The following is a 53,465-nucleotide window of genomic DNA, read 5'->3' as shown; positions in this document are numbered from 1 at the left end:
GGCGAACCCGTCCGGCACCGACGTGATGGCCTCCCTCGACGACGAGGGCCCCGAGTCCCGACTCGTCATCGCGGACATCTCCTGCGACGAGGCGTGGATGTCGGTAACAGCCGACCACGCGACCGCACTCTCGGCCTGGCGATAGGCCGACTGCGACGGCGTTCCGACTTTTCGTACTGCCGCGGCACCTAGACGGTAGGACTTTTGCTGGCGCGCCCGTTGGGTGCATCCATGAACGTTCGCGAAGTCTCCGGCGGCCGCGAGTTCGTCGCGCGACTCGACCATGGCGTCGACTGGCGCGAGGAAATCGAGTCGCTGGCGGCCGACGAGGGCATCGACGCCGCGTGGTTCGTCGGCATGGGCGCGGTCCAGGACGCCGAACTCTGGTACTATGACCAGGACGACTTCGAGTACCAAGCCGCGCGCTTCGAGGAGCCACTGGAGGTCGCGGCCTGCGTCGGGAACCTCTCCGAGCTAGACGGTGAACCGTTCGCGCATACGCACGTGACCCTCTCGCGGCGGTCCGGACAGGCGCTGGCCGGCCACCTCGACCGTGCGACTGTGTTCGCTGGTGAACTGTACGTCCGCGAGCTCGACACCGAGCTGGTCCGCGAGCACGACGACGCCACCGACCTCGACCTCTGGCTGTAATGCGGCCCGAGGACGAGGACTACTTCGCGTCCCTGGAAGCCGGCCTTGACGAGGCCTTCGACGTCGCCGAGCGCGCGAAGCGCCGCGGCGAGGACCCCAAGCCCGAGGTCGAGATTCCGGTCGCCAAGGACATGGCCGACCGCGTCGAGAACATCCTCGGCATCGACGGCGTCGCCGAACGGGTGCGCGACCTCGAAGGCGAGATGTCCCGCGAGGAGGCCGCGCTCGAACTCGTCGAGGACTTCGTCGAGGGGCGGGTCGGCGACTACGACACCAAAGCCGGCAAAGTCGAGGGCGCGGTCCGCACCGCGGTCGCGCTCCTCACGGAGGGCGTGGTCGCGGCGCCCATCGAGGGCATCGACCGCGTCGAGGTCAACGCCAACGACGACGGCACCGAGTACGTCGCCGTCTACTACGCCGGCCCCATCCGCTCCGCGGGCGGGACCGCGCAGGCGCTGTCCGTGCTGGTCGCGGACTACGCCCGCGCGCTCCTCGACATCGACCGCTTCAAGCCCCGGGACGACGAAATCGAGCGCTACGCCGAGGAGGTCGACCTCTACGATTCCGAGACCGGCCTCCAGTACTCGCCGAAGGACAAGGAGACGAAGTTCATCACCGAGCACTGCCCCGTCATGCTGGACGGGGAGGCGACCGGCGACGAGGAGGTCGACGGGTTCCGCGACCTCGAACGCATCGCGACGAACGCCGCGCGCGGCGGGATGTGCCTCGTGCTCGCGGAGGGTATCGCGCTGAAGGCGCCCAAGATTCAGCGCTACACCCGAAATCTGGACGAGGTCGAGTGGCCGTGGCTCCAGGACCTCATCGACGGTACCATCGGAGAGAGCGAGGCCGACCAGGAGGAGGCCTCGGAAGACGCGAGCGGCGAAGCCGCAAGCGAAGCGAACGAGCCCGACGCCGGCGACGCCAACGAGGAGCCCGACGGCCCGCCGCGCGTCGACTCGTCGAACAAGTTCCTCCGCGACCTCATCGCGGGCCGCCCGGTCTTCGGGCACCCCTCCAACGAGGGCGGCTTCCGCCTGCGCTACGGCCGCTCGCGCAACCACGGGTTCGCGACGGCGGGCATCCACCCCGCGACGATGCACCTCGTCGACGACTTCCTCGCGACCGGCACCCAGATCAAGACCGAGCGCCCCGGGAAGGCGGCGGGCATCGTCCCCGTCGACTCCATCGAGGGGCCCACGGTCAAACTCGCGAACGGCGACGTCCGCCGCATCGACGACCCCGAGGAAGCTCTCGAAGTGCGCAACGGCGTCGTCGAAATTCTGGACGTCGGCGAGTACCTCGTGAACTACGGCGAGTTCGTCGAGAACAACCACGACCTCGCGCCCGCCTCCTACGCCCCCGAGTGGTGGATTCAGGACTTCGAGGCCGCCGGCGCGGACGTCCAGGCGCTGAAAGACTCGCCGTACGTCGACCTCGAAGCGCCCGACGCCGACCAAGCGCTGGAGTGGGCGACCGAGTACGACGCGCCCCTGCACCCGACGTACACGCACCTCTGGCACGACGTCGAGGTCGAAGACTTCGAGGTGCTCGCCGACGCCGTCGCGGACGCTCACACGGCAGAGGGCGACCTCGTCGTGCCCAACGAGGACGCGGTCCGCGAGCCGCTGGAAGCGCTGCTCGTCGAGCACACCCAGGACGACGACGAGATTCGGATTCCGGACTGGCTACCGTTCGCGCGCTCGCTCGGAGTTACCGAAGACCTGACCCGGGAGTGGGAGAGCCTCTCCGCGGACGCCCGCGAGTGGCCGAACGCGCTCGCCGCCGTCAACGAAGTCGCCCCGTTCGAGGTCCGCGAGCGCGCGCCCACGCGCATCGGGAACCGCATGGGTCGCCCGGAGAAGTCCGAATCCCGCGACCTCTCCCCCGCGGTCCACACCCTCTTCCCCATCGGCGAAGCCGGCGGCAGCCAGCGCGACGTCAGCCAGGCCGCCCGGCATGCCCCCGACATGAGCGACACCCCCGGCGAACTCGACGTGCAACTGGGCGTCCGCGAATGCCCGTCTTGTGGGGACCACACGTTCGAGCCGCGTTGCGAGGACTGCGGCGAGTGGACTGACCCCCACTACGAGTGCCCGGACTGCAACATTAGCGCCGACCCCGACGAGTCCGGCCGCGTCGAGTGCCCGCGCTGCGAGCGCGAACTCGACAACGTCGAAGTGCAGACCGTCGACGTCGGCGCAGAGTACCGTAACGCGCTCCAAGCGGTCGGCGAGCGCGAGAACGCCTTCGACCAGCTCAAGGGCGTCCAGGGGCTGATGTCCGCGGAGAAAGTCCCCGAACCCATGGAGAAGGGCGTCCTCCGCGCGAAACACGACGTCTCCGCGTTCAAGGACGGCACCGTCCGCTACGACATGACCGACCTCCCCGTCACGTCGGTCAAACCCAGCGAACTCGACGTCACCGTCGAACACTTCCGCGAACTCGGCTACGAGGAGGACATCCACGGCGACCCCCTCGAGCACGACGACCAACTGGTCGAACTCCGCGTACAGGACGTCGTGCTCTCCGATGGGGCTGCGGAGCACATGCTCCAGACCGCGGACTTCGTCGACGACCTCCTCACCCAGTACTACGGCCTCGACGCCTTCTACGAATTGGAGGAGCGCGACGACCTCGTCGGCGAGCTCGTCTTCGGGATGGCGCCACACACCTCCGCCGCCGTCGTCGGCAGAGTTATCGGCTTTACGTCAGCTTCGGTTGGCTACGCGCATCCGTACTTTCACGCCGCAAAAAGACGCAACTGCGACGGTGACGAAGATTGCGTGATGCTCCTGATGGACGGACTTATCAACTTCTCTAAGTCGTTCCTGCCGGACCAGCGCGGCGGCCGGATGGACGCGCCGCTGGTGATGTCCTCGCGCATCGACCCGAGCGAAATCGACGACGAGGCGCACAACATGGACGTCGTCAGCCAGTACCCGCGGGAGTTCTACGAGGCGACCCGCGAGATGGCCGACCCCGGCGAGGTCGAGGACCTCGTGGAAATCGCCGAGGAGACCCTCGGCACTGACACCGAGTACGCGGGCTTCGAGCACACGCACGACACGTCGGACATCCACCTCGGGCCGAGCCTGTCGGCGTACAAGACACTCGGGTCGATGATGGACAAGATGGACGCCCAGCTCGAATTGGCGCGCAAACTCCGCGCGGTCGACGAGACGGACGTCGCCGAGCGCGTCATCGAGTACCACTTCCTCCCAGACCTCATCGGGAACCTGCGCGCGTTCAGCCGCCAGGAGACGCGGTGTCTGGACTGCGGGGAGAAGTACCGTCGGATGCCGCTGACAGGCGACTGCCGGGAGTGCGGCGGGCGCGTGAATCTGACCGTCCACGAGGGCTCCGTGAACAAGTACATGGACACCGCGATTACGGTCGCCGAGGAGTACGACTGCCGCGAGTACACGAAACAGCGCCTAGAAGTTCTGGAGGCGAGTCTCGAGTCGATTTTCGAGAACGACAAGAACAAGCAGTCAGGTATCGCGGACTTCATGTGACTCGCTGAACCGTCGGTTCGGCCACGGCGGTCTTGGTGGTTCGCTACGAAGCACCGCTGGACCATGACCGCGACCGTGTTCCTGGACGTGCCGATTGCAGGCGACGAGTACCGCCTCGACTGCGAGGAAGTACGCATCATCGGCAACGTCGCGTGGGCCGTGCGCGAGGACGAACGCGACACCGTCGTGCCGATGTCGAACGTCACGGGCGTGAAAGGCGACACCGTCGAACAGCGCGTCGAAGAAATCGACTCGCCGGGCGGCCTGTTCACGGAACTGCTCACGGAGCTGTCGTAGCGCCGCCGTGGTGCGTGACGGCGCGGCACCGCGACCCCACTACGGACACCGGCAATTGATTTTATCACGACCCGTGCTGAACGACTACGTATGAGTGAGGAAACTCCTAGTGTCGGCCTCGGGACGGCCGTCTACGACGACGACGGCGAGAAACTCGGGACGATTCGCGGCTTCGACGAGGACGGCTTCTACGTGACGACTCGCGAGGGCGTCGAAGCGCTCTCCATCGAGCACGAGCGTGCCGGCCACGAGTTCGGCGAAGCCGAGCTCATGTGGCGGTGCTCGGAGTGCGGCGAACTCGGCGACCTCCAGGAGTCGTTCCCCGAGGAGTGCCCGAACTGCGGCGTCGAGAAGGAAGCCATTTACTATTGGACTGAAGACTAACCGCTTCCTGCGGTCGGTTCACGAGAAAGCAGTCGCTCAGCGGCGCGAAAAACGTGGAGAAGTCCGGAGTTAGAACGGGGCCTGCGGGCCTTCGTCTTCCTCGACGTCCTCGCCGTCGGCGTCCTCGCCGGGGAACGACGGGCTCATGCCGCTGTCGTGACCGCCGCCCATGCCGGTGTCGGCGTTGACGGCGTCGACTTCGGGAATCTCCTTGGTCATCCGGGACTTGATGGCCTGAATCGTCATCGGGGAGATGCCACAGCCCGAACACGCGCCGCCGAGCTGGAGGTCGACAACGCCCTCCTCGCGGTCGATGTTCTGGATGGCGGCCGTGCCGCCGTGCATCTGAATCTGTGGGAAGTTCCGGCGGAGGAAGTTGTTGACGCGCTCCTCCAGGTCGTCGCCGCTCTGACTCTCGGTGCTCATAAGAACCCGTTGGTGCTGACGTGGCTTATCTCCTGTGGTGCAAGATGTTCGCTCCGGAGGTCCGCCCGCAGTTATGCCTCTACGTCGAACTGCGCGCGCAGTTCCGCCCGAAGCTCCTCGAGGTAGCGGTCGAGGACGTGCTGGGTCTTCTCGTCGGTCGCGACGACGCCGTCGAGCTTGTCGAGGGGGTCGTCGGGGAGTTCGACGGTGAACTCGCCGTCGCCCTCGTAGTGGGGCTCGCTCTCGGCGAGAATCGTCTGGTCGATGCCGTGGACGATGTCCGAGTCGAACGCTTCGTTCATCGTCTCGAAGGCGCTCTTGTACGCGGTCTGGAGCTTCGGGAAGTAGTCGACGTACTTCTGTTCCTCGAACTCCTCGGGCGTCAGGTCGCTCATTACCTGTTGTTTGCCGTGTCGGATTGAAGTGCCCGTCGGTAGCCGCGAACCGGTTGGCTGGTTCGCGTGCCACACCCAATTCTATATCGTAGAATGAGATTTATATCGGACTTGTCTCCCTCACCGGGTGCACGGAGAGCGCCGCTGGGACCTCTCGACGCGATGGAATCCCGACGCGCGTTCGCGCACGCGAGCGCGCCCTTGGGGTTCCGCGGCGAGTAAGCCGAATCCAGCCCGGCGCCACTGGGAAGTCAGTTGTCGGTGCTATCGGAGTTGTCAGATTGTCGTTCGCAGCTGGGCAGGAATTCGAGTTGGGGTCGTAGCTGACGAGCGTGCCGCAGTCGCTTCCGTCCAGTTTACGACGGCTCACAGCGACCGTTCGGTTTGCACGTGGTGTCCACATTTTCTCCCCGTTGTCGATAGCGCTCACCTGGTTCATCCGCACTCACTCGGTGACGCCGTAGTCGAACCAGCACGCTCTGGCTCGTGAGCTTCGTTTGTTCGACCCCCACCTCTCTCACGCGCTCCTCCGGGGGTTCGTCCTTGCCGTGCTTGAATCGGCCCTCTCACGGTGGTAACTGCCGCTGGACCTGTTCTATATCCCTCGCCACCCGGATATAAATACTATACCACGATACACAATCCTGGATGTTTCGCGGCTACTGGACTGACGGGGCCGGCTACCGGAGATTTATGCGTGCGTCGCGTGCCACTCCACGCATGGTCATCTACGAGGCGGACGTTCCCGGCGTCGGGAAGCGGTACGAGGTCGAAACCGGCGACGGCGAACGGGCGGTCGTCATCATCCACCACGACGGCAAGCGCGAACTGTTCCGACGCGCGGACCCGGACGCGGACGCCGAGAAGCTCTTCGACCTCACCGCCGAGCAGTCCCGCCAGCTCGCCACGTCGCTGGAGGGGACGGACTTCCAGCCGCTGGACCTGGATGACATCGACGTCCCGCTCGGTGGCGCGCTCATGGAGTGGGTCGAAATCCCCGAGAAGTCGCCGGTCGCCGGCGAGACGATGGGGAGCGTCCACCTCGGCAAGCAGACCGGCGTGACCATCGCCGCCATCCAGCGCGGCGACGAGACCATCGGGAGCCCGGGCGCCGACACCACGCTCCAGGCCGGCGACATCCTCGTCGCAATCGGGTCGCGCAGCGAACAGAACGCGCTCGAATCCCTCCTCGAAACGGGCAGCGTGGAGGATTCGGACTGACTCGATGGCAGGGTCACTCCTCCTCGAATTCGGCATCGCGCTCACCGTCATCGCCGTCTTGGGCGCCGTCGCACGGCGCTTCGGCCAGCCGGTCATCCCCGCCTATATCGCGGCCGGTATCCTCGTCGGCCCGTACGCGCCGACGAGCGTCGCGGGCATCTCCCTCCAGTTAGTCTCGGATAGCGCCGTCATCGGTACCGTCGCCGAAGTCGGCATCATCCTGCTGTTGTTCTTCCTCGGTCTGGAGTTCGACATCGGGACGCTCGTGCGGAACCGCCGGCGGCTCTCAGTGGTCGGCGGCATCGACCTCGTGGTGAACGCCGCAATCGGCGTCGGCGTCGCGCTGGCGTTCGGATTCGGGCCGGTCGGGACGCTGCTCGTGGCGGGCGTCGTCTACATCTCTTCGTCGGCTATCGTCACGAAGTCACTCACGGACGCGGGCTGGCTCGCGAACCCCGAGAGCGAGGTGATTCTCGGCACGCTCGTCGTCGAGGACCTCGTCATCGCCGTCTACCTCGCCGTCGTCGCGGCAGTCGTCGGTGGCGGCGGCGACGTCGGTGGCGCGCTCGTGACTGTCGTCCAGTCGTTCGTGTTCCTCGCCGCGCTGGCGGGGGCCGCGCACTTTGGGACACAGTACGTCGAGGTCGTGTTCGGGGCCGACACGGACGAGCTGTTCGTGTTGCGCGTGGTCGGCGTCGCCGTCCTCGTCGGCGGCGTGGCGCTCGCGGTCGGCGCGAGCGAGGCAGTCGCGGCGTTCTTCGTCGGTACCGCGTTCAGCGGCACCGACCTCGTCGGCCGTATCGAGAACCTCCTCGTACCGCACCGCGACCTCTTCGCGGCCCTGTTCTTCTTCTCGGTGGGGCTCGGGACCGACCTTCTCGTCGTCGCGGACGTGTGGCTGCTCGTGGCGGTCGCGGTTGTCGCGACGACTGCCGGAAAGCTCGCCAGCGGATACGCCAGCGGCCGCGTCTACGGCCTGAACGAGCGTCGGTCGGCTCGCGTCGGGCTCGGGCTGGTGGCGCGCGGCGAGTTCTCGCTCATCATCGCGACGCTCGCGGCGACGAGCGCGAACCCGACGATTCGCACGCTCGTCCCGGCGTTCGCGGTCGGATACGTCATCGCGATGAGCTTCGTCGGGTCGCTGGCCGTCCAGTACGGAGCGGCGCTGTCGGACGCCTTCGACGCGTGGGTCGGCGAGCGGCAGTCGCTGTAGCGCGGCGCAATCGCTTTACGCGTCGCCGTCTGTCGATGCGACCAGATGGACTCACCTGCCGTCGTCGACGGCCACAACGACGCCGCGCTCGCGGTCCGGCGTGGCGAAGCGACCGTCGACGACCTCGTGGACGGCCGCGACGCCGGCCACCTCGACCTGCCGCGGGCGCGCGACGGCGGGCTCGCTGCCGGCATCTTCGCGGTGTTCGTCCCCTCCGAAGAGCAGTTCGCGCCCGACGCGGACGGCAACCGCGTGGAGACCGACGACGGCTACCGCATTCGGTCGCCACCGCCGCTCGCGCCGTCGTTCGCCGCAAACGCGGCCGACGAGATGCTCGCCGTGCTGGACGACCTCGTCGCGAGGCCTGGCGTTCGGCGCGTCGAGACCGCCGCGGACCTGCGGGCGTGCATCGAAGGGAACGACTTTGGCGTCGTCGTCCACTTCGAGGGCGCGGAGCCGATTCACCCGGACCGTTCGAACTTCGCGGACTACTACGAGCGCGGCCTGCGGTCGCTCGGACTGGCGTGGAGTCGCCCCACCGCGTTCGCGGACGGCGTCCCCTTCCAGTTCCCGAGTTCGCCCGGCGTCGGCGGCGGCCTCACGGAGCGCGGCCGCCGGCTGGTCGAGCGCTGCAACGACGACGGCGTGCTCGTGGACTGCGCACACCTCACCGAACAGGGGTTCTGGGACGTCCACGACGCGTCCACGGCCCCGCTGGTCGTCTCTCACGCCGCCGCGAACGCGGTCTGTCCGTCCTCGCGGAACCTCACTGACGAGCAACTCGACGCCGTCGACGACACGGACGGCGTCGTCGGGTTGACGTTCGCGGCGAGCGCGCTCCGGCCGGACGGTGCCAACGATGCGGACACGAGCCTCGACGTGGTCGTCGACCACGTCGACCACCTCGTCGACCGGATGGGCGTCGAGCACGTCGCGCTCGGCTCGGACTTCGACGGCGCCACGATCCCCGACTCGATTGGCGACGCCGCCGGGACCCGCGACGTGCTCGCGGCGCTCCGCGACGCTGGCTACGAGAACTCAGCACTCCGGAAGCTCGCGCACGAGAACTGGCTGCGCGTCTGTGAGGCGACCTGGGACTAGAGTTGGTCGGCGAGCACGTCGCCGACTTCGTCGAGGAACTCCTGCTCGCGGCCGCGGGGGACAGTCGCGCCCGCGGCGACCGTGTGACCGCCGCCGTCGCCGCCGACCGCCTGTGAGGCCTCGCTCATCACTGCGGAGAGGTCGAGGCCTCGGTCGACGAGTTGCGACGTCCCCCTCGCCGAGACCTTCGTCTCCTCGTCGTTCTTGTAGCCGAACCCGATAATCGGGCGGTCGCTCTCGGTGGCGTCGCTGCCGAGCGCCATCCCCGCGACGATGCCGACGATGGTCTCCCGGATGCGGTCCTCCGCGTGGAACCACTGGAGGTCGTCCTCGATCGTGACGCCCTCGCGTTTCACCCACTGGAGGCCCTCCGAAAGGTTCCGGCGGTGCTCGCGCAGCAGCGTTCGGGCGGCCTCTAGGGGTTCGCCGCGCTCGCCGAGACAGACCGCGAGTCCGACGTCCGCGCGCTCGTAGCGCGCCGTCGCGTTCAGCAGCGTGGAGAACTCGCTGGCGTCTCGGAGTTCGGTCCCTGGCTCCTCGGCCGTGAGCGTGTACGTCTGCCCGACGAGCTTCGTCACGTCCTCGCTGGAGACGCCGTGGCGGACCGCGCGCTTGAGCAGCGCGCTCACGACCGTCTGGCGCTCGTCGTGGCTCAGGTCGGCCCACGTCCGCCAGTCGCCGCCGTCGTGCAGTTCCAAGTCGAGGCCGTCGAGGAAGCGCACCGCGCCGTTCTCGTCGTTCGTGATGCCGGGGACGTACACCTCGCTGGCGTACTCCAGCAGTTTCGGGAGCGGGCGGGTCTGCGTGCCGTACAGCGCGAGGTCCTTCGCGGTGTCGAGCACGCCAGCCTCGACGCCCTCTGCGGCAATCTGGGTGTTCGCGCCGACGAGCTCGCCGTCGACGGTCTGGCGGTCGCCGACCGCGCCGACGATCGCGAGCGCCGCGAGGTCGGTCGCGTCCTCGCCGAGCAGGGCGCGCGCGAGCACGTACGCCGCGCCCGCTCCGGAGAGTTCCTTCCCGCCGTCCACCCCCTCCAGGAGGGGGTTCAGGTGGAACTGCGTGTCCGCGTCGGCTGGCTGGTGGTGGTCCGCGATTATTGGGGTGAAGTCGCCCGTCCGCTCGTGTTCGGTTATCGCGTCCAGTTGTCCGCTCCCGAAGTCCGTGAACAGCACGGTGTCGTGGTCGTGGGCGGCGATACCCGCGATTTCCTCGTCGTCGAGCTGTTTCGAGAAGACGATGTCGTGGGGGATGTCGGCGCGTTCGAGCGCGCTCGCGGCGATGCCCGCGCTCGTCAGGCCGTCGGCGTCGATGTGCGACGCGAGCAATACCGAGTCGGCGGCTTCGAGTGCGTCCGCGCACGCCGCCGCCCGCGCTTGGAGTTCCGGGACCGGAGCGTCCATCACGACCAGGTAGTTCAGCTTCGCGTATAAACTACTGGCTCGGCGGGTGGTTCGTCCGCGCTGGCATAACGTTGAAGCCCGACTCGGGCGACACGGTTTCCATGCGCTCGTTCCCGTGGGTCACCGGCACGGTCGTCGCCATTGTCGGGACGGCGCTCGCGCAGACGACCGTTGCGCTCGAACTCGCGGCCCTCCCCGGGCTCGTCTGGGGTGTCGTCGCATGGATGTACGCCGGTTATCCGGCCGTGCGGTCGTTGACCTACCGAGGACTGGACGGCCGCGACCGCTGGCTCGTCGCGGCGAGCCTCGGCCTCACGGCGGCCGCGTTCGCGCCGATCGAGCTCGTCGCCGAGGGCGCGACCGCGACCGTGCTGTACGCCGAGCTACTCGGTGTCTGCGTCGGCCTCCTATACGTCGGCGCGCTCATCGAAGCGCGCTCCGACTAGAGTTCGTCGCGGACCGCGCGCGCCAACTGCTCGAAGTCCGCGTCGTCGGGGACGACGTTCACGTCGACACCCAGCGATTCGGCGGTCTCGCGGGTCGGCGGGCCGATGCAGCCGACGACGGCGTCGTTCAGGCCGGCGAGCGCGGCCTCTCTAATGCCCCGCTGTTCGGCCTCGTCGAGCCAGTGGTCGACGGTCAGCGACGACGAGAACAGCGCGGCGTCGAGGTCGCCGCCGGCAGCCAGCTCCACGGAGTCGCCGGCCTCAGCGGGCACCACGAGTTCGTAGAGAATCGTCTCGTGGACGTACGCGCCGGCGGCGTTCAGGCCGTCCGTGAGCACCGCGGAGCCGTGGTCCGAGCGCGCGACCTCCACGCGCGCGCCGTCGACCTCGCTCTTGAGCGCGGCGACGAGCCCGCTGCTCGTGTACTCCTCGGGCACGAGGTCGACCGTCCAGCCCGCCTCGCGGCAGGCGTCGGCGGTCGACTCGCCGATGGCGCAGAGCGTCGCGTCGCCGGGCGTCCAGCCCGCTTCGGCGGCGAGCTCGACGCCGGTCTTGCTCGTCAGCAGCACGTAGTCCGCGCCGTCTCTCGGGATTTCGCCGGTCGGCTCGACGGCGAGCATCGGGTCCGGGACCGGCTCCGCGTCGAGGGATTCGAGGAGTGCGGTCGCGTCGTCGAGGCGGTCGTCCGCGGGCCGGAACACCGCGACCGTCGGCTTCGTCATCGGAGTTCCTCCCGCACCCCCGCGACGCCGCCGATGACGGTGACGGCGGGCGGCTCGATGCCGGCCTCGTCGCGCGCTTCGACGATGGTGTCGAGGGTGCCCGTCGCGACCTTCTGCCCGGGCCGGGTCCCCTTCTCGACGAGCGCGACGGGCGTCTCGGGGTCCATCCCCGCCTCCCGGAGCGCCTGCGTGTAGTCGGGGAGCTTGCCGACGCCCATCAGCACGACGATGGTTCCACCGGTGTCAGCGAGCGCCTGCCAGTCCACCGCGGACTCCTCTTTCGTCGGGTCCTCGTGGCCCGTGACGAACGAGACAGACGAGGCGTGGTCGCGGTGGGTCACCGGAATGTCCGCCGCGGCGGGCGCGGCGACCGCCGACGAGATGCCGGGGACAATTTCGAAGGGTACGTCGTGGTCGGCGAGGTACACCATCTCCTCGCCGCCGCGCCCGAACACGAACGGGTCGCCGCCCTTCAGTCGGACGACGTCCTCCCCCTCGCGCGCGAGTTCGACCATGCGCTCGTTGATGGCGGACTGGGGCGTGCGCTCCCCGCCCGCGCGCTTGCCGACGTCCTCGCGCTTCGCCTCGGGAATCTCGGAGAGAATCGCCGGACCGGGGAGTTTGTCGTGGAGCACCACGTCCGCGTCCTCGAGCAGCCGCGCGGCCTTCACCGTCAACAGCTCCGGGTCGCCCGGGCCGCTGCCGACGAGGTAGACGGTGCCAGTCATTCTCGTTGGGCCTCCTCGATGAGGTCGGTCGCGCCGCGCTCGCGGAGGTCCGCGGCGAACGCGCGGGCGTCCCTCGCGTAGTTCTCGATGTCGAGTTCGCGCGTCTCCCCGACCTGCTCGGTACCGTCCCGGCTGAACACTTGGACGTCCGTCCGCACGACGTCGCCCTGCACGAGCGCGTAGACGCCGATTGGCGCGATGCAGCCGCCCCCGACTTCCTCGAGGACGATGCGCTCGGCCGTCGTCTCCACCCGGGAGCGCACGTGGTCGAGCGCGTCCCGGAGCACGTCGGCGACGTCGCTGTCCTTCCGCGCCGTAATCGCGAGCGCGCCCTGACCGGGCGCCGGCACGTGCGTGTGCGTCGGGAGTTCCTCGTCGTGGACGTGGTGGGTGAGGCCGGTGCGTTCGAGGCCGACCTGCGCGAGCACGACCGCGTCGAACTCCGTCTCGACCTCGCGGCCGAGCGCGGACTGCTGGAGCGGCGTCAGCGATTCGAACCACTCCTCGACGGGCTGGTCGAACTCCGCGTTCTGCCGGTTGTCGGGTCCGCTGTCGCCGCCGCTCTCACTATCGCTCTCGCTGTCGTTGTCGAGATTCTCGACGCCCTCCTCGATGGTCTCGCTGGCCTCGTAGTCGCCGCGCTCCTGCTGGCGCGCGTCCTCGCTCATGCGTTCTTTCTCGGCTTCCGTGCGGCGCTCGTGCTCGTCCTGGAGCGCGGGCGCGAGCAGTTTCTCCACGCGCGTGTCGACGTTCCCGCGAATCGGCTCGACCTCGAGGCCGGGGCGGTGGGCCTGAATCTGCGCGCCGCGGCGCAGGCTCGCGGTCCCCACCACGCTGCCCGCCGGGAGGTTCTCGAGACTCGTGCCGTTCGGCGTCACGAGCGCGTCCGCGGGGTTCCCGCGACGTGGCACCGCCGCCACCACGAGATCCTCGGGGACGTCGGTCGGCACGTCCTTCATCGAGTGGACGGCCGCGTCGACGTCGCCGTCCAGGACTTTCCGGTCGAGCGAGCGCACGAACGCGCCCGTCTTCCCGAGGTCCTGGATGAGTGCGTCGTCGACGCGGTCGCCGGTGGTCTCCACTTCCACGAGTTCCACGTCGGTGCGGTGGTCTTCGAGTTCGGTCTTGACCTCGCTGGCTTGTCGGAGCGCCAAGTCCGACCCGCGGGTGGCGAGGCGTATCGCGTCGGTCATGTACGTATCTCGGCGTGCTGGGTTGAAACCCCCTGCGTTTGTCTGCGTGGTCGACCGCAGGGAGACCACGTTAATGCAAGCGGGGAACGTGTGCCCGACCGCAGGGAGGGCACAGAACGACGAGCGGTGAACGAAGTGAGCCGCGAGTGGAACGACCCGCGAGCCGCGTGACTATCACGTAACGCACGACGAGAAAATCAGATCCGAACCGTCGCGACGTGACCTACTCGCGTTCGCCGCCGGCGGGCTCCCTGCGGTCGCCCGCGCGCAGTTCGTCGCGCCACTCCCAGAAGGAGGCGGGCATGGCGACGTGGTCGCGGCGGTTGCGGAGGTAGCGGACTGAGACCCACGTGCCGAGGCCGGCGCCGGCGACGATGACGAGCGCGGCGAGGGTCGCGCCCTGGAACAGCAACACGCTGCCGGCGACGACGAGGGCGTCCGCGAGCACGGCGATGCCGGGCGCGGAGAAGTCGTCGCCGGGCCAGTCGCTGCCCGCGGCGTCGACCGCGTGGCCGTCCATCCAGAGCGCCAGCGGTAGCGCGAGGAACGCCACGAGCGCGGGGATGCCGAGCGCAACGGCGGGCAGCGAGAGCACCTCGCCGGCGTCCGCGACGACGGCCTCCGGGACGACCTGGACGACGACGAACATCCACACCGAACACACCACCCAGAACGCGGTGACCAGCGGGACTGCGGCGACCCAGTACCACCACCGCGAGTCCACGCGGACCTCACTCATGCCCGTCCGTTAGGCGTCACGGCGTTTGTACCTCACGGGACGCCCACCGACTCGTGGCGTTTGTAGAGGTAGTACACCGCCAGCGGCACCTGGAGGGGTTGGGCGACGAGGCCGGCGAGCCCGAGCAGGCCGTAGAGCACGGGGTCGGGGTTCCAGCGACCGGGCGCGTCCTCGACGGCGGTCGCGTCGTAGTAGATGGCCAGCGGGAACACCAGCGACAGCAGCAAGCCGACCGCTGCCAGCACGAAGACGAGCACGAACACGCCGGCGAACCCGAAGCCGACGCCCATCGGCAACCCCATGCCCGGTTCCATCGTTCCGGGGTCCATCGTGCCCATGCCGGTGAGCGCGAACGCGAACGCGGCGAGTCCGACGACGAATCCGAGCACAGTCCCGATTACGTAGTAGACGGGAACCGCCGCGACCCAGTACCACCAGCCCGACTCCGGATTGGCGTCGCTGCGCGCGTCCGTTTCCGTGGAGGGCGTCTCTGCCATACCCGGGTGTTCGCGCCCGGAGAAGAAAAGCCTAGAGGGCGTTCCGGTAGGCTTCGAGCGTGCGCTCGACGTCCTCCTCGGTGTGGCCGTAGGCGACGAACTGGGACTCGAACTGGTTCTGGGAGAGTAGAACGCCGTCGTCGAGGACCTGCGGGCGGAACACGCGGTTCCAGCGGTCGACCGCGCCGCGGCCGACGTCGGCGCCGTTCTTCGGGCAGGCGTCGAAGCGGTCGCACTCGGGGTCCTGCTCGCAGCCGTCCGCACACGGCCCGGACTGGGCGTCGCCGCGGCGCGTGAACAGCACCTTGAACAGGCTGTCCGTGCCGACGACGGTGTACTCGGGCGCTTGCTCGGCGACGATGTCGGTGAGGCCCTCGCGGAGCTTGCGGCCGAGACCGTTGACATGCTCGTAGACGTCGTGCTCCGCGGCGTACTTCAGCGTCTCGAGGCCCGCGGCCATCGTCACGGGGTGCCCGGAGAACGTCCCCGCTTGGAAGACGTCGCCGACGGGCGTGAATTCCTCCATAATGTCGGTGCGGCCGCCGATGGCGCCGATGGGGAAGCCGCCGCCGACGATTTTCCCGAACGTCGTGACGTCGGGCGTGATGCCGTACTTCGACTGCGCGCAGCCGAGACCGCCGACGCGGAACCCCGTGATGACCTCGTCCCAGACGAGCAGCGCGCCGTTGTCCCGGGTGAGGTCGCGCAACGTCTGGTGGTAGCCGTCGATGGGTTCAACGATGCCCTTGTTCGCGAGGATGGGTTCCACGAGGATGGCGGCGATGTCGTCGCCGTGCTCCTCGAACACCTCGGTAACGGCGTCGGTGTCGTTGAACGGGACGGGAATCGTGTGTTCGGCGAACGCCGCGGGGATGCCCGCGCTGGACGGGCCGCGCTCCTCGCTGTCGCCCTCGACGAGCGTGGACTCCTGGGCGCCGTGGTAGCCGGACTGCATCACGACGATTTTGTCGCGGCCGGTGTAGCCCCGCGCGAGCCGCACCGCCGAGGTCGTGGCTTCGGTGCCGGTGTTGACGTACCGCATCATCTCGACGCTCGGGACGTGGCGCGCGACGAACTCCGCGTGCTCGACCTCCAGCTCCGTGGGGAGGCCGTACATCGGTCCCTCGCTGGTGCGCTGCTGGACGGCGGCTTCGACGGGTTCGGGGAGGTCGTGGCCCAACAGGAGCGGGCCCAGGCCCATCACCCAGTCGACGTAGCGGTTGCCGTCCGCGTCGACGACGTGGCCGCCGTCGCCCTTCCGGACGAACGTCGGGTACGGTTGCGGGGCGGCCCGCACCGTGGAGTTCACGCCGCCGACGAGCACGTCGAGCGAGCGATCGTAGAGGTCGCGTGACGTCTCGCGGTTCATGGGGGAGCGTTGGAGGGGTCCCCGAAAATAGTTGATGGGTTCGGCGGTCGGCGTCGCTACCGAGGCGAGGTCACACAGAATCAGTCGCAGCCGCAACCGCGAAAGTGCCGGCCGGTGAGCACAGTCCGACGATGATGGCCGGCGAACACACGGTGAGCACAGTCCGCTGTGGTCACAGACGGTTTCGTGGTCGTGTCACTGTATCACCCCCGTGGAGATGCGCGACCCGACGCCGCCGGTCGGGGGCCCGAATTCGGGCACGTCCGCCCGCGAAAGCGCGCCTGCACGGGGCGCGAGCACACAGTCCGGGTTTCGGGTGGGTCCACCGTCGAATCCGAGCGTGGCTGACACAGGCGTTATGGATGTACGCACGTCCACTCCCAGATTCGAAACCGGGGCGTTCGTTTCACGCATCTACAGTACAGTGACAGGACTGGATGGTATGTAAAAGTTTGCTTGACGAATGTGTTGTTTAGTTCGTATAGGGTAGACGAGCGCTCGAATTACAATCGGATTTAGTCCATATAAGGTCGTAAACCGTCCAGATAACTGGGCGTTCGACTGGCGGGACTGGACACACGTCTACGCAATAATTGCCGGAAATGGTCGGGGAAGCGGGCGCGCGGTCGAGCGCAGCGGGACCGCGAGCCGTGCGCTACTCCGACAGCGACTCGGCGACGTCCTCTGCAAAGTACGTGATGATGAGGTCCGCGCCCGCGCGCTTGATGGACAGCAGGGACTCCCGGGCGGTCTCCTCGACGTCCATCCAGCCGTTCTCCGCGGCGGCGTGCAGCATCGCGTACTCGCCGGAGACGTTGTACGCCGCGACCGGACGGTCGAACTGCTCGCGCACGTCCGAGACGATGTCGAGGTACGGGAGCGCGGGCTTGACCATCAACACGTCCGCTCCCTGCTCGACGTCGAGTGCGACCTCCCGCGTTGCCTCGCGGCGGTTCGCGGGGTCCATCTGGTAGTGCCGCCGGTCGCCGAACGCGGGCGCGCCGTCCGCGGCGTCCCGGAACGGCCCGTAGAACGCCGACTCGTACTTCGCCGCGTAGCTCATGATGGGGACGTCCGTGAAGCCCGCGGCGTCCAGCGCCTCGCGGATGGCCGCGACCATCCCGTCGGTCATCGACGACGGCGCAATCATCTCCGCGCCCGCCTTCGCGTGCGAGACCGCTGTCTTCGCCAGCAAGTCCAGCGTCTCGTCGTTCTTCACCGTGAGGTCGGGGTCCTCGTCGGCGTGCTCCTCGAGAATCCCGCAGTGGCCGTGGCTCGTGTACTCACAGAGGCAGACGTCCGTGATGACGTACGCGTCCGTCTCACTCGTGATGCGACGCACGGCCTCCTGGACGACGCCGTCGTCGGCGTACGCCCGCGTGCCGCGCTCGTCTTTCGACGCCGGGATGCCGAACACGATGACGGCCTCCACGCCCGTCGTGAGAATCTCCTCGACGCGCGCCACCGCCTCGTCGACTGGCACGCGCTCGTGGCCAGGCATCGACTCGATGGGCACCCGCTTGTCGGTCGTCGCGTCCACGAATACGGGCGCGACGAAGTCCGTCGGCTCCAGGCTCGTCTCCGACACCAGCCCGCGCACGCCGTCCCGCCGCAGCCGCCGCGGTCGGTCCGTCAGGTCCATGCAGGAGTCTGGGAGCCGCGAGCCAAAAGGGTTCGCGGAACCGGCGTCAGTTATCGTAGTTGCTTGGAACGCTGCCGTAGACGACGTTGACACCTGAAAGGGCGAGCGGCCCTCGGCTCGGGGGACTCGCTGCGCGCGCTCGCTCCCGCTGGTCGCTCACGTGCTTGCTTCGTCCGCCTTCGCAGGGAGCCGCTCGCCCTTTCAATCCGCAAGGGTAGCGGTTGTCTCACTGGCCGAATCGGTCGGCTGTGACATCGCCGAGGGCCCACGTCGCCGTCCGGTTTCACAACCGTCTTTGCCCACCCAATCTACCCGCGACTGTGGACCGGGACCGACTCCAACTCTACTCGCTGTACGTCTCGCGGTTCGCGGGCGGCTTCGGGTTCAGCGCGCTCGCGGTGCTCCTGCCGAAGTACGCCAACGCGCTCGACGCGTCGGGCATCATGCTCGGGCTGTTCTACGCGGGGTTCACGGCGACGCAGGCACTCGTCGTTGTGCCGCTGGCGTGGGCGGGCGACCGCTACGACAAGCGCGCCATCTTTCTCGGACTGCTCGCGTTCGGCGTCGTCGTCTCGCTGGCGTTCACGCTCGTCGAGACCTCGTGGCAACTCGTCGCAGTCCGCGGCGGCCAAGGGATTCTCGCGACCGGGATGGGGCTGTTGAGCCTCTCGCTGGTCGGCGAGCTCGCGACCGCGGAGACGCGCGCGAACTACATCGGGAAGGCGAACTCGTGGCGGCTGGCCGCGTCGCTGCTCGGCCTCGCCGCCGCGGGCGTGCTCTACGACCGCTACGGCTTCGAACCCGTCTTCTACGTGCTCGCGGTGCTGTTCGTCGTCGCGTTCGTTGCGGTCCTCGTGCTGCTGGACGCCGACGACACCCGCATCGAGGGGTTCCCGTTCAGCAACCTCGCGCTGAACGGCCGCATCCTCACGCTCACGAGCTTCCGCGCGCAGTACGCCGTCGCCGTCACGCTCGTGCGCTCGTGGGTCGCCGTCTTCGCGGGTGTCACCGCCGCACAGGGCGGCCTCGCGTACAGCGGCACCGTCCTCGCGGTCGTGCTCAGCGCCGAGAAGTTCACGAACATGCTGTTCCAGCCGTTCACGGGCCGTCTCTCGGACACCTACGGGCGCTCGCTATTCGTCGCTGCGGGCGGCGCTGCCTACGGCTTCGTCGCGCTCGCGGTCCCGTTCACGCCCGCCATCGGGTCCGCGCTCGGCTTCCCGGCTTCGCTCCCCCTGCTGGGTGCGGCGTCGACGGCGTTCGTGCCGCTCGTCGCCGCCAACGGCCTCCTCGGCATCGCGGACTCGTTCCGCGAACCCGCGAGCATGGCGCTGTTCGCCGACGAGGGCATCGACGGCGAGGGCATCGCGTCCTCGTTCGGCGTGCGCGAACTCGTTTGGCGTCCCGGCAGCGTGCTCGCGCCCGTACTCGGCGGGTACCTCATGTCGCAGTTCGGGATGGAGTGGGCGTTCTACGTCGGCGGCGCGTTCGCGCTCACCGGCGTCGCGACGTTCCTCGCGGTGCTCGTGCGCACACACGGCGCGCAAGCGCTCACGGAGTGGTGAACTGAATTTCAGCGAACCTATAACCGCTCGCGGGCGTCACCGTCGACTATGCCCGGACCAGCCTTCCAGATTGGCGACAGCGTCTCCCTCCACCCAATCGAGGAGGAGGACCACGAGTTCATCCAGTACGGCCGCAACCACCCCGACGTGCGCGTGCCGCTGACGGACACGACCATCAAGACCGTCGAGGACGTCGCGGAGATGCTCGAAGACGAGGACTACCACTTCCTCATCTGCACTGAGGGAGAAGAGGGCGACCCCGAGCCGGTGGGCGTCGTGGCGTTCGGCTGGGTGAGTGCGCCCGGCGAGCGCGGCAACCTCATGTACTGGGTCGCGCCCGAACACCAGGGGAACGGCTACGTCACCGAGGGGACAGAGCTGTTCCTTGACTACGCGTTCGGCGAGTGTGGCTTCCACAAGGTCGACGCGCGCGTCCTCGTGCCGAACGAGCCGTCGTGGAAGGCCCTCGAAAAACTCGGGTTCGAGCGCGAGGGGCGGCGCCGCGACGACGCCATCGTCGACGGCGAGTACGTCGACGCGTACTCCTACGGCCTGCTCGACGAGGAGTGGCTGGACGCCTAGGGTAGTTGTCTCTGTGGGTTCTTTGTGCAGCGTTCTGAGTGCAACAGCCGCTAAGTACAGCCTCTGAACTCCCCAACATTATTTCCAGTACACAAATAATATATTACATAAACGCACTATCTCGATATATGGGGGAAAGAGCAAACAGTGTACGTCGCCGTGATTTCTTGGCTTTGGCCGCTACAAGTTCCGTTGGCTTGAGTAGCGGTTGCTTAGACCTGATCCGAGGAAGCTCCCCCTCTCATCCCCAGCTCGGATGGGTAGCCGTCGAAAACTATCATCCAGACCCACAGCGCCTCGAAATCGAGATCGAACGTGAGGATACCGTCGTTCACGAATCGCGTCACGAACTCGCGGGGAAACCTGAGAGTCGAATCCCTGGTGCGGTGCTGGAGTGCACGGGGGGAGATGAGCCGGGACCATACACCCTCCGAGGTCGGATTGCTGATGGTGACTGGGTCGAACGCGTGGTCGACCACACGATCGATGAGGAGACTCCGAAGTGCGTCATTGCCGAAGGGGCATACGCAAGATACGGCTCAACTGAGTTTGGATGGCTAATCCAGGACTGGTGTGAGGAGGTCCCGTCCTATCAGGGCGGATGATCATTTGCGAACTCAAATTCGTAGTACAGCGGTTGCTGCAGCACTCGAATGTCGATATGCTGGCCAGAACGTCGGGCTGCTCAGGACCTTCGACCGTTTCAATCGGTGCCACATCGGCCTCAAACCCGAAGCTGAACATGCTTGCCATATCTTACACGTCGGTCCGGACGTCGTCTGAGACTGATGGAAATATCAGCGGTCAATACGCAAACCGGCTCGCCGAATCACTCGCTCAGTTTCGGGCACAAATCTGAATAAAGAAATCGCGCCAGCAACTACGGCTAGTCCGCGGCCGCGCTCGTCGCGCCCGCACTGTTCCCTTCGTTTTTCGCCTCGATGGCTTCCACGAGTAGTTCAGTGACGTCCGTGATTTCGATGTCGTCCTCGTAGCCGCCCGTCTTCCGGCCGTCCTCGTACATTGTCATGCACATCGGGCACGCGACGACGAAGCGGTCGACGTCCGGGCCGGCGTCCGTGTCCTCTAAGGCCTCGCGGATGCGCTCCTCGCTGGGCTTGGTCTCCTCCTCGAAGTCCATCCAGAGACCGCCACCGCCGCCACCACAGCAGAACGAGTCGTCGCGGTTGCGGGGCATCTCGTCGAGCGTGACGCCGGTCGCGCGCACGACCTCGCGGGGCGCCTCGAACTCGCCGTTGTACCGCCCGAGGTGACAGGGGTCGTGGTACGTCACCGTCTCGTCCAGTTCCGTCCCCGTGAGGCCGAGCGCGCCCTGATTGACGAGTGATTCGACGACCTGCGTGTAGTGGTAGACGGAGTCGCCGTCCTCGAAGCCGAACTGCTCGTACTCGTTCGAGAAGGTGTTGTAGGAGTGGGGGTCCGTGCAGACGATTTTGTCGTAGTCGCAGGCCTGGAAGGCCTCGATGTTCTGTTCGGCGACCATCTCGTAGAGGCCTTCCTCGCCGACGCGGCGGATGTCGTTGCCGTCGTTCTGCTCGTCCTCGTAGAGGATGCCGTAGGAGACGCCCGCTTCCTCGAAGACCCGGGCGAGCGAGCGCGCGACGTGCTGGTTGCGCTCGTCGTAACTCGGGTAGTCGCCGACGTACCAGAGGTACTCCACGGACTGCTCGCGGACGTCCGGCACCTCGAAGTCCAGTTCGTCGGTCCAGTCGGGGCGTTTGCGGTCGGGGTCGCCGAACGTGTTGCCCTTCTGGAAGACGTTCATCACGGCCTCCTCGACGTTCTTGTTCATCTGGCCGGACTCGGTGAGCCGGCGGTTCATCTCCGTGAATTGCGTGACGTGCTCGATGTCCACCGGGCAGGCGTCCATGCACGCCATACAGGACATGCAGGACTCCATCGTCTGGGCGTCGACGACGGAGGTGCCGCCGTCCGCGACGATGTCGACTTCCTCGCGGTCGCCCGCTTCGAGGCCTTCGCGGTAGGCTTTCAAGTCGAGGATGACGTCGCGGGGGTCGAGCGGGCGGCCGGCAGCCTTCGCGGGGCAGGCCGACGAGCATCGCCCGCACTTCGTGCAGGCGTCGTGGTCGAGCAACTGCTTCCAGGTGAAGTCCTCGATGTCGGAGGGGCCGATTTCCTCGGGGCTGGCGTCCTCGGGGACGCGGGGGAGGCGGCGGCCGGCGTCCTCGTCGCGGGTGACGAGGTTGGCGTAGCTGGAGAGCATGTGGAACGGCTTGGCGTAGGGGACGCTGGCGACGAACGCGAGCGCGAGCAGCGCGTGACTCCACCAGACGACGGGGTAGGCGGCAGCGGCGGCTTCGGCCGTGATACCCGCTGCTTGCAGGACGTCTTTGACGAACCAGCCGACGAAGGAGACGGTTTCGAAGGAGACGTTGCGGGTGGTGCTGGTGCCGAGGATGCGGACGCCCTCGGTGACGTAGCCGCCGACGCCCAGGAGGAACAGCGTCCAGACGAAGAGGTCGTCCTCGGTGCTGGTATGTTTCCCCCAGAGGCGGCCGTATTGGACCCAGTAGCGGCGGTAGATGGCCATGCCGACGCCGACGACGAACAGCAGCCCCATCGCGTCCGCGACGAAGGAGTACGCGAGGTAGAAGTCGCCGACGAAGAAGGAGGGCTGGCCGAGGACGAGCGTCCAGAGGTCCATGTCGATGCCGAGGATGGTGGTCGCAATCAACAGCGTCAGGAACCCCCAGAGAATGAAGGTGTGCATGAGGCCGGCGTAGAGGTCGCGGTCGAACTGCTTCTCGTTGGAGACGACGAGTTTCGCCGCCGTGAGGACGCGTACGGGCAGGTCGGTGAGTCGGTCGACGGGGTCGTCGGCGCCGCGGGCGTACGTGGCGAAGCGTTCGTAGACGCCGTACAGGAAGATGGCGACGGCGACCGCGGCGAGGTAGTAGAACAGCGCCTCGCCAACGTGGCCGATGCGCCAGAACGTCGGCCGCGTCTCGGCCCCTGCTTGCGCCAGCACGAACGAAGACATAGCTGAAACCCCGGCGACGACCCGCATAAAGGTTGGCAACCGGAAGACCACGCGCGAACAGTTTCTTCTCAGATGAGCGCGGCGGCCGCCAGCGCGAGCGCGACGCCGGTCGCCAGCCAGTCACGCCCACGATATGCGAGCGGCGGTGGCGTGGGGTTCCACGCGAAACAGCGCGCGCGGAGCGCGACCGAGAGCCGGCTCGCGCGGTCGAGCGCCCGGGCGAGGCCGCCGACGGCGACGAGGCGGATGCGTTCGCGGAGCGGGCGCTCGCTCCCGAGGCGCGCGTTCACGGCGTCGCGGCGGCCCGCTAAGTCCGACTGGAGCACGGGGAGGAAGCGGAAGACGAGCGCGACGGCGACACCCGCGACCGCGCCGATGCGCCCCGGCAGCAGCCACCGCACGGCCGCCCGCGAGTCCCGCGTCGGGGTGCTGTAGACGTACGCGGCCGCGACGAGCAGCACGAGCACGACGCGGTAGGACGCCAGCGCCGCGGCCGCGGCCGCTTCGAGGCGAATCCACGGCGGCCCGAGCGAGACTGCAGCGACGACGGGGCCGGCCACGAGGAACGGGAGCGCGACCCAGAACTCGCGGAGCGCGGCCAGCGGCGAGGCGTCCGCGAGGTACGGCGCGACGACTGCCAGCGGCGTCAACAGCGCGAGCCCGAGTGGGGTGGTGTGCGCGAACGCGACCAGCGCGAACGCTGCCTGTAGAGCGAGTTTCGCCCGGGGGTCGAGGGCGTGCAGGACTCCGCTACCCGGCCGGTACGCGAGCGTCACGGCAGGCGCACCCCGAGGTCGGGGAGGCGTTCACGGACGCGCTCGGGCGGGCCGTCGGCCGCAATTTCGCCGTCCGAGAGCGCGACCACGCGGTTCGCAAATTCCCAGACGTCGCGGAGGTCGTGGGTGACGACGACGAGGCTGGTCCCGGCGTCGTGGAGCGCGCGCAGGCGGTCGAGGACGGACTGACGCGCGGGCCAGTCCAGACCCGTGAACGGTTCGTCGAGCACGAGGTGGTCGGGGCGCATCGCGAGCGCGCCGGCGATGGCGACGCGGGCCTGCTCGCCGCCGGAGAGTTCGTCGATGCGCTCGTCGGCGCGACCCGCGAGTTCGACCGCGTCGAGCGCTTCCGCGACGCGGTCGTCGATTTCCTCGCGGGGGAGGCCGAGGTTCTCCGGGCCAAACGCAACGTCGGCGCCGACGGTCGCGCCGACGAAGCCGTCGCGTGGGTCCTGGAAGACCATGCCCACGCTCGCGCGCGCCGCCACGAGGTCGTCGTGGACTGGCGTGCCGTTCACGCGGACCTCCCCCTCGTCGGGTTCGAGCAGGCCGTTGAGGTGGCGGACCAGCGTCGTCTTCCCGGAGCCGTTCGCGCCCGCGAGCACGACGCACTCGCCGTCCGCGACGTCGAGGTTGACGCCGTCGAGGGCGGCGGCGTCGCCGTAGCGGTGCGTGAGGTCGTCGACGGCGAGCATCAGGCGGCGCCGAGGTCTTCGGTGCGCGTGATGCCGACCGCGGCCGCGATTTTGAACGCCTCCGCGGGGACGAACGCGACGGCGGCGACGAGGAACGCGCGGTAGAGGCCGACGTTCTGGACGACGGCGTAGCCGAGCGTGCCGCCCGCGTAGACGACGACGGTGCCTGCGAGCATCGCGGCGATGAGTCGCGGGACGGAGACGTCCCGCGGTTTCGCAAGGCTGCTGGTGCCGTGCGCGACGAGCCCGACGAGCGCGGCCGCGACCGGGTACGACCAGAGGTAGCCGCCGTAGGGGCCCAGTAGTGCGCCGAGGCCCGCGCTACCGCCCGCGAAGACGGGTGCGCCGACCGCGCCCGCCGCGAGGTACAGCGCCAGCGAGAGGCCGCCCCAGACGGGGCCGAGGTAGATGCCTGCGAGGAACACGCCCAGCACCTGCAGCGTGACCGGGGCCGGGGAGACGGGGTTCGGGAACGATACGTACGCGAACGCGCCCGCGAGCGCCGCGAAGACGGCGGCGCGGGCGACGCGTTCGACGATTTCGTCGCCGACAAGGTCGACGGAGTCGGATTCGACGCTCACGGACCGACCACTCTCGTCAACCCGTTTCAATTCTCTGGTTCACGGGGCTAGCGTGGTAAGCCAACAGACATATAGCGGCGCACTCCGCTAGGGTGTCACTATTACATGGACGAGAAGACCGAGGAACTCCGGGACATCTTCGTCGACGTCGCCGACGGCGACACTGTCACCGAATCCCAGGAGGAGACCCACGGGTCGCTCGCCTCCGAGGCCGACGTCGAAGCCCGGCTCCGCGAGACGGTCGCGGAGATGCGCGAGGACCTCGACTTCGAGACGTCGCTGTCCGTCGACGAACTCACGACGCTCGTCGAGCGCTTCTACGACGAGGACAGCGACGCCGACATCGCGGACGAACTCGGCGTCGACGAGCAGACCGTAACCGAGGCCCGCCTCGACCTCCACCTGCTCCGCGAGGCCGACACCGACGCACCCCTCGACCGCGTGCGCGACGCCGATGAGGATACCGAGGCCCTCGCGGACGAACTCGGCGTCGACGCGGGGACCATCCGGCACTACCAGCGCGTCGTCGAGACTCGCGAGGAGCGCCGGCGGCTCAACGACCGCTACCGCGCTGAATTCGAGAACGCGCTCCAGGACCGCGAGATATCCGAACGCCTCACGAGTTCCGTCCACGAGGACGGCCTCGAGGGCGCGACGGAGGGCCAGGAGACGAACATGGACATCTGAGCGCGCGCCAGTCGGCGGCCGCGCGTGCCGGCGGTTTTATGCCTGTTTCTCCCGACAGCACGTACGAATGAGCGACGGTGCCCCTTCCGACGAGGCGTCCAGCGCGGAGCTCGCCGAGGACGTGCTCGAACGGCTGTTCCGTGACAGTTGGACGAACGCCGTGCTCGCGTGGCTGCTGGTCGCCGTGCTCGCGCTCGTGTTCGCCGACAGCGTCCTCGACTTCGACCGGCAGTGGATGGTCTTCGTCGCCGCCGCCGGCGCTATCGTCCTCGTGCCGCCGGTCGCCTTCCGCGAGTGGCGCGTCATGCTCCCGTGGGAACTGCTCGTGCTCGCGTTGCTCCCGATTCTCGTGCGCGGGCTGTTCGGCGGCACCGTCGGCACGTTCGCGACGTACTTCGCGCTCGCCGCGCTCGCGCTCGTCGTCGTCGTCGAACTCCACCTGTTCACCGCGCTGGAAGTCACGCACTGGTTCGCCGTCGTGCTCGTCGTGATGACGACGCTGGCGTCGGGTGCCGCGTGGGCGGTCGTCCGCTGGAACTTCGACCAGTTCCTCGGCACCTCGTATCTCACGGACAACTACGCGCTGATGATGGAGTTCGTCTGGGTGACGCTCGCCGGGTTCGCCGCGGGCGTCCTCTTCGACGCGTACTTCCGGCGGCGCGACCGCTGGCTCCGCCGCGCGCTCTCCCGGGTGGTGCCGGTATGACGCTGCTCCCGCGGCCCGCGCCCGCGACCCAGCGCGCCATCACCCGCACCATGCAGGTCGTGCTCGCCGGGCTCGTCGTCTACGGCTTCCTCCGTGGCAACTCCAAGGCCGTCGTCAACGGCTCGATAACGCTGCTCATCACGTTCGTTCCTGCACTGTTGGAGCGCCGCTACGACCTCCCGCTGGACCCGTGGCTCGCGCTCTGGCTCACTGCCGCCGTCTTCCTCCACGTGCTCGGCTCGTCGGGGCTGTACGTCCACATCCCGTGGTGGGACCACGTCACGCACGCGCTGTCGGCGTCGCTGGTCGCCGGCGCGGGCTACACGGTCGCGCGCGCCATCGACCTCCACCACGAGGAAATCACCATCCCGTCGCGCATCGCGTTCGTCTACCTCTTCGTCGTGGTGTTGTCGTTCGGCGTCGTCTGGGAACTGTTCGAGTTCGCTCTCGATGTCGCCTCCCAGGAGACCGGGCTGACGATGCCGCTGGCCCAGCATGGCCTCGACGACACGGTCAAGGACTTCATGTACAACTCGCTGGGCGCGCTCGTCGTCGGCGTGTTCGGGCAGGCCCACCTCGTCGGCGTCGCCGAGACCGTCGAGGACTGGTGGCTCGCCCGGTAGCGAACGTTCAAGTACGAGTACGGGACCACCCCGTGGCGTGTCCGACGACCGCTCGAATTCTGTCGCGTTCAGCGACCTCGCGCGCGCCGCGTACTGCCCGCGCCAACTCTACTACGCGCGTCGCGACGATCGCAGCCCGCCGGCCGAGCACGACCACGCCCGCGAGCTCGCCGGCCAGTACGACGCGCTCGCGGTCGCTTCCGAGGCTGCGCTCGCGACCTACGACCTCGCTGTCGAACCCCCCGAGTTCCGGTCGAACCTCCGCGCTAGCCTCGACCGCCACCCCCGCGTCGCCGACCCCGCGGAGACCGCCGTGTTCGTCCGCGGGAAGGGCGCACACGGTCGCGTGGGAAGAGTTCACACTGGCCCACTGGCGGTGTCGGTAGTCACGCCCGGGAGCCCACCCGAAGCCGGGGTGTGGGAGCCCCAGTCAGTGCGCACGGTTGCCGCCGCGAAAGCGCTCGCGTGGCGAGAGCAAGAGCCGGTCGAGCGCGCGGACGTCGAGTACGCTCGCCACGGCGTCGTCCGCGAACTCACGCTGACGACCCGCCGGAGAGCCGCCTACCAGCGTGCGCTCCGCGCCGGCCGCACGCTCGACGGCCCACCGCCGCGGCTCCACGACGACGCGAAGTGCGGCGCCTGCGAGTACAGCGACGAGTGCGGGACGAAGACCCGCACGCTCAGTTCGCTGCTGTCGCTCGGAGACGACTGATCGCGAGCGGTCGCGCTACGCGTGCTCGGCGAGCCAGTCGCGGACAGCGTCGGCGTTCGCGCCCTCGCGGAGAATCTCGCTGCGTTCGACGTCCACGACCGTGCTCCCGGTCCCGCCCGGGGTCTCGCCGGCGTTGAGGACGGCGTCGACCTGATCGCGGAATTCGGGGTTGAGGTCGCCGGGGTTCGTGACGCTCGGCTCGCCGGAGACGTTCGCGCTCGTCGCCGTAATCGGCGCCACGCGGTTGAGCAGCGCGAGCGCGACGTCGTGGTCGGGGACGCGGACGCCGACCTTTGCGCGGCCGCCCGTGAGGACGTCCGGCACGCTGTCGCGCTTCTCGCAGACGAGCGTCACCGGACCGGGGAGGAACTCGTCGGCGAACGCGCGCTCGGTCTCGCTCAGTCGGACGTGCTCGCTGGCGCTGCGCGCGTCCGGGAACGCCGCGGAGAGCGGCTTGTCGCGGTCTCGGCCCTTCGCCTCGAAGACGGCTTCGACGACGTCCGCGTCGAGGGCGTCCGCACCGAGGCCGTAGACGGTCTCTGTCGGATAGACGACGAGGCCGCCGTCCCGGATGGTGTCGGCGGCCGCGTCGAGGGCCGCGTCGCTGACAGTCATACTCGAGTGGTCGGTCGCCGCGCGAAAAAGCGTTACAGTCTCGGGCTACAGGCCGACGAGCGCGTCCTCGACCGCGTCGTAGTCCGGGAAGTTCGGCCACTCCTCGGCGACCCACGCGTACTCGACGGTGCCGTCGGCGGCGACGAGGAACACCGCGGGCCGGGGTTCACTGACGCCCGCCATCCCGTCGAGGTCGTGGCTGATGCCGTACTGCTCGGCGACGCCGTTCTGCGGGTCGCTGAACAGGCCCGCGAAGTCCTGGATGTCGCGCTCCTCGATGGTGGTCTTGTGCTCGTACGGCGACGAGATGGAGACGCCCGCAATCTGGACGCCGTACTCCTCGACGCCGCGCTCGCGGAGCTCGTTCCAGATGTACGTCGTCGGGAACGCGCCGTCCATCGGCGTGAACACCAGGAGGACAGGACCGTCGTTCAGGAGGTCCGACAGCGCGACGTCCTCCCAGTACTCGTCGTTCACGAGCGGCCGCGTGAAGTCGGGCGCCTCGTCGCCCTCCTCGACGTGGTCGGTCTCGGGGAGGTCGACGACCTCGAAGTCCAGCTCCATCAGTCGTCACCTCCGTAGGTGGCGTCGAGGTACTCCACGATGTTCGCGCTCTCGGCCATCGCCACGCCGGTCTCGTCGTCGATGATGGCGGGCACCGTGCGCGCGCCGACGATGCGCTTGACGGCGTCGCGGTCGGAGTGCATCGGTTCGACGAACCGGGAGTGGTAGTCGATGTCCAGTTCGTCCAGCTTGCGGACGACGCGCTCGCAGAACGGGCACGCTTGCAGGCGGTACAGCGTGACGTGGGCGTCGCTGTGCTCGGGTCGCGGCGGTGCGGTTCGCGCGCTCATGTGGGTCCGTTCGCTCGAAACCCGGGTAAACGCTTCGCCCGCGGCGGCCTCCGCGGGTGTAGTGAGTAAACTCTTAAACCGCGCGCTGAAAAGGGAGGCTGGAATGGGTACTTCGTCGCTCCCGCTGGCAGTGTTCCTGTTCGGGGTCGAGCTCACGCAGGACGTCATCGCCATCGTCGGCGTCGTCGCGATGGTCATCCTGATGGGGCTGTCGGCGTTCTTCTCGTCGTCGGAGCTGGCGATGTTCTCGCTGGCGCGTCACCGCATCGAAGCCCTCCAGGAGGACGGCCGGCCCGGCGCGAACCTCGTCGCGGAACTCAAGAGCGACCCGCACCGCCTGCTCATCACGATTCTCGTCGGCAACAACCTCGTGAACATCGCGATGTCCTCCATCGCGACGGGCCTGCTGGGTTTCTACCTCTCGCAGGGGCAGGCCGTGCTCGCGGCGACGTTCGGCGTCACCGCGCTCGTCCTGCTGTTCGGGGAGAGCGCGCCGAAGTCCTACGCCGTCGAGAACACGGAGTCGTGGGCGCTCACCATCGCCGGCCCCCTGAAGTGGTCCGAGCGCTTGCTCTACCCGCTGGTCGTCCTCTTCGACCACCTGACGCGGTGGGTTAACCAGGTGACCGGCGGTCGCGCCGCCATCGAGACGAGCTACGTCACGCGCTCCGAGATTCAGGACATGATCAAGACCGGGGAGCGCGAGGGCGTCATCGAGGAGGACGAGCGGGAGATGCTCCAGCGCATCTTCCGGTTCAACAACACCATCGCGAAGGAAGTGATGACGCCGCGCCTGGACATGAACGCCGTGCCGAAGGACGCCACCATCGAGGAGGCGATTCAGACGTGCACGCAGGCCGGCCACGAGCGCATCCCGGTCTACGAGGGCGCACTCGACAACATCATCGGCGTCGTCAGCCTCGAAGACCTCGTCCGCGAGTACCTCTACGGGGAGAGCGGGGGCATCGAACTCGAGGACCTCATCGAGCCGACGCTGCACGTCCCCGAGTCGAAGAACGTCGACGACCTGCTCCGGGAGATGCAGGACGAGCGCGTCCAGTTGGTCATCGTCATCGACGAGTTCGGCACCACCGAGGGCCTGCTCACCGCCGAGGACATCACCGAGGAGATCGTCGGGGAAATCCTGGAGGGCGAGGAGGAACTCCCCCTCAACTTCGTCGACGACGACACCGTCCGCGTGCGCGGCGAGGTGAACATCGAGGAGGTCAACGACGCCCTCGACATCGACCTGCCGGAGGGCGAGGAGTTCGAGACCATCGCGGGCTTTATCTTCAATCGCGCCGGCCGGCTGGTCGAGGAGGACGAGACGTTCCGCTTCGAGGACGTCGAACTCACCGCCGAGCGCGTCGAGAACACCCGAATCATGAAGGCGCGCGTGCGTCGGCTCCCCGAGGAGGAAGCCTCCGAGGAGACCGAACACGAGTCCCTCGAAGACGACGACCTGCACGAAGCGTAGCCGGCCCCGTTCGTTTCCGCGTGGCTGCTGGCGCGGGTTCCTCGCTCAGTCTTTGTTGACCATCACTTCGCTAGCCTTGATGACGGCCTGAACGTCGTCGCCTTCGGCGAGGTCGAGTCGGTCGGCAGACGACCGAGTGATGGTGGACGCGACTGTCTGTCCGTCGGGAAGTTCGATGACGACTTCGGCCACGACGTCGTTCGTATTTACGGACTTGACGGTTCCGGAGAGTCTGTTACGAGCACTGAGTGCCATACCACGTTCACGTCAGCAGGATTAAAAGACCTGCCGGTGGGACACAGTATCCGCCCGCCGTTCGTCGACTATCCCCTGCGCTTTCCGGCTGTTCTCCGGGTCGCTCTACGCGACGAACTGCCAGTGCCCCTGCTACAGAATCGCGTCCACCGCGAGGAAGCCGCCGTAGCCGATGCCGAGCGCGAGCGCCAGCGACGCCACCCACGCCAGCACCGTGAACAGCATCTTGCGCTTGCTGACGCCGCCGCCCGTGGAGGCTGCGTAGCCGGAGCCGACGATGGCGCTGACGATGATTTCGTTGAACGAAACGGGGATGCCGAAGAAGACGGCGGTCTGCGCGATGGCGAAACTCGGGATGAGCGCGGCAATCGAGCGCCGCGGCCCCAGCGAGGAGTAGTCCTGGCTGATGGCCTTAATCATGCGCGGCGCGCCGGTCCACGACCCGACGAGCAGGCCGATGCCGCCGCCGACGAGCACGTACGTCAGCGGGACGTCGCCGCCGACCAGCGGGAGCAGCGGCCCGACCGCGAGCCCGACCTGACTGCCGCCCGCGGAGAACGCGACGAGCCCGCCGAGCGCCAGCAGGAAGTGGCGCTGGCCGCGCTCCGGGTCGCCCTTGAGGTCCTGGTAGAGCACGCCCGCGACGACGAGCGCGCACAGCAGCGTGACGCCCACGTGGACGCCGAGTTCGAACCGGCCGGCGCTGACCGCGGCTGCTCGGGCGAGCGACTGACTCGTCCCGGACGGCCCGAGGAAGACGAACTGGACGTTCGCGAGAATGACGCCGACGACCGCGCCGAGCACCGGTACCGTCTGCGTGTCCCGGTCGATGCCGCGGAGACCGCGCGCGGTCACGTACGCGATGCCGCCGCCGACGAACGGCACGAGCACCCACAGCGTCGCAATCTGCTGATACTTCGCCCACGCCGGGCCCGCGCCCATCGCCAGCCCGGTGCCGACGACCGCACCCGTCACGGTGAACGCGGTCGCTATCGGGTAGCCGGTGAACACGCCGATGGCGACCAGCGTCGCGGCGATGATGAGCGCGGTCGTGGCGGCCAGCGGCGACAGGTTCGCGCCGACGAGCAGTTCGCTGCCGACCGCCTCGGAGACGTTCGCACCCTGGAAGACCGCGCCGGCGAACCCGAGGATGCCGACGATGAAGCCGGCACGCATCACGGTGATGGCGTTCGCGCCGACTGCGGGGGCGAACGGCGTCGACCCCGACGAGCCGGCACCGATAGCCCACGCCATGAACAGGCTCGCTACCGCCGCGACCACGAGTACCGCGAGTCCGGCTCCAGCCATTACGCCCGTTCTCCGTGCGGCCCACCTAAGAGACTACCGACCTGTCGGGCTGCCGCACCCGTTCAGTTCGTCGTGGACTTCGTGTCCGTGTCGTCGCCGTTCTGCTCGGGCGGCTCGACGCCCTCGACGGCCTCCGCGGTCTCGGTCTCGCGCTCGGTGTCGACGTGCCAGCGGTCGAGGTCCTCGAACGACTCGAGGTGCTCGCGGACGCCGTCCTTGACGTCGTCGTCGTTGACGTTCACCTCGAAGACGAACTCCTCCTGGCTGCGGATGCGCTGGATGTTCGCGCTCACGAGGTCGTTATCGAAGTAGTAGGGCGCGACTTGGGTCATCACGCGCTGATAGACGACGTTCTCGACCTTGCGGAGGGCCTGTCGGCCGGCCGTGTCCGCCGCGCGCTTGACGTGGCCGAGCGTGTCCTGCCACTTCTCGACGGCGGTGTCTGGTTCGCCCTCCTCGAGTTCCTCGTAGGACTCGGTGAGGCGCTCGCCGGCGGTCTGGAGCTCCTCGTCGGGCGAACGCCCCTCCTTCTCGCCCTCGCTCTCGCCGACGCTGGCTTGCTCGGCGGTCTTCTCGCTGACCTCCTCCTCGATGCGCTCGTGTGACTTCGGCCGCCAGTCGTTCCACTCCTCGAAGGCGTCCGGGTACTGTTCGTGGGCGTCGGCCTCGCGCAGCGCCTGTGTCACGCGCTCCCCGTGCTCGACGACGTCTCCCCACGTGCCGCGTTCCTTGAACCCGGCGACGCTCTCCTCCATCGTTGGCACACCTACGATGCCCGCCAATAAACATCTTGTCGCGTCGTGTGCACGCGCCACACCCGGCGCGCGAGCGATAGCGGGTTTTAAGCGGACTCGGACTCGCTCGTTACGTATGCCCATCGAGGACCGCGGCGACGCGAACGTGCTCACGCACGCGCTGGCGAAAGACACGCTCTCGCGGCTCCGCGACGTCGAAACCGAACAGGTGGAGTTCCGCAAGGGCCTCGTGAAGCTCGGCCGCATCTGCGGGTACGAAATCATCGACGGCGCGATGGAGACGGAGTTCGTCGCCATCGAGACGCCGCTCACGGAGACGACCGGCGAGCGCGTGAAGGGCCTCGACGACGTCGTCATCATCAACGTCTTGCGCGCCGCCACGCCGTTCGTGGAGGGCCTGCTGAAGGCGTTCCCGCGCGCCAAGCAGGGCGTCATCAGCGCGGGCCGCGACGAGGAAGCCGGCATGAACGAGGCCGGCGAGTTCCCCATCACCATCGACTACGTGAAACTCCCCGAAATCACGCCCCAGGACACCGTCATCGTCGCGGACCCGATGCTCGCCACCGGCTCGACGATGTGTACGGTGCTCGACCACGTCACCGAGGTCGCGCCCGACGACGTCGAGGACCTGTTCGTGCTGTCCGCGGTGAGCGCGCCGGACGGCCTGCTCCGCGTCGGCGAGCAGTTCCCGGAGACGGACCTGCTGACGGTCGCCATCGACGACCACCTCGACGACGACGGCTTCATCGTCCCCGGCCTCGGCGACGCCGGCGACCGCGCGTTCCGCACGACCTGACCCGCACGTATAAGACGCCGCCCGTTCTGTTCGTGGCCATGAGCGAGGACACGGAGCCGTGTGACTGGTGTGGGGAGTCGGTGGCGGACCCACTCTCGCGGACCGCCCGGGTGACCGTCGACCGCTCGCAAATCGACAGCCAGCGGCTCTGCCCGGAGTGTTTCGCAAATTGGATCGACCGCTACGACGCGGAGATGCGCCCGGAAGACGACGACTCGGACCAGACCGTCATCGAGGACGGCGACAGCGACACCGACATCATCGTCGACTGACGCCGAACCGCGACCCCTTCGTTTCACCTCCCGAGACCTACGCAGTCACGGGGTTTCGCGGCTCCCCGAGCACTCCCGAAGCCGACCCCCGAACTGCTCTATAGTCGTCCCGAGCGCTCCCGACTACTCGCGCTCGTCGTCAGCGTTCTCGTCGGCATCCTCCTCGCCAGCCGTGAGCCCGTCGTTCCGCGGCCGGTCGAGTGCGCGCTCGGCGTCGCTGTGCTCGGTGTAGCCGTCGAACCACCGGACGAGGCGCTCGATGCGGTCGACGACGTGGCCGGGTTCGCCGGAGCGCGAGAGTTCGTGGCCCTCGCGGGGGTAGCGCACGAGCCGCGTGTCCACGTCGTGTTTCTTCAGCGAGAGGTAGAACAGTTCGGCGGTGTTGGCGGGCGTACGGTAGTCCTGCTCGGAGTGCAGCAGGAGCGTGGGCGTGTCCACGTACTCGACGTACGCCGCGGGCGACTGGTCCCAGAGGAACTCGGGGTCGCTCCACGGCACCGCCCGGAAGTCGCCCTCCACGAGTTTGTAGGCGTCCGTGGAGCCGAAAAACCCCGTGAGGTCGTAGACGCCGCGCTGGGCGACCGCGCCCGCGAAGAAGTCCGTGTGGCCGACGATCCAGCCGGTCATGAACCCGCCGAAGCTCCCGCCCGTGACGAACGCCGCTTCCTCGTCGACGCACTCCCGGTCCGCGACCTCGCGGGTGCCCGCCATCACGTCCTGCATCGTCACGTCGCCCCAGTCGCGCTCGATGCTGGTCATGAAGTCCTCGCCGTAGCCCGTGGAGCCGCGCGGGTTGCACCAGAAGACGACGTAGCCGCGCGCGGCCAGCGTCTGGAATTCGTGCCACATCGACCCCGTCGTCGACCACATCCGGTGGGGGCCGCCGTGAATCTCCACGGCGAGCGGGTACTCCTCGTCCGGACTGAAATCCGGCGGCGTCAACACCCATCCCTGAATCTCCGTACCGCCGGACTCGAAGCGGACCTCCTCGGGCTCGCGGACCGCGCGCCCGGCGAGATAGTCGGCGTTCACGCGCGTCAGCGTGACCTCCTCGGCCCCGCCCGGCGTCGCCGCCACCACGTCCCCGGGGTGGTCCCACTCCGACTGCACGACGCCGACGGCGTCACGGGAGACGGAGAACCCGTGGACGTGGCGGTCGCCACCGAGCACGACCTCGACCGCCCCCGTCTTCGGGTCGAGGCGCCGCAGCACGTAGCCGCCCTCGTCGGGTGTGCAGACGTAGAGGTAGTCGCCGGCCGGCCCCCACTCGGGCGCGTGGCTCGCGTTCCACAGTTCGAGGTCGCGGTCGAGGCCCGCCGTGAGGTGCGTGACTTCACCGACCTCTCGGGTGAACAGTTCGACCTCGGTCTGGACGAGCGTCGGTTCGTCGGCGGGCGTCGTCGTGTACGCGATGCGGTCGTGCGGCCGCGACGAGTCCACGGCCAGCGTCGGCCCCCAGCCCTCCACGACGGTGACCGTCTCGGTCTCGCCGTCCCCGGGGTCGTAGGCCTCGACCTCCCAGCGGAGTTCGTCGTCGCTGCCGTACCGAATCGGGTAGTAGAGGTCGTCGCCCCACGCCGGCCGCAGGCAGTCGACGTCGCCGCTCGTGACGCGCTCGACCTCGCCCGCGTCGACGTCGGCGGTGTAGACGTGCGAGCGCGCGCCGTCGGCGTACGACTCGTTCGACCGGTAGATGTGGCGGTCGATGACCCGCGGGTCCGGATCCTCGCGCTCGTACTCCGCGGCCACTTCGAGGTCGTGCCCGGCCTCGACTTCCTCCGGGCGCACCGACTGCAGGAAGGCGATCCGTTCTCCGTCGGGTCCCCACGCAATGCCGGAGACACCGCCCACGACGTCCGTCACTTGTTCCGCTTCGCCGCCATCCGTCGGCACGACCCACAACTGCGGTCGCTCGTCACTCGCGCCTCTGGTCGAAACGAACGCGATGCGGTCCCCCGAAGGACTCCACGTCGGCTCGGAGTCCATGCCCTCTTCGACGGTGAAGCGCTTTGGCTCGCCGCCGTCGGTCGGGGCGACGTACACCGTCGCCTCGTACTCGGTCTCGGATACCGGGGTCTGCTGGACGTACGCCACGCGCTCCCCGGCCGGCGACACCGCTGGGTGGGAGAGCCGTGAGAACTCGAAGTAGTCGCTGGCCTCGACGCGATTCATGCCCGCACCCACTGCCGGCGCGCGCATAGGCGTTTGGCTCCCCGACGTCTTCCGGCTACTCGACGGCCGCCCGCCCGCTGGTCGCGCTCTGGATGCGCTCGCGGAGGTCGCCGGCGTCCTCGCTGGCGACGGTCACGTCGAAGGCCACGTCCTCGCCGTAGTCGGCGTCGAAGTCGCAGTCCGCGCTCTCCAGAATCCCCCGCACGGTGCCGGAGTCGTCGTACTCCACGGTGACGGTGAATCGCTCCTGTGGCCGCTGCTCGACGACGCCGGCGTCCTCGATGGCCTCCTTCGCGGCCCGCGAGTACGCTCGCGCGAGCCCGCCGACGCCGAGGTTCGTGCCGCCGTAGTACCGCGTCACGACGACCACCGCGTTCTCGACGTCCTGCTGCTGGAGGACGTTCAGCGCGGGCTTCCCCGCGGAGCCCGTGGGCTCGCCGTCGTCGGACTGGTACTCGCGGAGCATGTACCCGTCGCCGGGACCGCCGGATTCCACGCGCACCCGGTACGCGGGCACGTTGTGCGTGGCGTCAGCGTGCTCGCGCTCGACAGACTCGACGAACGCCTCCGCGTCCTCGACGGCGGGCGCGGGCGCGGCGTACCCGATAAACTCCGAGCCCTGCACCTCGAAGTCGGCCTCACCGCGGCCCGCGAGCGTCCGGTACGCGTCAGTCACGTGCTCGTCTCGGGGAGCGAGCACGTTCCCGTTTGCGGTTGCGCGCGCCGCGTCTGCCGGGCGACGCACGGTCGCGTGTCGCCCGAAGTACGGGCCAGCGCCGCGCTCCCAAAGGGTTATGCGTACGCTCGCGCAACAGAACGTCGATGGCCGCGCTGACGACGCTGGAACTCGTCTACGTCCTCTTCAGCATCGCGCTCTCCCTCTCGGGGCTGGCGATGGTGGCGCTCGCCGCGAACGCCTACCTCCAGACCGAGCGCCGGGAGATGCTGTTGCTCTCGCTGGGCTTCTCCATCATCGTCGCGGCCGCAATCGCCACCACGGTGTCGGCGTTCTCCCAGGACTTCCGGAACGCCATCGTCCTCCTGACGGTCAACTACGCGCTCACGACCATCGGCTACCTCTTCGTCATCGCGAGCGTCGTCGGCGACCGCTAGGAGAGTTCGACCGACCGCACGAACGGCTTGTTCATCAGTTCGGTCAACACGTCACCGGGCAGGTCCTCGTCCGTGACGAGGTAGAGCCGCGGCTCGTCCGTGAATTCGGGGTCCTCGCTGATCGTCTGCCGGATGCTGATGCCGTGCTCGGCGAGCAGCCCCGTCACTTCGGCGACGATGCCGGGCTCGTCGGCGTCCTGCACCTCCACCGTGACGACGGTCAAGTCGAGGACGGGCGCGAGGTCCATCAGGCTCGGAATCTGGCTGATGTTCTGGAAGATGCGGCGCAACTCGTCGTCCTCGAGGATTGCTTCCGTCGTCGAGTCCACGACGCGGCGGTCGACGCCCGCGGCGTCGGCGACCTGCGTGTACGGAATCTCGATGTCGCCGGAGACCACGCGGCCGTCGTCGTTCACGGAGAACCCCCGTTCGAGCAGCAGCCGGATGACGGCCTGCTGGCCGGGGCTGCCCGCGAACTTCTGCATGATGTCCTCGAACATACGACGACGCAGGCGGCGGGCCGGCAAAACGGTGTGGGTGCGCGGCGCTCGGCAGGACTTTTGCCGCCCCGCCTCGTCGCCTCGTGCATGCGCCAACTCGACACGTGTGACTTCTGTGGCGACGCCGCCGACGGCGTCTACGAGGTCGTGCCCGCCTCCGTCGCCGGCGAGTCCCGACGCCTCGCGCTCTGCACGGACTGCCGAGCGACCCTCCAGTCGGTCGTCGACCCGCTGCTCGACGCCGCGGGCTCCCCGTCCGCCGCCGCTCCCAAAGCCGAGAGCGACTTCGAGACTGAATCTGCCGAGCGGACCGACGGCGACGCCGAGCGTGCTGCAGCCGAATCCGCCGACTCGACCGCCGAGCCCGCCGCGGACGACGGCATCGTCATCGAATCCGGGAGTGCGGACGAACCGGAAGCAGCGGAGACGGTGGACGTCGACGACGCCGACACCAGTAGCACGCAGTCGAAGCGCCGGCCGTCGGGCTACGCGCAAGTAATTCGCTTGCTCCAGAACCGCGACGGCGCGATGCCCCGCGACGACCTGCGCGCGCTTGCGACGAACGCCTACGACCTCGGCGGCCGCGAGTTCGACGAAGTTGTCGAGGCCGCCGTCGAGAACGGCGACCTCGAGGAATCGCCTGCGGGCTTGCGGACGACCTGAGCACCGGTCGCGGCGTCCCAAATACTGATAAGCCCTTGCGTCACTGTCCTACTCGAAGCGCTGCTCCGCCGGGACCAGCGAGATACACACGATGGAATGTTTCCGATGCGGCCGCGGCGGCGACTACGACCGAATCACCGTGAAGCGGTCCTCCGGTACTGTGGAGGGCGGCCTGTGCGTGGCCTGCGAGACGAGCTGGCTGAACGGCCACGCGGAGCCGGGCGGCTGCTCGATGGCCGTCTGCTTCGACTGTGGCGGCGAGCCGGACTTCGTCTTCCCGAAGTGGGACTCGATCGTCACCAGCGAGAACGGCAGCGGCCTGGTCGAAACCGAGTACCGCGTCACGCTGACGACGCCCGGCAGCTGCTCGGCGTGCCTCCGCGAATAATGCGATAGCGATAGCGCGCCCGTCACCGGCCGCGCACACCGACTCGCCGTCGGCTGCTACAGTTCTCCTTTCGTCGACGGCGTCCCGGAGCGCCGCTCGTCGATGCGCGTCGCGTCGTCCAGCGCCCGCGCGACGCCCTTGAATAGCGCCTCTATCTCGTGGTGGGCGTTCTCCCCCTCCACCTCGCAGTGCAGCGTCAAGCCCGCGTGCATCGCCAGCGACCGGAAGAAGTGCGCCGCCATCGTGCTCGTGAACTCGCCGACGTACGGCTGACTGAACTCGCCCTCGAACTCGTACAGCGGCCGCCCCGAGACGTCCACGACGACGCTCGCGACTGCCTCGTCCAGCGGTACGCGGCGGTCCGCGAACCGCTCGATGCCGCGCTTCTCCCCGAGCGCCTCCGCGACCGCCTCCCCGACGGCGATGCCCACGTCCTCGACGGTGTGGTGGTCGTCGATATCTAGATCGCCGTCACAGCGCACGGTCACGTCGAACAGTCCGTGCTTCGCGAACGACTCCAGCATGTGGTCGAAAAAGCCCACGCCGGTGTCCACGGTGCTGTCGCCGTCCCCGTCCACGTCCAGCGTCACGTCGATGTCCGTCTCCGCCGTCTCGCGGCTCACGGCGGCCGTCCGGTCGGTCATGTACGGGGCGTGGGCGTCCGTCTACAAGGCCGTTCCGCCTGCTAGATAGACTCAACCGAGACACCTGCAAGAACGTAGTCGACGCTTCCTCGAAAGCCCCCTCCCGCTGGCGGCCACTCGCTCGCTGCGCGCTTCCCTCGCTACGCTCGGTCCAGTGCTTGCGTCGCGAGTGACCGCCAGCGGTCGGCCCCTTTCAGTCCACCCACTACCGGTTGGGTAGTCTGCTACAGCGCGCGATGGTCCGGAATCCGCTACTACAGGGCTTCCTTGGCTTCTTCGAGGGTGAAGTTCCCCTCGTAGAGCGCGGTGCCGACGACGACGGCGGCCGCGCCCGCGTCGCGGAGCGCGAGCACGTCGTCGATTTCGGCGACGCCGCCGCTCGCGACGACCGGGATGTCGACGCTGTCGGCGAGCCGCTGGACGGGCTCGGTCTCGACGCCCTCCTGCTGGCCCTCGACGTCGACGTTCGTGAACAGAATCGAGCCCGCACCCAGGTCCGCGTAGCGCTGGGCGGCCTCCGCAGGGTCCAAGCCCGTGCCCTCCGTCCAGCCCTCGACGACGACCTCGCCGTCCTTCGCGTCGAGGCTCACCATCACGCTGCCCGGGTGCTCCGCGCTGATTTCGCCGACGATTTCCGGGTTCTCGACGGCTGCGGTGCCGAGGATGACGCGGTCGACGCCGCGCTCCAGGAGTTCGGTGGCGTCCGCGACGCTGCGGATGCCGCCGCCGACCTGGACGTCCACGCTCGTCGCGTCGAGGATGCGCTCGACGGCTTCCGCGTTCCCGCGCTCGCCCTCGAACGCCCCGTCGAGGTCGACGAGGTGGAGCGTCCGCGCGCCCGCCGACACCCACCGCTGGGCGGCCTCCACGGGGTCGCCGTAGCGCCGCTCGGTGCCGCGCTCGCCCTGCACGAGCTGGACGACCTCGCCGTCCTGCATGTCCACCGCCGGTACGACCTCGAAGGACTCGAACGCCATACCGTCGTGTGGGGGTGGCTCCCCTAAAAGCGTCCCGTCACTGGCGAATCCCGGAAAATCGAACGTTCGTGGGGTGTTGCACCCATTCCCGTCGTTCGCCGAGAACGAAAACTACTATGCCGGCGGACTGCGAACGGTTCGAACGATGCCGACGGTTGAATACCTCAATTACGAGACTCTGGACGACCAGGGCTGGGACATGGACGACGACGACCTCTTCGAGAAGGCTGCCGACGCAGGCCTCGACGACGAGGACTACGGCACGCTCGACGTTGCCGAGGGCGAGTACATCCTCGAAGCCGCCGAGGCGCAGGGCTACGACTGGCCGTTCTCGTGCCGCGCCGGCGCGTGTGCGAACTGCGCGTCCATCGTGAAGGAAGGCGAAATCGACATGGACATGCAGCAGATTCTCTCCGACGAGGAAGTCGAAGAGAAGAACGTCCGCCTGACCTGCATCGGCTCCCCGGCCGCCGACGAAGTCAAGATCGTCTACAACGCCAAGCACCTCGACTACCTGCAGAACCGCGTCATCTAAGCCGCGACACGGGTCGCTCCCGACCCCGAATTTTTGCGAGCCGCCGTCCGCCGAGGACGGCGTGTCTTCTCTCCCGTATCCACGCGTACCCCGTAGCGACCGCCGTCCCCGGGTAAGGACAACACCTAAGCCGGCGGCGTCCCCGACACCCGGTAGTGGACGCCTCGATACCCGACCTCCTGCGGTTGCTCGTCGTGCCGGCGCTGGGCTGGGCGGCGCTCCGGGACTGGCGGACGCGCCGCGTCCCGAACGACCTCTGGGGGCCGCTCGTCCTGCTCGGTGCCGTCCTCCTGGTCTGGGACGGCTACGCCGCGCTCGGCACGCCGTACGCCTTCCAGCCGTTCGCGGTCCGCGTCGCGTTTAGTCTCCTGTTCGTCGTCCCCCTCGCGTACGCGTTCTGGTACATCGGTGGCTTCGGCGGCGCCGACGCCCGCGCGTTCATGACACTCGCGGTCGTCTTCCCGACGTACCCCTCCTACGAACTGCTGGGCTACTCCCTGCCGGTCGTGGAGACCGCGCTCGGCGTGTTCTCGCTGACGATTCTCACGAACACCGTCCTGTTCGGGCTGGCGTACCCGCTCGTGCTCGGCGTCCGGAACGCCCTCGTCGGCGAGTTCTCCGTCGTGATGTTCGTCGGCCGCCGCGTCCCGGTCCCCGAACTCACGGACACCCACGGCAGCCTCCTCGAAACCCACGATGGCTTCACCCGGGACGGCCTCGACCTGGACGCACTCCGGATGTACCTCCGGTGGCGCGGCCTCGACCTCGCGGACCTCCGTGAACACCCGGAACTCCGTGACCCCGACACGCTCCCCGACGACCCCAACGACCCGACCGGCGGCGCGGTCGTCACGGACGGCAGCGGCGACCCGTGGGGCGCCGCCGCGTTTCTCGAAGACATCGAGAGCTCCGCGTACGGCACCACGCCCGCCGACCTCCGCGAGGGCCTCGACGTCATCGTCGACAACGAGGAAGTCTGGGTGACGCCCGGCGTCCCGTTCATCATCCCGCTGTTCGTCGGCCTGCTGGTCGCACTCACCGGCGGCGACGTACTCTTCTGGGTGATGGACGCGCTCGGCCTCGTGCCTGCCTGACGGGGACGTAACCGCTAACCGGCCGGCCCCCGTCGCTCCCGTATGGACTTCGAGGTAGACCTCGACTTCGGCGACGACGGCCTCGTCGCGGTCGTCGCCCAGGACGTCGAGACCGAGGAAGTCGTGATGCTCGCGTACGCCAACCGCGACGCCGTCGAGCAGACCGTCGAGACCGGACGCGCACACTACTACTCACGCTCCCGCGAGGAACTCTGGGAGAAAGGCGCGACCAGCGGCCACACCCAGGAAATCGAGGAGGTCCGCGTGGACTGCGACGGCGACGCGCTCCTCTATCGCGTCCACCAATCCGGTGGTGCTTGCCACACCGGCTACCACTCCTGCTTCCACCGCACGCTCGATGGGGAAGTCGTGGGCGAGCAGGTCTTCGACCCCGACGACGTGTACTGACTCCGTCTTTGATTCTCTGCTCGTATTCGTCGTTCCAACTGTTTCTTGGCTGACCTCGAAAGCCCTTCCTAGACCGGTTGGTCAGCCGGCAACGGGCGGATTGAAAGGGGCACGGCTGTAGACGAAGGCAGGCGACGCAAGCACCGCAGTGAACGCAGTGAGCGAGGAGCACAGCGAGCCTCCCGAGTCTACAGCCTCGGGGCTTTCGAGGAGGCACTGTCTGAACCATTCGCAGTGTTCCACGATGCTGCCATGCGTCGCACAGAAAGCCTATCAGCGCGAGCGCCCACAATTCACGTAATGCCCGACGCGCAGGCCGCCCGCACCACCGACCCCTCCGGCCTCGTCGCCGACCTCGAAGCCGCTCGGGACGCTCGCGAGGACGCCCGTGAAGCGGTCGAGGACGTCGGCAAGGCTCGACTCCGTGAAATCCGGGACGCTCTCGACGGTCTCGAACGGCTGTTCGACCAGTACGAGGCCGACGCGACCGGCACGGGGGACTTCAAGTCGTACATCGACTTCCAGGACGACCTCGTGGCGTTCGTCGAGGAGTTGGACGAGGACCTCCCGGAGCGGGAGGCCTTCGAGTCGCTGTTGGACTTGTTCAAGAAGCGCCGGCTCTCCGAGAGCGACTTCGCGGAGGCGCGCGACCGGCTCGCGGACGCCCGCGACCTCGTCAGCCGGCTGGACGACCTCGAGGATGCCCGAGAGGCGTACGGCGACACACGAACCCGGGTAGCGGAGCGCGCCGACGAGTACGCCGCGGAGGTCGAGCAACTGGAGCGCCTCCAGCGGCTCGGCGACGCGGACCTCGACGCGCCCGTGGAGACGCTGCGCGACCCAATCCAGACGTACGACGAGCGCGTGCGTGCGGCATTCCGGGAGTTCCGCGAGTCGGCGCCCGCCCGCGACGTGCTCGGCTTCGTGGAGACGACGCAGTCGTACCCGCTCGTGGGATTCGACCCCGCGCCCGACGACCTCGAGGCGTTCGTCGCGGACCGCGAGGCCGGCACCGAGCCGCTCCCGAAACTGCTGGAGTACGCGGAGTACTCGCCGTCGAAACTCGACCACTACGTCGCCGAGCCGCGAGCCTTGAAGCGCGCGGTCGGCGGCAACCGCACGTACCTCGACCGACTGGACGCCGAGCCGCTCACCGTCGGCTGGCCGCCCGCGCCCGCCGAGGAACTAACGCACCGGCTGGAGGAACTCGTCTCGGTCGTCGCGCGATTCGCCGACGACGACGTGCTCGCGGCGCTGCACGCGGTCCGTCGCCGGGTCCGCGACGACGACTACCAGCGACTGCGAACGGCTGCCGTCGCGGAGCACGAACTCACTGATTCTGAGAAACAGCGCATCGAAGCCGGGGTCGCCGACGACCTCGCAGAAGCCCGCGAGGCCGAGCAGGAACTCCGGGACGCCCTCGACCGGCTCTAGACGCCGGCCTTCGCGGCGCGGAGCGCGGCCGCGAACTCGTCGGCGAGCGAGCGCGCGCGCTCCTCGCTGGTGGCTTCCGCGTAGATGCGGACGACGGGTTCCGTGCCCGAGGGCCGTGCGAGCACCCACGCGTCGCCGTAGTCGAGCCGGTAGCCGTCGATGGTGGTGCGTTCGGCGTCCGCGTCCAGCGCCTGTTCTTCGGCCGCGCCGAGCAGCGCCTCGCGCTCGGCGTCGTTGTCGTAGCCGACGTTGATGCGGACGTTGTGGTAGTCGCTGTACGGCGCGACGACCTCGCTGGCCGTACTGTCCGCGAGCAGTTCGAGGAAGCGCGCGCCCGTGTACGCACCGTCGCGGGTCATCCGGTAGCCCGGGAAGATGACCCCGCCGTTGCCCTCGCCGGCGACCGGCACCGTCTCGCCCTCGGACTCGAGCTGGCGGATGCGGGTCATAATCTGGGTGCTCCCGATGGGCGTGAGTTCGAGGTCCGCGCCTGTGCGGTCGCAGACGTCCACGAGGCGCTGGCTGACGTTCACCGCCGAAACTGTGGTGTCGCTCTCGTCGAGTTCGGCTTCCGCGAGCGCCGCCAGCGTCGCGTCGCCCTCGATGTAGTCGCCGTGCTCGTCGAAGAAGATGGCGCGGTCCGCGTCGCCGTCGTGGGCGATGCCGACGTCGGCGTCCGTCGCACGCACGAGGCCGCCGAGGTCGTCGAGGTTCTCCGCAACGGGCTCGGGGTCCCGGCCCGGGAAGTGGCCGTCGGGCTGGCTGTTCACGGTGACGACCTTGCAGCCGAGCCGGCGGTAGAACTCGGGGCTCGTGAGCGCGCCCGCGCCGTGGCCGGGGTCCAGCGCGACCGTGAGGTTCGCGTCCGCGACGGCCTCGCGGTCGACTGCTTCCAATAGTTGTTCGACGTACTCGCGGCGCGCGGACTCCACATCGACGTCCGCGCCGACCGCGTCCCACGCGACCTCGTCGAACTGCTCGGTGAGGAACTTCCGCTCGATGCGCTCCAGTTCGTCCACGGGGAGTTCGACGCCGTCCGCGCCGACGAGCTTGACGCCGTTGTACTCCGCGGGGTTGTGGCTCGCGGTCACCATCACCGCGGGAATCCCCTCGCGTTCGGCGTACGCCTGCAGGCCCGGCGTCGGCACCACGCCGAGCCGGTCGACGTCGATGCCGACGCTCTGGAGGCCGCTGGTCGCGGCGTTCACGAGCATCCGGCCGGTCGTTCGCGTGTCCCGCGCGACCGCCACGCGGTCGGTCCGCCACACCGACCCCGCGGCCTTCGCGACCCCCTGCACGAACCCGGGTGTGAGTTCCTCGTTCGCCACGCCCCGGGTGCCGCTGGACCCGAACACTTTCATGTGCGTTTCTGGGGCGGCCCGCGCCTAATCGCTTCCGAACTGGCCGAACTGTTCCGGTTCTGCGCGCTGTTGTCCTCGACCAGCACGCGCACCCGGTACTCGTCGTCCTCGTACTGGTAGACGGCGTCGACCTGCCCGCAGCGCTTCCGGAGGTCCGCCGCGAGCGCTTCGCCGGTCTCCCGGTCGACGTCCGTGACGACCCACTCGCCGTCGGGCGCGGTCGTCGCCGACGTCAGCACGCGCTCCAGAGCGGGGTGGGCTTCGACGAACGGCGCGGACAGCGGGCAGTGGACGTCGGCGTTCTCGACGGCGGCCTCGCTGGCACGTCGTACCCGGACCTCCACCGGGTCCTCGCCGACCACCCGCGAACAGCCGCTGCCGGCGGCCAGCGCGGCCACCGCTGCGAGCACCGCCCGCCGTCGCATGCCCCCGCCTACGGCGGCCACGGCAAAGGTTTTTCCCGGTCCACGGCGCAATCGCAACGCTTTCGCTCGCCCGCGAGACGCCTTCACGTATGCCGACCATCCGCGAGAAGCGCGTCTACACCGACCAGTCCGAGACCGTCGACGCGTACGTGGCCGCCGACCTCGGCGTCGCCGTCGCGCGCGTCTCGCAGGACAAAGTCGGGGAGTTCAGCCTCGTCGAGCGCTGTACGGCCCGCGACGTCGCGGCGACCCCGCACGGCATCGCCGCAGCGACAGACGAGGACGTGCTCGTCGGGGACGACGACGGCTTCGAGGAGACCGGCTTCGGGCCTGCAGTCGCGGTCACGGCATACGACGACGACGTGCTCGCGGCCGGCGAGGACGGCCGCCTCGCACGTTACGAAGGTAGTGCGTGGACGACCGTCGGCACCGTGAACGGCGACGTTCGCTCGCTCGACGCGGACCTCGTCGCCGCTACGGACGGCGTCCACCGCCTCACGGACGACGGCCTCTCCGCGGTCGGACTGGACGACGCGAAGGACGTCGCGGCCGCCGGCGTCCCGCTGGCCGCGACGCCCGACGGCCTCTACCGGCTCGGTGCGGGCTGGATGCACGCCGCCGACGGCGACTTCGCGGTCGCCACCAGCGACCCCGTGACTGCCGACGCGGGCAACCTCGGCCGTGCGCACGCCGCGACCGCGGACGCGCTCTACGAGCACGCACCCGACGACCCCGCCGACGAGTGGCACGCCCGCGACCTCCCCATCGAGGACTCAGTCGCCGACGTCGCGTACGCCACGGACGCCGTCGTCGTGCTCACCGCGGACGGCACGCTCGCCGCGGACGCGGGGGACGGCTTCCGGCACCGCAGCCTCGGGCTCCGCGCGGCGTCCGCGCTCGCCGTCGTCGCCGAGGGAAACGCGTAAGCCGCCGGCAGGCCTCGCGTCTGGTATGATACTCAGCGGGTCCGCGACCCAGCAGCTCGCCGCGGCGCTCGCGGCGGAGCTCGGCGACGACCTCGCGCGCGTCGAGTACGAGTCGTTCCCGGACGGCGAGCACATCGTCCGCGTCCCACCCATCGACGGTCGCGCCGTCGTCGTCGCGTCGACAGTCTCCAGCGACGCCCACGTCGAACTCCTCCAGTTGCAGGACGCCGCTCACGAGGCCGGCGCCGACGAAATCGTCACCGTGATTCCCTACATGGGCTACGCCCGCCAGGACGAGGCGTTCGAGCCCGGCGAACCCGTCTCGGCCCGCGCGATGGCGCGCGCCATCTCCACGGGCACCGACCGCGTCGTCACCGTCTGCCCGCACGAACAGAGCGTGCTCGGCTTCTTCGACGTCCCCGCGACCGGCGTGGACGCGTCCGCACACCTCGCGAACCCGCTGCCCGCGGACCTCGCGGATCCCGTTTTCCTCGCGCCCGACGAGGGGGCCGTCGGCCTCGCCCAGTCCGTGCGGGACGGCTACGGCGTCGGCGAGACCGACCACTTCGAGAAACACCGCCACTCCGGCAGCGACGTCACCGTCACGCCCAGCGACGTCGACGTCTCCGGCCGCGACGTCGTCGTCGTCGACGACATCATCGCCACCGGCTCCACGATGAGCGAGGCCGTCGGCGAACTCGACAACCCGGCGCGCGTCTACGTCACGTGCGTCCACCCGCTGCTCGTGGGGAACGCCCGCCTCAAGTTAGCGAACGCCGGCGTCGAAGCCGTCTACGGCACCGACACCATCGAGCGCGCCGTCTCCACCGTGAGTGCCGCGCCCGCCGTCGCGGAGACGCTGCAGTCGCTGTAACGCGCTCTTTCCCCCGAAAATAGTCGTTCGTTCGCGCTCGCGGCCCGCTACAGTTCCTCGACTTCGAGCGCCATCTTCGTGCCCTCGACGTCCCACTCCTCGCGGTAGCCGTCCTCGACTTCGCCGAGCTCGCGGGCGCGGGTCTCCTCCTCGATGAGGTCCTCGTGCTCGGAGACCAGCCGGGCGACGCGGTCGTCGAACACCACGACGTCCAGGCGGATTTCGGCGTCCATCGCGAGGTCGAGGTCCTTGCGCATCTCCTGGACGCGCCGGATGACCTCGCGAGCGTACCCCTCGCTCTCGACGTCCTCGTCGAGTTCGGTGTCGACGTAGACGGTGCCGCCGTCGAAGTCCGCGCCGGAGACGTGCTCGGGCGCTTCCTCCACGAACTCCACCATCTCGGGCGTGAGTTCGACGTCGCGGCCGAGGTCCTCGCTGACCTGTTCAGCGAGCGCGTCGAGGTCCGCGGACTCGACGTGCGCGTCGTTGAGCGCCTGCATGACCTCGCCAGCGTCGTCGCCAAACGCGGGGCCGAGCACGCTCATGTCGGCGCGCGCGCTGAACGCCAGTTCGTCCCAGTTCTCGCCCTCGTCGACGACCTCGATGCGGCGCGCGTTCAGGCGGTCGCGCAGCAGACTCGGGTGGTCGCGGACCGCGCTCGCGACGCGGTCGTCGTCGGCATCCACGACGATGCGCGTCACCGGCCAGCGGAGCTTCCGGCCGGCCTGCTGGCGCGCGTGGCTGCCGGCTTCCTCGATGTCGCGCAGCGCCGCGACGTCGTCCTCGAGCGCGGGCTGGCGGTAGCGCTCCTCGACCTCGGGCCAGTCGCACATGTGGACGGTGTCGTAGGCGTCGCCGTCGGTGAGGTGCTGGTAGAGTTCGTCGGTGACGAGCGGCGCGTACGGCGCCAGCATCGCGGTCACTTCCAGGAGCGCGCGCTGGAGGGTGGCGTACGCCGCGGTCTTCGACTCGGAGTCGCCCTCCTCCCACATGCGCTCGCGGACGACCTGCACGTAGTACCGGGAGAGGTCGCCCGTGACGAAGTCCAGAATCTCGTCGAGGGCCTTGTGTTGCTCGAAGGCGTCCCAGTGGTCGGTGGCGTCCGATTTGACGCGCTGGAGCGTCGACAGCAGCCACTGGTCGACCGTTTCGAGGTGGACGTCGTCAACGGACACCCCTGCCCCGTCGCCGCCGAACGGCTCGGGGACGTTCGCGTCGAAGTCGTCCATCGCCATGTACGGCCGCGGGAACCGGAACACGTTCCAGAGGATGTTGAGGTCCCGCTGCATGTTCTCGGTCTCGTCCCACGAGAACCGCATGTCCTGGCCCTGCGGGCTCACCGACAGCAAGAACAGGCGCATCGGGTCCGCGCCGTACTCCTCGATGACCTCGTTGGGCTCGATGGTGATGCCCTTCGACTTGGACATCCCGCGGCCGTCGGGCATGTTCGCGTACCCGTGCATGAGCACCTCGTCGTAGGGCACCTCACCCATCGCCGCGGTGCCCATGCCGAGTTGCGACCAGAACCAGCCGCGGGTCTGGTCGTGGGCCTCCATGATGAGGTCCGCCGGCCACAGTTCCTCGAAGTCCTCTTCCTCTTCGGGGTAATTCAGGGTGCCCCAGGACGCCACCGAGGAGTCCAGCCAGACGTCGAAGACGTCCGGGACGCGCGTGTACGTCGTCCCCTGGTGCGTGATAGTGAGGTCGTCGACGGTGTCCTTGTGGAGGTCGACGGTCCCGGGGTCAACCTCCTGGTCGGCGAGCTCCGCGAGTTCCTCGCGGGTGCCGACGACGAGCACGTCGTCCATGTCGCCGCTCCAGTCCTCGGGCGTCCAGATGGGGACCGGGATGCCCCAGTAGCGCTGCCGGCTGACGTTCCAGTCCGGCGCGTCCTCCACGAAGTCCCGGAAGCGGTTGTCGCGGGCCCACTGCGGGTGCCACTCCGAGTCCTCCATGTTCTCCAGGAGCTCGTCTTTGACGTCCGTGATGGTGATGAACCACTGGTCGGTGACGATTTGGATGATGCCCGTGTCGCAGCGCCAGCAGTGCCCGTAGGAGTGTGTGACCGTCTCCTTGGCGAGTAGCGACCCCTTCCGGGAGAGGTCCTCGATGATGCCCTCGTTGGCGTCCCGGACGAACTGCCCCTCGTACTTGCCGGCTTCCTCGGTGTAGACGCCGTCCTCGCCGACCGGACAGAACACCGGCAGGCCGAGTTCCTCGCCGCGCTCGAAGTCCTCCTCACCGTGGCCGGGTGCGGAGTGAACGAGGCCCGTGCGGTCGGCCTCCACCCAGTCGCCGTGGTAGACTTCGTGCGTGCCGTCGGCGTCGACGGGGTTCGCGGGCACTTCCTCGGCGAGCGGCGGCGTGTACGACCAGCCGAGCATGTGGCTGCCGAGGAACGACTCCTCGACCTCGTAGTCGTCGTAGCCGCCCGCGCGGAGCACGTCCTCGACGCACTCCTCGGCGATGTAGAGCACGTCCTCCTCGACGAGTTCCTCGCCGTCGGGCGTCGTCGTCGTGTTCGTCGCGCGCACCTGCTGGTAGGTACCCTCCTCGTCGACGGCGACGTACTCGTTGGCGGGAATCGTCCACGGCGTCGTCGTCCACACGACCAGCGACCCCTCGCGGTCGTCGAGGTCGAAGGTCACGTAGATGGAGGGGTCCTCGACGTCGTCGTACTCCACTTCGTTGTTCGCGATGGCGGTCTCACAGCGCGGACACTGGCTGATGGAGCGCTTCCCGCGCTCGACGAGGTCGCGCTCGTGCACGCGGTCGAACGCCCACCACGCCGCCTCCATGTACGACGGGTCGACGGTCTTGTACGGGTTCTCCCAGTCCATCCAGACGCCGAAGCTCTGGAAGTCCGACTGCAGGCCCTCGAGATTCCGGTCGGCGAACTCCTTGCAGGCGTCGATGAAGTTCTGTTCGCCGTACTCCTCGATGTCCTTCTTCGACTCGAAGCCCAGTTCCTCCTCGACTTTCGTCTCGATGGGGAGCCCGTGCATGTCGTAGCCCGGGCGGTCCGTCACGTCGTAGCCCTGCATCCGGTGGTAGCGGATGTAGGCGTCCTTGAGCGTCTTGTTCCACGTCGTCCCCATGTGCGCAGCGCCGGACGTGTACGGCGGGCCGTCGACGAAGAAGAAGTCCTCGCCGTCGGCGCGGTGCTGTTTGGCCTGCTCGTAGGCGTCGACGTCGTCCCAGTAGTCGAACACCCGGTCCTCGACGTCCTCGGGGTCGTACTGGTCGGGTACGTCGGCGAATCGGCTCATGGCGTACCCGTCTCGCTCGCACCTAAAAGGGTAATCGGTTGTACAGTCGGCGCCGGGTTACGCGCCGCTGCCGACTCGCGCCCGCACCTTGTCCGTGAACAGCATCGTACCGGCGGCGATGGCGACGACCCCCATGACCGCTAGCCACGCGCCGAGGACCAGGTTGCCGCTGCCGAGTGTGGCGACGCTCCGCAGCTCGGTGAGCACGCCCGTCCCCACGAGCCCCGCGCCGAGCACCGCGTACGCGAGGGTGACGGCGACGTCGAACAGTTCCGCGAAGTTGCTGAGCATGCTCGGCCGTAGCCAGCCACCGCTCATAGCCTTTCTGTTCGAGACAGAAGGCTTAGTAGCGACGACACGCGTCCTCGGCGTATGGGACGCTACGGCAACCTCGACTACTCCTCGCTCGTGAAACGCTCCACGCTGGCGAGCTTCGCGCTGTTCGTCGTCGGCGCGCTCGGCCTCCAACTCGGCGGCTCCTCGCTGCCCGGCTGGGAGCACGCGCTCCTCTTCGACGCGGAAGTCCTCGGCGTACTCGGCATCGTCGTCTGCCCGCTCGTTTTCGGCGTCCTCCTCCCGCTCACGGAGTAGCGTGGCCGCCCGGTCGCTCGGCTTCGACGCAGTCGGCGTTCTACTCGCGGTCAGGACTAACACCGGCTACACCGTCTCGTCACCCATGACGGACGCCTTCGCCGTCCTCGACGACGCCGACGTTCGCGGGGAGTCCACGTTCACGCTCGACGCCGAGCACGCCACCGTCGCGTTCGGCTCCCACGACGACCCGCCCGGCGACCCCGCCGCCGTCGACGCCACTCCCGAGGAGGCCACGCGTGTGCTCGGGACGCCGTACCTCCTCGCGCAGTTCGAGGTCGTCGTCCGTGAGGCGCTCCGCGGCTACCTCCCCGAAGGCACGGGCGTGGTCGACCGTGGCGCGTCGGTCTCGCACCTCGCGCCCGTCGCCGTCGGCCGCAACGTCGACGTCTCTGCGACGCTCGTCGGCGTCGACCGCCCGGACCTCTCGTTCGCGTGCCGCGCCGAGCGCGACGACGGCGCATCTGTCGCCACCGGGGACCTCACGCTCCGCGTCGTCGACCGCGACCAGTTCCGCGACAGCGTCGCCGACCGCTAACCTGCGAGTAGGCTTTTAATCGAGGCCCGTGTTGGGCCGCGTATGGCCGAGGACTGCATCTTCTGTCAGATCGTCGATGGAGAGATTCCCGCACGCGTCGTCTACGAGGACGCCGACGTGCTCGCGTTCCTCGACGCGAACCCACTGGCGCCCGGGCATACGCTCGTCATCCCCAAGGATCACCACGAGAGGCTCGGGGACGTCCCGCCGGAGAGCGGCGAGATGATGTTCGCGGCGCTGCACTACCTCACGCCAATCGTCGAGGACGTCGTGGACGCCGACGGCAGCAATGTCGCGTTCAACAACGGCGAAGCCGCCGGCCAGGAAGTCCCGCACGTGCACGGCCACATCATCCCGCGCTTCGACGACGACGGCGGCCGGCCGGTCCACGCCGTCGCCGGCGAGCGTCCCGACCTCGCCGACGACGAACTCGACGACATCGCGGACAGCATCGCTGAAGGCGCCGGCGAAGAGTAACGCGACGAACACCCGAATTTTGTTCCAGTGACGACAACCACTGACGTAGCGTCACCGCAACCCAGAATCATCCAAATATCGTGGACTCGCGTCCTTCAGATCGCGCCGATTCTCATATCGCCCGCAGGTGGTCCTTGTTCGGCTGGTAGAGTTCACCCTTCTCCTTGAGTTTCTCAATCTCGTGTTCGGCCTTCGAGGCGTCCATCCCGACCTCCTCGGCGCGGTCCAACACTTCCTCGACGGGCGCGCCCTCGTCGAACTCGTCCTCGATCTCCTTGATGATGGCCTTGACGTTCTTCACGCGGTCGCGCTGGGTTTTCGAGCGCCCGGTTTCGACGACGTCCGCGTCGTACTCGCCGGTCTCGGGGTCGACGCCGATATCCTGGAGGCAAGAGCGCACGATTTCGATGACGCGCTCGGCGTCCTCGACCTCCACGGTGTCCGAGAGTCGGACGCGCGCGGAGGCCTCGCCGAGCCGCACCAGCGCTTCGAGTTGGCGCGCGGTCACCGGCACGGGCGAGTCCTCGCCCTGGCCCTCCGCGCGGAGGTCCACGTAGAAGTCCTCGATGGCCTCCCGTGCTTCGTCGGACATCGTCGGGTAGCAGTTCCGCCGCGAGTACGCGATGTACTTCCGCAAGAGTGAGGCGTCGATGGCCGGCGCGACCGTGTCCGTCTGCGCGTCGACCTCGTCCTCGGTGTGGTTCGCGCTCGCGAGCTGCTCCTGCTGGGTGTTGAGTTCGCCCGCGTAGTTCGTCTGGAGGATGTGGCGGGCGAGCTTCGCGTCCTCCTCGGGGTCGGGCTCGTCGGTCACCGTGAAGATGAGGTCGAACCGGGAGATGAGCGCGGGTTCGAG

61 protein-coding genes (2 of these 61 only partly in view) are annotated in these 53,465 nt (G+C 68.4%); 30 read left to right on the top strand and 31 right to left on the bottom strand.

Annotated features, from left to right (window positions below; all coding sequences use genetic code 11):
* The 5 genes from LPA44_RS03700 to LPA44_RS03680 all read left to right on the top strand — a co-directional run.
* A protein-coding gene (locus LPA44_RS03700; RefSeq protein WP_230888236.1) for a DUF7556 family protein crosses the window boundary here: on the top strand, positions 1–145 show its 3' portion. It extends 23 nt beyond the left edge of the window; 145 of the gene's 168 nt are visible here — the last part of the coding sequence; the start codon falls outside the window, past its left edge; the stop codon is at positions 143–145.
* Positions 146–231: 86 nt separating this feature from the next.
* Positions 232–651 (top strand): PPC domain-containing DNA-binding protein, encoded by a 420-nt coding sequence (locus tag LPA44_RS03695; RefSeq protein ID WP_230888235.1) that lies wholly within the window; start codon positions 232–234, stop codon positions 649–651.
* The gene (locus LPA44_RS03690; protein ID WP_230888234.1) at positions 651–4,169 is read left to right on the top strand and encodes a DNA polymerase II large subunit; all 3,519 of its coding nucleotides are present in this window, start codon (positions 651–653) and stop codon (positions 4,167–4,169) included. Before LPA44_RS03695 ends, LPA44_RS03690 begins: the two co-directional genes overlap by 1 nt.
* A gap of 63 nt (positions 4,170–4,232) precedes the next feature.
* Positions 4,233–4,466 (top strand): hypothetical protein, encoded by a 234-nt coding sequence (locus LPA44_RS03685; protein WP_230888233.1) that lies wholly within the window; start codon positions 4,233–4,235, stop codon positions 4,464–4,466.
* Positions 4,467–4,556: 90 nt separating this feature from the next.
* Complete coding sequence (locus LPA44_RS03680; RefSeq protein ID WP_230888232.1) at positions 4,557–4,850, top strand: DUF7130 family rubredoxin-like protein; 294 nt, start codon at positions 4,557–4,559, stop codon at positions 4,848–4,850.
* Positions 4,851–4,919: 69 nt separating this feature from the next.
* Here the strand turns inward: LPA44_RS03680 and LPA44_RS03675 are convergent, their stop codons facing one another.
* Complete coding sequence (locus LPA44_RS03675; protein WP_230888231.1) at positions 4,920–5,276, bottom strand: NifU family protein; 357 nt, start codon at positions 5,274–5,276, stop codon at positions 4,920–4,922.
* A gap of 71 nt (positions 5,277–5,347) precedes the next feature.
* On the bottom strand, positions 5,348–5,671 hold the full coding sequence (locus LPA44_RS03670) for a DUF5783 family protein (RefSeq protein WP_230888230.1): 324 nt from the start codon (positions 5,669–5,671) through the stop codon (positions 5,348–5,350).
* 720 nt (positions 5,672–6,391) lie between these two features.
* Between LPA44_RS03670 and LPA44_RS03665 the strand changes: the two genes are divergently transcribed.
* The 3 genes from LPA44_RS03665 to LPA44_RS03655 are packed head-to-tail and all read left to right on the top strand — an operon-like array spanning position 6,392 to position 9,206.
* Positions 6,392–6,892 carry a cation:proton antiporter regulatory subunit gene (locus LPA44_RS03665; protein ID WP_230888229.1) on the top strand — a complete coding sequence of 167 codons (501 nt, stop codon included), beginning with the start codon at positions 6,392–6,394 and terminating at the stop codon, positions 6,890–6,892.
* A 4-nt stretch (positions 6,893–6,896) separates the two neighbouring features.
* Positions 6,897–8,105 (top strand): cation:proton antiporter, encoded by a 1,209-nt coding sequence (locus LPA44_RS03660; RefSeq protein WP_230888228.1) that lies wholly within the window; start codon positions 6,897–6,899, stop codon positions 8,103–8,105.
* A gap of 45 nt (positions 8,106–8,150) precedes the next feature.
* Positions 8,151–9,206 carry a dipeptidase gene (locus tag LPA44_RS03655; protein ID WP_230888227.1) on the top strand — a complete coding sequence of 352 codons (1,056 nt, stop codon included), beginning with the start codon at positions 8,151–8,153 and terminating at the stop codon, positions 9,204–9,206.
* Here the strand turns inward: LPA44_RS03655 and LPA44_RS03650 are convergent.
* The gene (locus tag LPA44_RS03650) at positions 9,203–10,606 is read right to left on the bottom strand and encodes a single-stranded-DNA-specific exonuclease RecJ (RefSeq protein ID WP_230888226.1); all 1,404 of its coding nucleotides are present in this window, start codon (positions 10,604–10,606) and stop codon (positions 9,203–9,205) included. The two genes, LPA44_RS03655 and LPA44_RS03650, sit on opposite strands and share 4 nt — an antisense overlap.
* A 101-nt stretch (positions 10,607–10,707) precedes the next feature.
* Here LPA44_RS03650 and LPA44_RS03645 point away from each other — a divergent pair, with 101 nt between their 5' ends.
* Positions 10,708–11,052 carry a hypothetical protein gene (locus LPA44_RS03645; RefSeq protein ID WP_230888225.1) on the top strand — a complete coding sequence of 115 codons (345 nt, stop codon included), beginning with the start codon at positions 10,708–10,710 and terminating at the stop codon, positions 11,050–11,052.
* On the opposite strand, the gene LPA44_RS03640 is transcribed toward LPA44_RS03645, so the two are convergent.
* The 7 genes from LPA44_RS03640 to hemB form a co-directional block, all read right to left on the bottom strand.
* Complete coding sequence (locus LPA44_RS03640) at positions 11,049–11,774, bottom strand: uroporphyrinogen-III synthase (RefSeq protein ID WP_230888224.1); 726 nt, start codon at positions 11,772–11,774, stop codon at positions 11,049–11,051. The genes LPA44_RS03645 and LPA44_RS03640 overlap by 4 nt on opposite strands.
* Positions 11,771–12,502, bottom strand: coding sequence for a uroporphyrinogen-III C-methyltransferase (gene cobA, locus LPA44_RS03635; protein WP_230888223.1), 732 nt, complete (start codon positions 12,500–12,502; stop codon positions 11,771–11,773). The genes LPA44_RS03640 and cobA overlap by 4 nt, the downstream gene beginning before the upstream one ends.
* Complete coding sequence (gene hemC / locus LPA44_RS03630; RefSeq protein WP_230888222.1) at positions 12,499–13,695, bottom strand: hydroxymethylbilane synthase; 1,197 nt, start codon at positions 13,693–13,695, stop codon at positions 12,499–12,501. The genes cobA and hemC overlap by 4 nt, the downstream gene beginning before the upstream one ends.
* 223 nt (positions 13,696–13,918) lie before the next feature.
* Complete coding sequence (locus LPA44_RS03625) at positions 13,919–14,434, bottom strand: hypothetical protein (RefSeq protein WP_230888221.1); 516 nt, start codon at positions 14,432–14,434, stop codon at positions 13,919–13,921.
* A 32-nt stretch (positions 14,435–14,466) separates the two neighbouring features.
* Entirely contained in the window at positions 14,467–14,931 is a 465-nt protein-coding gene (locus tag LPA44_RS03620) for a hypothetical protein (protein ID WP_230888220.1), read from the bottom strand.
* 31 nt (positions 14,932–14,962) lie between these two features.
* Positions 14,963–16,300: a glutamate-1-semialdehyde 2,1-aminomutase gene (gene hemL, locus LPA44_RS03615; RefSeq protein ID WP_230888219.1), complete on the bottom strand. Its 1,338-nt coding sequence runs from the start codon at positions 16,298–16,300 to the stop codon at positions 14,963–14,965.
* A 655-nt stretch (positions 16,301–16,955) separates the two neighbouring features.
* A complete protein-coding gene (hemB, locus tag LPA44_RS03610; protein ID WP_230888218.1) occupies positions 16,956–17,942 on the bottom strand; it encodes a porphobilinogen synthase in 987 nt (328 codons plus the stop codon).
* A 320-nt stretch (positions 17,943–18,262) separates the two neighbouring features.
* Here hemB and LPA44_RS03605 point away from each other — a divergent pair, with 320 nt between their 5' ends.
* Together LPA44_RS03605 and LPA44_RS03600 are read left to right on the top strand one after the other, a co-directional pair.
* Positions 18,263–19,507 (top strand): MFS transporter, encoded by a 1,245-nt coding sequence (locus LPA44_RS03605; protein WP_230888217.1) that lies wholly within the window; start codon positions 18,263–18,265, stop codon positions 19,505–19,507.
* 48 nt (positions 19,508–19,555) lie between these two features.
* Positions 19,556–20,089 carry a GNAT family N-acetyltransferase gene (locus LPA44_RS03600; protein ID WP_230888216.1) on the top strand — a complete coding sequence of 178 codons (534 nt, stop codon included), beginning with the start codon at positions 19,556–19,558 and terminating at the stop codon, positions 20,087–20,089.
* A gap of 212 nt (positions 20,090–20,301) precedes the next feature.
* On the opposite strand, the gene LPA44_RS03595 is transcribed toward LPA44_RS03600, so the two are convergent.
* The 5 genes from LPA44_RS03595 to LPA44_RS03575 all read right to left on the bottom strand — a co-directional run bounded on the left by LPA44_RS03595 (position 20,302) and on the right by LPA44_RS03575 (position 25,163).
* Positions 20,302–20,568, bottom strand: a complete 267-nt coding sequence (locus tag LPA44_RS03595; RefSeq protein WP_230888215.1) for a hypothetical protein — start codon at positions 20,566–20,568, stop codon at positions 20,302–20,304.
* A 407-nt stretch (positions 20,569–20,975) separates the two neighbouring features.
* Positions 20,976–23,111, bottom strand: coding sequence for a (Fe-S)-binding protein (locus LPA44_RS03590; RefSeq protein ID WP_230888214.1), 2,136 nt, complete (start codon positions 23,109–23,111; stop codon positions 20,976–20,978).
* 68 nt (positions 23,112–23,179) lie between these two features.
* Positions 23,180–23,887: an energy-coupling factor transporter transmembrane component T family protein gene (locus LPA44_RS03585; RefSeq protein WP_230888213.1), complete on the bottom strand. Its 708-nt coding sequence runs from the start codon at positions 23,885–23,887 to the stop codon at positions 23,180–23,182.
* Positions 23,884–24,582, bottom strand: coding sequence for an energy-coupling factor ABC transporter ATP-binding protein (locus LPA44_RS03580; protein WP_230888212.1), 699 nt, complete (start codon positions 24,580–24,582; stop codon positions 23,884–23,886). The genes LPA44_RS03585 and LPA44_RS03580 overlap by 4 nt, the downstream gene beginning before the upstream one ends.
* Positions 24,582–25,163 carry a biotin transporter BioY gene (locus LPA44_RS03575; RefSeq protein WP_230888211.1) on the bottom strand — a complete coding sequence of 194 codons (582 nt, stop codon included), beginning with the start codon at positions 25,161–25,163 and terminating at the stop codon, positions 24,582–24,584. Before LPA44_RS03575 ends, LPA44_RS03580 begins: the two co-directional genes overlap by 1 nt.
* Positions 25,164–25,268: 105 nt before the next feature.
* Between LPA44_RS03575 and LPA44_RS03570 the strand changes: the two genes are divergently transcribed.
* The 4 genes from LPA44_RS03570 to LPA44_RS03555 all read left to right on the top strand — a co-directional run bounded on the left by LPA44_RS03570 (position 25,269) and on the right by LPA44_RS03555 (position 27,891).
* Positions 25,269–25,850, top strand: coding sequence for a conditioned medium-induced protein 4 (locus LPA44_RS03570; RefSeq protein WP_230888210.1), 582 nt, complete (start codon positions 25,269–25,271; stop codon positions 25,848–25,850).
* 67 nt (positions 25,851–25,917) lie between these two features.
* A complete protein-coding gene (locus LPA44_RS03565) occupies positions 25,918–26,556 on the top strand; it encodes a hypothetical protein (RefSeq protein ID WP_230888209.1) in 639 nt (212 codons plus the stop codon).
* The gene (locus tag LPA44_RS03560) at positions 26,553–27,179 is read left to right on the top strand and encodes a hypothetical protein (RefSeq protein WP_230888208.1); all 627 of its coding nucleotides are present in this window, start codon (positions 26,553–26,555) and stop codon (positions 27,177–27,179) included. Before LPA44_RS03565 ends, LPA44_RS03560 begins: the two co-directional genes overlap by 4 nt.
* A gap of 37 nt (positions 27,180–27,216) precedes the next feature.
* Positions 27,217–27,891, top strand: a complete 675-nt coding sequence (locus LPA44_RS03555; protein ID WP_230888207.1) for a CRISPR-associated protein Cas4 — start codon at positions 27,217–27,219, stop codon at positions 27,889–27,891.
* A gap of 15 nt (positions 27,892–27,906) precedes the next feature.
* Here the strand turns inward: LPA44_RS03555 and LPA44_RS03550 are convergent, their stop codons facing one another.
* The 3 genes from LPA44_RS03550 to LPA44_RS03540 are packed head-to-tail and all read right to left on the bottom strand — an operon-like array spanning position 27,907 to position 29,360.
* A complete protein-coding gene (locus tag LPA44_RS03550) occupies positions 27,907–28,506 on the bottom strand; it encodes an L-threonylcarbamoyladenylate synthase (RefSeq protein WP_230888206.1) in 600 nt (199 codons plus the stop codon).
* A gap of 45 nt (positions 28,507–28,551) precedes the next feature.
* Positions 28,552–29,070, bottom strand: a complete 519-nt coding sequence (locus LPA44_RS03545) for a redoxin domain-containing protein (RefSeq protein ID WP_230888205.1) — start codon at positions 29,068–29,070, stop codon at positions 28,552–28,554.
* On the bottom strand, positions 29,070–29,360 hold the full coding sequence (locus tag LPA44_RS03540; protein WP_230888204.1) for a glutaredoxin family protein: 291 nt from the start codon (positions 29,358–29,360) through the stop codon (positions 29,070–29,072). The genes LPA44_RS03545 and LPA44_RS03540 overlap by 1 nt, the downstream gene beginning before the upstream one ends.
* Before the next feature lie 103 nt (positions 29,361–29,463).
* Between LPA44_RS03540 and LPA44_RS03535 the strand changes: the two genes are divergently transcribed.
* Positions 29,464–30,837, top strand: a complete 1,374-nt coding sequence (locus LPA44_RS03535; protein ID WP_230888203.1) for a hemolysin family protein — start codon at positions 29,464–29,466, stop codon at positions 30,835–30,837.
* Positions 30,838–30,882: 45 nt separating this feature from the next.
* On the opposite strand, the gene LPA44_RS03530 is transcribed toward LPA44_RS03535, so the two are convergent.
* The 3 genes from LPA44_RS03530 to LPA44_RS03520 all read right to left on the bottom strand — a co-directional run bounded on the left by LPA44_RS03530 (position 30,883) and on the right by LPA44_RS03520 (position 33,155).
* Positions 30,883–31,092 carry a TOBE domain-containing protein gene (locus LPA44_RS03530; RefSeq protein WP_230888202.1) on the bottom strand — a complete coding sequence of 70 codons (210 nt, stop codon included), beginning with the start codon at positions 31,090–31,092 and terminating at the stop codon, positions 30,883–30,885.
* A 132-nt stretch (positions 31,093–31,224) separates the two neighbouring features.
* Positions 31,225–32,400, bottom strand: a complete 1,176-nt coding sequence (locus LPA44_RS03525; RefSeq protein WP_230888201.1) for an inorganic phosphate transporter — start codon at positions 32,398–32,400, stop codon at positions 31,225–31,227.
* A 62-nt stretch (positions 32,401–32,462) separates the two neighbouring features.
* On the bottom strand, positions 32,463–33,155 hold the full coding sequence (locus LPA44_RS03520) for a DUF5828 family protein (RefSeq protein WP_230888200.1): 693 nt from the start codon (positions 33,153–33,155) through the stop codon (positions 32,463–32,465).
* Positions 33,156–33,270: 115 nt separating this feature from the next.
* Between LPA44_RS03520 and upp the strand changes: the two genes are divergently transcribed.
* Both upp and LPA44_RS03510 read left to right on the top strand, forming a co-directional pair.
* Positions 33,271–33,951 carry a uracil phosphoribosyltransferase gene (gene upp, locus LPA44_RS03515; RefSeq protein WP_230888199.1) on the top strand — a complete coding sequence of 227 codons (681 nt, stop codon included), beginning with the start codon at positions 33,271–33,273 and terminating at the stop codon, positions 33,949–33,951.
* Positions 33,952–33,983: 32 nt separating this feature from the next.
* Complete coding sequence (locus tag LPA44_RS03510) at positions 33,984–34,223, top strand: DUF7569 family protein (RefSeq protein WP_442903358.1); 240 nt, start codon at positions 33,984–33,986, stop codon at positions 34,221–34,223.
* Positions 34,224–34,346: 123 nt separating this feature from the next.
* Here the strand turns inward: LPA44_RS03510 and LPA44_RS03505 are convergent, their stop codons facing one another.
* Both LPA44_RS03505 and LPA44_RS03500 read right to left on the bottom strand, forming a co-directional pair.
* Complete coding sequence (locus LPA44_RS03505) at positions 34,347–36,395, bottom strand: S9 family peptidase (protein WP_230888197.1); 2,049 nt, start codon at positions 36,393–36,395, stop codon at positions 34,347–34,349.
* Positions 36,396–36,450: 55 nt separating this feature from the next.
* Positions 36,451–37,071, bottom strand: coding sequence for an IMPACT family protein (locus LPA44_RS03500; RefSeq protein ID WP_230888304.1), 621 nt, complete (start codon positions 37,069–37,071; stop codon positions 36,451–36,453).
* A gap of 146 nt (positions 37,072–37,217) precedes the next feature.
* On the opposite strand from LPA44_RS03500, the gene LPA44_RS03495 reads away from it, so the two are divergent.
* A complete protein-coding gene (locus LPA44_RS03495; RefSeq protein WP_230888196.1) occupies positions 37,218–37,508 on the top strand; it encodes a hypothetical protein in 291 nt (96 codons plus the stop codon).
* Here LPA44_RS03495 and LPA44_RS03490 read toward each other — a convergent pair.
* Complete coding sequence (locus LPA44_RS03490) at positions 37,505–38,008, bottom strand: ACT domain-containing protein (RefSeq protein ID WP_230888195.1); 504 nt, start codon at positions 38,006–38,008, stop codon at positions 37,505–37,507. The genes LPA44_RS03495 and LPA44_RS03490 overlap by 4 nt on opposite strands.
* Before the next feature lie 87 nt (positions 38,009–38,095).
* Here LPA44_RS03490 and LPA44_RS03485 point away from each other — a divergent pair, with 87 nt between their 5' ends.
* Both LPA44_RS03485 and LPA44_RS03480 read left to right on the top strand, forming a co-directional pair.
* Entirely contained in the window at positions 38,096–38,671 is a 576-nt protein-coding gene (locus LPA44_RS03485; RefSeq protein WP_230888194.1) for a hypothetical protein, read from the top strand.
* A gap of 91 nt (positions 38,672–38,762) precedes the next feature.
* Complete coding sequence (locus tag LPA44_RS03480) at positions 38,763–39,059, top strand: hypothetical protein (RefSeq protein WP_230888193.1); 297 nt, start codon at positions 38,763–38,765, stop codon at positions 39,057–39,059.
* A 56-nt stretch (positions 39,060–39,115) separates the two neighbouring features.
* On the opposite strand, the gene hisB is transcribed toward LPA44_RS03480, so the two are convergent.
* Entirely contained in the window at positions 39,116–39,703 is a 588-nt protein-coding gene (gene hisB / locus LPA44_RS03475) for an imidazoleglycerol-phosphate dehydratase HisB (RefSeq protein ID WP_230888192.1), read from the bottom strand.
* A gap of 254 nt (positions 39,704–39,957) precedes the next feature.
* Positions 39,958–40,680, bottom strand: coding sequence for a 1-(5-phosphoribosyl)-5-[(5-phosphoribosylamino)methylideneamino]imidazole-4-carboxamide isomerase (hisA, locus tag LPA44_RS03470; protein WP_230888191.1), 723 nt, complete (start codon positions 40,678–40,680; stop codon positions 39,958–39,960).
* Positions 40,681–40,825: 145 nt separating this feature from the next.
* Here hisA and fer2 point away from each other — a divergent pair, with 145 nt between their 5' ends.
* The 4 genes from fer2 (at position 40,826) to LPA44_RS03450 (ending at position 44,151) form a co-directional block, all read left to right on the top strand.
* A complete protein-coding gene (fer2, locus tag LPA44_RS03465) occupies positions 40,826–41,215 on the top strand; it encodes a ferredoxin Fer2 (protein WP_058984391.1) in 390 nt (129 codons plus the stop codon).
* Between the two features lie 155 nt (positions 41,216–41,370).
* Positions 41,371–42,309 carry an A24 family peptidase gene (locus LPA44_RS03460; protein WP_230888190.1) on the top strand — a complete coding sequence of 313 codons (939 nt, stop codon included), beginning with the start codon at positions 41,371–41,373 and terminating at the stop codon, positions 42,307–42,309.
* A 42-nt stretch (positions 42,310–42,351) separates the two neighbouring features.
* The gene (gene hisI, locus LPA44_RS03455; protein WP_230888189.1) at positions 42,352–42,717 is read left to right on the top strand and encodes a phosphoribosyl-AMP cyclohydrolase; all 366 of its coding nucleotides are present in this window, start codon (positions 42,352–42,354) and stop codon (positions 42,715–42,717) included.
* Between the two features lie 300 nt (positions 42,718–43,017).
* Positions 43,018–44,151, top strand: coding sequence for a DUF7118 family protein (locus tag LPA44_RS03450; protein ID WP_230888188.1), 1,134 nt, complete (start codon positions 43,018–43,020; stop codon positions 44,149–44,151).
* Here the strand turns inward: LPA44_RS03450 and glmM are convergent.
* Both glmM and LPA44_RS03440 read right to left on the bottom strand, forming a co-directional pair.
* A complete protein-coding gene (gene glmM / locus LPA44_RS03445) occupies positions 44,148–45,512 on the bottom strand; it encodes a phosphoglucosamine mutase (RefSeq protein WP_230888187.1) in 1,365 nt (454 codons plus the stop codon). The two genes, LPA44_RS03450 and glmM, sit on opposite strands and share 4 nt — an antisense overlap.
* On the bottom strand, positions 45,509–45,937 hold the full coding sequence (locus tag LPA44_RS03440) for a hypothetical protein (RefSeq protein WP_230888186.1): 429 nt from the start codon (positions 45,935–45,937) through the stop codon (positions 45,509–45,511). The genes glmM and LPA44_RS03440 overlap by 4 nt, the downstream gene beginning before the upstream one ends.
* Before the next feature lie 89 nt (positions 45,938–46,026).
* Here LPA44_RS03440 and LPA44_RS03435 point away from each other — a divergent pair, with 89 nt between their 5' ends.
* Together LPA44_RS03435 and LPA44_RS03430 are read left to right on the top strand one after the other, a co-directional pair.
* On the top strand, positions 46,027–46,863 hold the full coding sequence (locus LPA44_RS03435) for an HVO_0234 family beta-propeller protein (RefSeq protein ID WP_230888185.1): 837 nt from the start codon (positions 46,027–46,029) through the stop codon (positions 46,861–46,863).
* Between the two features lie 25 nt (positions 46,864–46,888).
* Positions 46,889–47,737 (top strand): ribose-phosphate diphosphokinase, encoded by an 849-nt coding sequence (locus tag LPA44_RS03430; protein ID WP_230888184.1) that lies wholly within the window; start codon positions 46,889–46,891, stop codon positions 47,735–47,737.
* Positions 47,738–47,784: 47 nt separating this feature from the next.
* On the opposite strand, the gene ileS is transcribed toward LPA44_RS03430, so the two are convergent.
* Entirely contained in the window at positions 47,785–51,006 is a 3,222-nt protein-coding gene (ileS, locus tag LPA44_RS03425; protein ID WP_230888183.1) for an isoleucine--tRNA ligase, read from the bottom strand.
* A gap of 57 nt (positions 51,007–51,063) precedes the next feature.
* A complete protein-coding gene (locus tag LPA44_RS03420) occupies positions 51,064–51,297 on the bottom strand; it encodes a hypothetical protein (RefSeq protein ID WP_230888182.1) in 234 nt (77 codons plus the stop codon).
* Between the two features lie 81 nt (positions 51,298–51,378).
* Here LPA44_RS03420 and LPA44_RS03415 point away from each other — a divergent pair, with 81 nt between their 5' ends.
* From LPA44_RS03415 to LPA44_RS03405, 3 genes are read left to right on the top strand one after another with little or no spacing between them, the layout of a single operon-like run.
* Positions 51,379–51,597 (top strand): DUF7860 family protein, encoded by a 219-nt coding sequence (locus tag LPA44_RS03415; RefSeq protein ID WP_230888181.1) that lies wholly within the window; start codon positions 51,379–51,381, stop codon positions 51,595–51,597.
* A 1-nt stretch (position 51,598) separates the two neighbouring features.
* Positions 51,599–52,135 carry a thioesterase family protein gene (locus LPA44_RS03410; protein ID WP_230888180.1) on the top strand — a complete coding sequence of 179 codons (537 nt, stop codon included), beginning with the start codon at positions 51,599–51,601 and terminating at the stop codon, positions 52,133–52,135.
* Positions 52,136–52,177: 42 nt separating this feature from the next.
* Positions 52,178–52,612 carry an HIT family protein gene (locus LPA44_RS03405; protein WP_230888179.1) on the top strand — a complete coding sequence of 145 codons (435 nt, stop codon included), beginning with the start codon at positions 52,178–52,180 and terminating at the stop codon, positions 52,610–52,612.
* A gap of 112 nt (positions 52,613–52,724) precedes the next feature.
* Here LPA44_RS03405 and LPA44_RS03400 read toward each other — a convergent pair whose 3' ends face one another.
* A protein-coding gene (locus tag LPA44_RS03400; RefSeq protein WP_230888178.1) for a minichromosome maintenance protein MCM crosses the window boundary here: on the bottom strand, positions 52,725–53,465 show its end. It continues 1,353 nt past the right edge of the window; the window shows 741 of its 2,094 coding nt (coding positions 1,354–2,094); its start codon lies beyond the right edge, outside the window; its stop codon occupies positions 52,725–52,727.

It is taken from the genome of Halobacterium sp. KA-4 (genome assembly GCF_021028995.1).
In the GTDB taxonomy this organism is placed as follows: domain Archaea; phylum Halobacteriota; class Halobacteria; order Halobacteriales; family Halobacteriaceae; genus Halobacterium.
Note: the sequence above shows the minus strand (reverse complement) of the source record. Positions and strands in the feature narration are given on the sequence as shown.

Bases quoted from the DNA above. Each gene is read 5' to 3' on its own strand.
- LPA44_RS03695 (WP_230888235.1), top strand. From the start codon at position 232: ATGAACGTTCGCGAAGTCTCCGGCGGCCGCGAGTTCGTCGCGCGACTC.
- LPA44_RS03690 (WP_230888234.1), top strand. From the start codon at position 651: ATGCGGCCCGAGGACGAGGACTACTTCGCGTCCCTGGAAGCCGGCCTT.
- LPA44_RS03685 (WP_230888233.1), top strand. From the start codon at position 4,233: ATGACCGCGACCGTGTTCCTGGACGTGCCGATTGCAGGCGACGAGTAC.
- LPA44_RS03680 (WP_230888232.1), top strand. From the start codon at position 4,557: ATGAGTGAGGAAACTCCTAGTGTCGGCCTCGGGACGGCCGTCTACGAC.
- LPA44_RS03675 (WP_230888231.1), bottom strand. From the start codon at position 5,276: ATGAGCACCGAGAGTCAGAGCGGCGACGACCTGGAGGAGCGCGTCAAC.
- LPA44_RS03670 (WP_230888230.1), bottom strand. From the start codon at position 5,671: ATGAGCGACCTGACGCCCGAGGAGTTCGAGGAACAGAAGTACGTCGAC.
- LPA44_RS03665 (WP_230888229.1), top strand. From the start codon at position 6,392: ATGGTCATCTACGAGGCGGACGTTCCCGGCGTCGGGAAGCGGTACGAG.
- LPA44_RS03660 (WP_230888228.1), top strand. From the start codon at position 6,897: ATGGCAGGGTCACTCCTCCTCGAATTCGGCATCGCGCTCACCGTCATC.
- LPA44_RS03655 (WP_230888227.1), top strand. From the start codon at position 8,151: ATGGACTCACCTGCCGTCGTCGACGGCCACAACGACGCCGCGCTCGCG.
- LPA44_RS03650 (WP_230888226.1), bottom strand. From the start codon at position 10,606: ATGGACGCTCCGGTCCCGGAACTCCAAGCGCGGGCGGCGGCGTGCGCG.
- LPA44_RS03645 (WP_230888225.1), top strand. From the start codon at position 10,708: ATGCGCTCGTTCCCGTGGGTCACCGGCACGGTCGTCGCCATTGTCGGG.
- LPA44_RS03640 (WP_230888224.1), bottom strand. From the start codon at position 11,774: ATGACGAAGCCGACGGTCGCGGTGTTCCGGCCCGCGGACGACCGCCTC.
- cobA (WP_230888223.1), bottom strand. From the start codon at position 12,502: ATGACTGGCACCGTCTACCTCGTCGGCAGCGGCCCGGGCGACCCGGAG.
- hemC (WP_230888222.1), bottom strand. From the start codon at position 13,695: ATGACCGACGCGATACGCCTCGCCACCCGCGGGTCGGACTTGGCGCTC.
- LPA44_RS03625 (WP_230888221.1), bottom strand. From the start codon at position 14,434: ATGAGTGAGGTCCGCGTGGACTCGCGGTGGTGGTACTGGGTCGCCGCA.
- LPA44_RS03620 (WP_230888220.1), bottom strand. From the start codon at position 14,931: ATGGCAGAGACGCCCTCCACGGAAACGGACGCGCGCAGCGACGCCAAT.
- hemL (WP_230888219.1), bottom strand. From the start codon at position 16,300: ATGAACCGCGAGACGTCACGCGACCTCTACGATCGCTCGCTCGACGTG.
- hemB (WP_230888218.1), bottom strand. From the start codon at position 17,942: ATGGACCTGACGGACCGACCGCGGCGGCTGCGGCGGGACGGCGTGCGC.
- LPA44_RS03600 (WP_230888216.1), top strand. From the start codon at position 19,556: ATGCCCGGACCAGCCTTCCAGATTGGCGACAGCGTCTCCCTCCACCCA.
- LPA44_RS03590 (WP_230888214.1), bottom strand. From the start codon at position 23,111: ATGTCTTCGTTCGTGCTGGCGCAAGCAGGGGCCGAGACGCGGCCGACG.
- LPA44_RS03580 (WP_230888212.1), bottom strand. From the start codon at position 24,582: ATGCTCGCCGTCGACGACCTCACGCACCGCTACGGCGACGCCGCCGCC.
- LPA44_RS03570 (WP_230888210.1), top strand. From the start codon at position 25,269: ATGGACGAGAAGACCGAGGAACTCCGGGACATCTTCGTCGACGTCGCC.
- LPA44_RS03565 (WP_230888209.1), top strand. From the start codon at position 25,918: ATGAGCGACGGTGCCCCTTCCGACGAGGCGTCCAGCGCGGAGCTCGCC.
- LPA44_RS03560 (WP_230888208.1), top strand. From the start codon at position 26,553: ATGACGCTGCTCCCGCGGCCCGCGCCCGCGACCCAGCGCGCCATCACC.
- LPA44_RS03550 (WP_230888206.1), bottom strand. From the start codon at position 28,506: ATGACTGTCAGCGACGCGGCCCTCGACGCGGCCGCCGACACCATCCGG.
- LPA44_RS03545 (WP_230888205.1), bottom strand. From the start codon at position 29,070: ATGGAGCTGGACTTCGAGGTCGTCGACCTCCCCGAGACCGACCACGTC.
- LPA44_RS03540 (WP_230888204.1), bottom strand. From the start codon at position 29,360: ATGAGCGCGCGAACCGCACCGCCGCGACCCGAGCACAGCGACGCCCAC.
- LPA44_RS03535 (WP_230888203.1), top strand. From the start codon at position 29,464: ATGGGTACTTCGTCGCTCCCGCTGGCAGTGTTCCTGTTCGGGGTCGAG.
- LPA44_RS03530 (WP_230888202.1), bottom strand. From the start codon at position 31,092: ATGGCACTCAGTGCTCGTAACAGACTCTCCGGAACCGTCAAGTCCGTA.
- LPA44_RS03525 (WP_230888201.1), bottom strand. From the start codon at position 32,400: ATGGCTGGAGCCGGACTCGCGGTACTCGTGGTCGCGGCGGTAGCGAGC.
- LPA44_RS03520 (WP_230888200.1), bottom strand. From the start codon at position 33,155: ATGGAGGAGAGCGTCGCCGGGTTCAAGGAACGCGGCACGTGGGGAGAC.
- upp (WP_230888199.1), top strand. From the start codon at position 33,271: ATGCCCATCGAGGACCGCGGCGACGCGAACGTGCTCACGCACGCGCTG.
- LPA44_RS03505 (WP_230888197.1), bottom strand. From the start codon at position 36,395: ATGAATCGCGTCGAGGCCAGCGACTACTTCGAGTTCTCACGGCTCTCC.
- LPA44_RS03495 (WP_230888196.1), top strand. From the start codon at position 37,218: ATGGCCGCGCTGACGACGCTGGAACTCGTCTACGTCCTCTTCAGCATC.
- LPA44_RS03490 (WP_230888195.1), bottom strand. From the start codon at position 38,008: ATGTTCGAGGACATCATGCAGAAGTTCGCGGGCAGCCCCGGCCAGCAG.
- LPA44_RS03485 (WP_230888194.1), top strand. From the start codon at position 38,096: ATGCGCCAACTCGACACGTGTGACTTCTGTGGCGACGCCGCCGACGGC.
- LPA44_RS03480 (WP_230888193.1), top strand. From the start codon at position 38,763: ATGGAATGTTTCCGATGCGGCCGCGGCGGCGACTACGACCGAATCACC.
- hisB (WP_230888192.1), bottom strand. From the start codon at position 39,703: ATGACCGACCGGACGGCCGCCGTGAGCCGCGAGACGGCGGAGACGGAC.
- hisA (WP_230888191.1), bottom strand. From the start codon at position 40,680: ATGGCGTTCGAGTCCTTCGAGGTCGTACCGGCGGTGGACATGCAGGAC.
- fer2 (WP_058984391.1), top strand. From the start codon at position 40,826: ATGCCGACGGTTGAATACCTCAATTACGAGACTCTGGACGACCAGGGC.
- hisI (WP_230888189.1), top strand. From the start codon at position 42,352: ATGGACTTCGAGGTAGACCTCGACTTCGGCGACGACGGCCTCGTCGCG.
- LPA44_RS03450 (WP_230888188.1), top strand. From the start codon at position 43,018: ATGCCCGACGCGCAGGCCGCCCGCACCACCGACCCCTCCGGCCTCGTC.
- glmM (WP_230888187.1), bottom strand. From the start codon at position 45,512: ATGAAAGTGTTCGGGTCCAGCGGCACCCGGGGCGTGGCGAACGAGGAA.
- LPA44_RS03440 (WP_230888186.1), bottom strand. From the start codon at position 45,937: ATGCGACGGCGGGCGGTGCTCGCAGCGGTGGCCGCGCTGGCCGCCGGC.
- LPA44_RS03435 (WP_230888185.1), top strand. From the start codon at position 46,027: ATGCCGACCATCCGCGAGAAGCGCGTCTACACCGACCAGTCCGAGACC.
- LPA44_RS03430 (WP_230888184.1), top strand. From the start codon at position 46,889: ATGATACTCAGCGGGTCCGCGACCCAGCAGCTCGCCGCGGCGCTCGCG.
- ileS (WP_230888183.1), bottom strand. From the start codon at position 51,006: ATGAGCCGATTCGCCGACGTACCCGACCAGTACGACCCCGAGGACGTC.
- LPA44_RS03420 (WP_230888182.1), bottom strand. From the start codon at position 51,297: ATGCTCAGCAACTTCGCGGAACTGTTCGACGTCGCCGTCACCCTCGCG.
- LPA44_RS03415 (WP_230888181.1), top strand. From the start codon at position 51,379: ATGGGACGCTACGGCAACCTCGACTACTCCTCGCTCGTGAAACGCTCC.
- LPA44_RS03405 (WP_230888179.1), top strand. From the start codon at position 52,178: ATGGCCGAGGACTGCATCTTCTGTCAGATCGTCGATGGAGAGATTCCC.